The sequence below is a fragment of the [Bacillus] enclensis genome, from assembly GCF_001456935.1.
GTDB lineage: Bacteria > Bacillota > Bacilli > Bacillales > Bacillaceae_B > Rossellomorea > Rossellomorea enclensis.
On sequence record NZ_KQ758482.1, the window covers coordinates 1 to 56,840 of the forward strand.

Consider the following 56,840-nt stretch of genomic DNA (forward strand, 5'->3'; position numbering starts at 1 on the left):
CGGTAAATCTAGAATTAACGTTGACGTATTGTCTTGTTTTGTTCAGTTTTCAAGGTTCAATTTGTTGAGCACTTCGTTTGAAGCGACTTTTTAATCTTATCAAGTTATCAACCTGATGTCAACAACTTTTTTAATTTTTCATGTCGCCACTGACCGTACTCGTTTGTCGTTCAGCAGCGACATTTACTAATATACCAAGGTTCTTTATTGGAGTCAATAAGAAAATGATATTTCGCTATAATTTTTTTGGAGCCCGGTAATAACGGTGGTAAACACCTTTTCCCTTTGTTTCTACATCTACTATTTCAACGAATCCTTTATCCGTTAAATATTCGATCAGCATGCCAAGGTCAACTGAATAATGTCCCGCTTCTTCATGATTAAGCAATTCCTGAAAGCTCCATTGTTCTTTCTGTTCAAGGATATTAATCAAGTGCTCAGCTGCCACCTTCGTTCTTGAGTGGATCAGAAATTCACTGGCCAGGAACAGCAGCTCAAGCCTCTTATCGATTTCTTCCTCGCTGGTGACAAGTTCTTCGTAAAGCTTATATATTTCCGGTTCGATCTGCTTCACCTGATTCCAAACCGTGACTTCCGGGTGAAAACCATTTTCGATTACGGCAAGCCGGGCGAGATGGTGGAGGGAATGGACAATATGATTGTAGGCGTCAAGATAGTGCTTGGATTCAAAGAACACTTTGCCATCCATATATCGGCGGATCAATTTGGCGAATTCCATTCCCATTTTTATTTTTCTTCCGTAAAAGGGGAAGTCCCTCAGCTCGGTTTTGAGGTTTTGTACATATTCATTCCGGTCGAAAAGAATCTTTCCATTGAACAGCCAATCGATTACCTTCCGGTTGGACCCCAGAAGGATCCATTCTTTTAGCTTTTCCTCCGTAACGGTATGTAAGGCAGCCTTATGCTCCTTGTATGTGTAATGTTTAACGAATACAGGCTCTTCAGCTTCTTTTACAATAAGAAATAACACGATATCGAATGTATCGGTTACAGGACTGGATTTCTTGCTTTGTTCTATTAATAAGACACCTAATGTGTTTGGGTGACTGGTACGTTCCTGATAAATCGGTCGTAAAATGTCTTCCATTAAAAACTCCTCCACATCAATCATTGGTTGGTAACTATTTCGACATTGAAACAGGATTTCCTTCTCTTATTATAGTCATTTTTCGACAAATGGTTTTCCTGTCCACTAAAGTCCTTCAATTATGGTATAGTATTTTTCTAGGAGGGACAATCATGGCAAAGAATTATTCCAGTAAGATCAATAAAATCCGTACGTTTGCATTGAGCTTGATTTTCATCGGTTTCATTATTATGTATGTAGGTATATATTTCAAACAGCACCCTTGGGTCATGACCATTTTCATGCTGCTCGGTTTTCTTGCCATCATAGGCAGTACAGTGGTTTACTTCTGGATCGGGATGTTATCTACAAAGGCCGTCCAGGTCAAATGTCCGAATTGCGGCAAGGTCACAAAGGTCCTCGGCCGGGTGGACATGTGTATGTATTGTAATGAACCGCTCACTCTCGACCCTGACTTAGAGGGCGAAGAATTTAACGAAGATTATAATAAAAAGAAATGACACATCAAAAACAAGGACCTGCCGAATGGAGGTCTTTTTGTTTTACAAAGGCTCTTTTCGCATACTTTTTTGCTATACAGACAAGAAAATACCGGAACTTGGGTATTTTCGGGTTGTCCGTCCGTCTCTAGTTTAAACTTGAGTTCGAAAAGAGCACGTCTACAAGCTGCATTCAGGTTACAAGTCTATTTACGGAAAGCAACAATCTTTTAGAAAACAGCCTTACAAAAGAAAAAATGGCTCCCGGGCAGGGAACCATTTCTTTAGTGAGTTTCTTTTGTAGAGCATTCCGTACAGGTACCGTAGATTTCCATACGGTGATTGTTGACTTTAAAACCCGTCACATGAGAAGCGAGCTGCTCTACTTCATCCAATCCCGGATAGTGGAAGTCTACGATCTTACCGCATCCATCACAGATGACATGATAGTGATCTGTCGTGACAAAGTCGAAGCGGCTTGAAGCATCTCCGTATGTCAGTTCTTTCACCAGACCCACTTCCCTGAAGACCCGCAGGTTGTTATATACAGTGGCCACACTCATATTAGGGAATTTCCCTTCGAGTGCCTTATATATGTCATCAGCTGTAGGATGAGCCATTGAATCGATTAGAAACTCTAAAATCGCATGACGTTGAGGCGTGATACGGACTCCGGTTTCTTTCAATGTTGCAATTGCTTCTTTCAATTGTCCTTCTTCTAACATCGCCATGCACCTCTTTTCATAAGAATTATTATTTTATAATCTTTATAAATAGTGTACTAATCAGGACAACCTTTTGTCAATCTTTCACCTCAGCGCATACTTAAAAATAACGTTTATTTTTTAAACACTGCTATTGATTTCCGTGCATGACCTCGCTTTCGGAGGGCGGTTGGGGAGCCTCCTCTCCTTATTCAAGGATAGGAACTGTCCAGCTTCAGGGCTTAGGAGGCACATGTCATAAGCCAAACCGCCCAAGAAGGCAAAGTGCGCCTTCCAGGCCGATTCGTCTTATGCCACACGCCTCTGAGCAAAGCCCTTCCGCATTTCAGTTAGGAGTCTTCGTCTTGCACTCCAATCAACCGCTGAAGTGGCTTTGTATAACCGTATATGAAGTCCTTAAAATCATTTACTGATGCAGATTCTTTTCCTCTTCCCCCAGCTGTTGATTGATGTATCTGGCTGCCACAAATAAGAAATCGGAAAGCCTGTTGAGGTATGACAATACTAACGGATTGACATCTTCCCCTATTCCGACGGCTTCGCGCTCTGCTCTTCTTACAATAGTGCGTGCGGTGTGCAGTGCCGCTCCTGCGGGATGGCCGCCGGGCAGTATGAAGTTTTTCAACGGCGTAAGTGTTCCATCAAGAAAATCGATTTGTTCTTCAAGCTCCTTTATATCTGAATCTTCAAGCTTCCACTTCACTTCTTTCCCGGATGGTGTCGCAAGTTCTGCCCCCACATGAAAGAGGGCTGTCTGAATTTTGTGGAAGAACCCTTCAAACTTTTCTTTTCCATCGAAATACTCTGCTTTTAAATAGCTTAACCCGAGTCCGATCATTGAATTCGCTTCGTCACAAGTTCCGTAGGCCTCAACACGCTGGTCTTTTTTTGATACACGTGAACCGTATACCAGTGAAGTTGTCCCCTTATCGCCCGATTTCGTATATATTTTCATCTTAGTAACCCCTCTCTGTATCGATCACATTCATCATTTCTTCACTTCTATTATTACTATATGCTTTTAAATTCTTTTTAAAAATTTCAAGTGCTCTGGGCATATACATCTTTGTGATGCTGGAAAGATGCGGTGTCACCGAAATGCCTTCTTCCTTCCAGAATGGGTGATCTGAAGGCAGCGGCTCCCGCTCGAATACATCAAGGAAGATATGGCCGATCTTCTTTGTTTTCACCGCTTCCAGCAGCACGGATTCTTCAACCAGGTCACCCCTGCCGATATTGATGAACACCGCTGTATCCTTCATTTTATCAAAATGCTCCGTTTTGAGGATGTACTTTGTATCGTCTGTGCTCGGCAGTACTGCTACAAGATAGTCTGCGTGCGGAAGATATTCTTTATAAGTACTGAGTGTAAACATCTGATCAAAGTGTTCCACCATTTTACCGGTTGAATTCAACCCGGCTGTCTTCATGTTGAAGGCTTTTGCCAGCCTGGCAATTTCACTTCCGATGGCGCCTGCCCCTAAAACAAGCAGAGAGGCACCATTCAGTTCAGATGTTGGAAGCCGTCTGCTCCATACTCCCTCTTCCTCTTGCTTTAGTACGGACCCCAGCTGTTTGGCATGCTGAAGCATCAATCCTAATGTGAATTCAGCCATCGGCACCTTATGTATACCCCTTGCGTTTGTGACCAGGATGTCTTTTTTCCTGATTGCTTCAAACGGCATTTTCTCCAGCCCCGCAGAAGTAACCATGATCCACTTCAGGCTTCTTGCACGTTCAATATGCCGGTCAGTCAAATCCTCACCCATCGTGACGATGATTTCTGCGTCAGGTAATGCTTCTTCAGCATCGCTGATCTTTTTAAAAAAAGAAAATTCAGCACCAGGAAAGTGATTCCTCAAATCGTTTACGAATTCTTCCTTAGGCTGAAACGTAAATATCACTTTCATCCTTTTCCCTCCCATACCTATTGAAGATAGTTTATCATAATTCCGAATCTTCTATAAAAAAAAGAGGACCGATCTTGATCGGTCCTTACACGGATGAGACTGACTTATTTGAGGAGGTTGCCCTAATCTTACTATATGTCCCTTTCATTCAAGTGAATGGACAAAAGCCTCATCCTTTATAAAATAGGCTTAAAAATAGGCTTATGAGAGATTTTCTTCTATATATTTCAGCGCTTCCTCGACATGCCCCTTCACCCTGACTTTTCTCCATTCTTTTGCCATATTTCCTTCTTTATCGATAATGAAAGTGGAACGCTCGATCCCCATATATTCCTTACCGAAGTTTTTCTTCAGCTTCCAGACGCCGTATTCTTCAGCAACTTTATGATCTTCATCCACCAGTAATAAAAATGGCAGACCATGTTTCTCCACGAACTTTTCATGCTTCTCAACCGGGTCCGGGCTAACGCCTAGGATCACCGCATCAAGTTTATCAAAATTTTCATGCTGATCCCTGAAGTCACAAGCCTCCGTGGTGCACCCAGGCGTCATGTCTTTCGGGTAGAAATAAAGCACTACATTTTTGCCCCTGTAATCAGAGAGTTTCACTTTTTTACCATTACTGGCCATCAATTCAAACTCAGGTGCTTTCTGTCCTGTTTCAACCTTCATTTCCTGATCCCTCCATTTTTCATGATTCTAACGTTAGCGTACCCAATGGGAGGGAAAAACTCAAATCATAAGGAATCACTTTTCATAATTCATAAATGATTTCACAACGAAAGCAGCCGGAATCGTAAATCCGAGCCATGATTCAATTAGCGCGATACCCCTGCCTATGCCGACAGGGGTCACATCCCCGTAGCCGACTGAAAATAAGGTAATCCCGCTGAAGTACATCGTTGTAAAGAAGTGATCAAAAAAGTCCCCGGTAACAGGCCGTCCATTTTCCACCAGGATTTGCACCCCTTCAAGCTGCAGCAGGGTAAACAGGAGTCCAAATCCGAGCATAATGGTCACATAGCACATGCCCAGAAAGAAAAAATGATGAAAGGATACATAGTGGACCTTCCACCTGGAAGGATAGAATAACGCTCTTAAACTCATGATCATACAGATCAGAATCATGAAAGCCATCAAATAGATCATCAAGATTCCCACTTTCAAAGCTTGTCTCTGTATATGTACGCTTTTGACATTGATTTCATTCCGAAGTCCAGATCTAATTTGCTAAAAAGCTCGCGCCCATACTACAATAGAAAAGGTAAGTTGACAGGAATAATCCAGGAGGTAATCCAATGAATTTTACTCAATCAGAATCATTACATAAAGAAGCTCTGGAACATATCGTGGGAGGGGTGAACAGCCCATCCCGCTCTTATAAGGCAGTGGGCGGAGGCTCCCCTGTTGCGATGGAAAGAGGAAAAGGTGCTTATTTCTGGGACGTGGACGGAAATAAATACATCGATTATCTGGCAGCATACGGCCCCATCATCACCGGGCATGCACACCCTCATATAACAGAAGCAATCAAGACAGCTGCTGAAAACGGGGTGCTCTACGGGACGCCTACCCGCCACGAAGTGAAGTTTGCGAAGATGATCAAAGAAGCGATGCCTTATATGGATAAAGTGCGTTTCGTCAACTCAGGTACTGAAGCCGTGATGACGACCATCCGTGTGGCCCGCGCGTATACAGGAAAAGATAAAATAATCAAATTTGCCGGCTGCTATCACGGTCATTCCGACCTGGTGCTTGTTGCAGCGGGTTCAGGCCCTTCAACGCTTGGAACACCAGATTCTGCGGGGGTGCCTAAGAGCATCGCACAGGAAGTCATTACGGTCCCTTTCAATGATATCGAGCCGTTCAGGGAAGCCATGGAAAAATGGGGAGATCAAATAGCAGGGGTACTGGTTGAGCCGATCGTAGGGAATTTCGGCATTGTCGAGCCGAAAGAAGGATTCCTCGAGCAGGTCAATGAGATCGCCCACGCCGCCGGCAGTCTCGTCATTTATGATGAAGTCATCACTGCTTTCCGCTTTATGTACGGCGGTGCCCAGGATATGCTTAAGGTACAGCCGGATCTCACGGCGCTTGGAAAAATCATCGGGGGAGGCCTGCCGATCGGTGCTTACGGCGGCAAGCTTGAAATCATGGAACAGGTTGCACCGCTCGGGCCTGCATACCAGGCTGGTACGATGGCAGGAAATCCTGCTTCCATCCTATCAGGGATCGCCTGCCTTGAGGTTCTTAAACAAGATGGCGTTTACGAGAAGCTCGATGCACTTGGTGCGAAGCTTGAAGAAGGAATACTGGCCGCAGCCGAAAAACATAATACACCGATTTCAGTCAACCGCCTGAAGGGTGCACTCACTCTCTATTTCACAAAAGAAAAAGTCGAAAACTACGAGCAGGCCGAAGCCACAGACGGAGAAATGTTCGCCAAATTCTTCAAGCTTATGCTGAACCAGGGCATCAACCTCGCCCCATCCAAATACGAAGCATGGTTTCTCACAACAGAGCACACCGAACAAGACATCAAAAAAACACTGGAAGCAGTAGACAAAGCATTTGCCCAGCTGTAATATACTATTTTCAATTTCCCCCCGCTTCAAATATGAAGCGGGGATTTTCTGTTTAATAATGGAGGTTTATTTAAAATACTAATTATGTGCCTTTTAGTAATGTGAATGGATACTAGCGAATTTGACTCCTGCGGGTGATCGAGGAAGGGATAAGAGATGTCCAGCTCCGGGGGCTAGGGGCTCGAGGTCATAAGTCAAACAAACCAAGCGCCTTTCCGGCTTGTTTGCCTTATGCTTGTCGCCTCTGAAAGAGCCGCCTTTGCTTTTCTGACACACAGACGGGACTTTGAGGAGGTTCAGCTTCGTTTTAGCACTTCAATTCGGAATTTTTTTGGATAATCTTTCAATTTTGGCCGGGAATCTTTCGAAAACTCGACTTATTCTTTCGTTTTCGGGCCGAAATCTTCGAAATCCGACCATTAATCTTCGAATTTTGAAAATAATTCCGCCACTTACCAAAAACATCCAAAACCATAGCGAACAATACCTCTACTTCCAACCCTGCGAAAAGCGAAGTCTCCCACCGAAATTAAATGCGGCATTTTCAAATGGAATATTCCTAATATCATGTAAACCCTGCCATTCCCAATAAACTAATCCCCCGTTTAACCCCTGTCGAATAAGGTAATAAAATTGTATAAAACTATTTTCATTTGCCTATTGCTATTGCTTGAAAATGCCTGTATAGTACAGTATTGTTTATCAAAAGTCACTCAAGAAAGGACCTGTTTGCATGAAACTTGGTGCCCGCATCCTTAAAACGGGAATCGCGATCGTCATTGCATTGCTTGTTTCACAGATGTTAGGCATTCCATCTCCAGTATTCGCAGGGATTGCAGCGATATTTGCTGTTCAGCCGACCATTTACCGCTCTTATTTAACTATTATCGAACAAATCCAGGCAAACCTGATTGGAGCCGGAACGGCCGTCATATTCGTTCTTTTATTCGGAAGCAATCCGCTTGTAGTCGGATTCGCTGCCATTGTAGCCATTGCCATCATACTTAAACTTAAATTGGAAAAAACGATCGGCCTGGCATTGGTGACGTTGATTGCCATCATGGAAGTCACCGATCAGGCATTCATCCAGTTTGCACTTATACGTTTTTCAACGATCATGATCGGGGTTTTCTCCTCGTTCCTTGTGAACCTGGTGTTCATCCCGCCTAAATACGAAACCAAGCTGTATCATAGAATTGCAGACTCAAGTGAAGAGATTTTAAAATGGATCAGATTGAGCATGAGGCATGCGACTGAATTCCACTTGCTGAAAAAAGACCTTGAACGGATGAAAGAAAAATTGATCAAGGTCGACCAGCTTTATCTTCTTTATAAGGAAGAAAGGGATTATTTCAAGAAGAACACGATCTCCAAAAGCCGTAAGCTCGTCATTTACAGGCAGATGATATCGACGGCCAACAGAAGCTTCGATATCCTGAAGAGGATAAACCGCTATGAAAATGAAATCCTGCAATTGCCCGATGAACTTAAGAACAGCATTAAAGGACAGCTCGACTGCCTCCTGACTTATCATGAACAGCTGCTGCTGAAATTCATCGGCAAGATGCATCCCCATACAGATTCTGAAGCCTATCAGGATGTATGCCTGCACCGAAAAGAGCTGCTGAAAAGGATGCTGACTGAAATCCAGAACAACAGCGAAAATGAAAATGTCCAGAACTTCCATATGCTTCATATCTTCTCGGCCATTTTTCTTTATGATGAGCATCTTGAGCACCTCGAAAAGCTGATCACAAGCTTTCAGTCTTACCATACAGAAGAAAACGAAGTGGAAATCCGTGAAGAAGAAGAATAAAAAAGATCGTCCATCCCCACAGGGAGCGGACGATCTTTTTTATTAGTTCTTCATCTTCGGATCGAGTGCGTCACGCAGCCCGTCTCCCATCAGGTTGAACCCGAGAACCGTCAGCATGATGGCCAGACCCGGGAAGATCATGGTCCACGGAGCCTGGAGCATGAACATCCGGGCATCAGCAAGCATTTTGCCCCATTCCGGAGTCGGTGCCTGCGCACCGAGACCAAGGAAGCCAAGAGCGGCAGCTTCAATGATGGCGGTGGCGATCGCCAGTGTCCCCTGGACGATGATCGGAGCCATACTGTTAGGAAGCACATGGCTGAAAAGGATACGGCTGTCCTTCATACCAATCGCTTTTGCAGCCATGACGTATTCTTCCTGTTTAACACTCAGCACCCTCGAACGGATCAAACGTCCAAAGTTCGGGATATTGATGATCGCGATGGCGATAAGTGCATTTCGAAGAGAAGGTCCAAGAGCTGCTACTACTGCGATTGCAAGCAGGATACTCGGAAAGGCAAGCATGATATCGAAAAACCGGGAAATGATTGTATCCACCCATCTTCCGTAATATCCAGCCACGATCCCAAGCAGACTTCCAACTACCGCGGACCCGATAACCGCGAAGAAACCGACCGTTAATGAAATTCTCGCCCCATGGATGATTCTCGACAGGATATCACGTCCAAAGTCATCCGTTCCCAGCCAGTTCTCTGAAGAAGGGGCTTGCAGCCTTTTGGATAAATCCTGGTCATTGATTCCCTCTGGGGCAATGGCAGGAGCTGCGATGGCGAGTATGACGAAAAACAGGACGATACAAAACCCTGCCAGGGCAATCTTATTTTTCACAAAGCTCTTCCATGCTTCTTTCCAGGGAGACACCGTTTCTTCCTGGAGAGAAGGGTTCATCTCTTTTTGCGGTTCTGCTATTTCTGACATGAGAGTTCACCTCTTTCTTCTGTCGATGTTAGTTGTATTTAATACGCGGATCTACGGCCGCATACAGTAAATCTACGATTAGGTTGATTGTTACGAAGATGGTGGCGACGACGAGAATGCCGGATTGAATCACAGGATAATCTCGGTATCCGATGGCTTCATAAATATAGCGTCCGATGCCCGGCCATCCGAATATGGTCTCAGTCAGTATGGCACCGCCCAGGAGAAGCCCCATCTGGAGTCCAATGACAGTCAAAACCGGAATGATTGCATTCTTCAGGGAGTGCTTGTACACAACCCAGAACATTTTCAATCCTTTTGCACGTGCGGTACGGATATAATCGGAACGCATGACTTCAAGCATGCTTGAACGTGTCATCCGGGCAATGATTGCCATTGGAATGGTGGCTAACGCAACTCCCGGAAGGATGAGATGCTTGATTACTTCTCCCATCTGCTTGAAATCACCCTGGATGAGTGTGTCTATCAAATACAGGTTCGTAATCGAATCAATCGGGTTCCGTATGTTTTCCCTTCCGGTTGTAGGAAGCCAGTCCAGCTGAATTCCGAATATCCACTGCTCCATCAAACCAAGCCAGAAAATAGGCAGGGATACACCTATCAAGGCCAAGATCATAGCGGTATAGTCAAACCATGAATTCTGGAACCACGCACTGATGATCCCTGCATTCACCCCGATTACCACTGCAATGATGATCGCCACAAGGGCAAGTTCGAAAGTCGCAGCCAGATACGGCCAGATCTCCGATGACACTTCCACCTTGGTCCGCAGTGATTCTCCCAGGTCGCCTGTCAGCAGTCCCCCAAGGTAGTTGAAATACTGTACATACCATGGGTTATCGAGTCCAAGCTGCATCCTTAGCGCTTCTACCGCTTCCTTTGTGGCCTGCTGCCCGAGGATGACCTGTGCTGGATCCCCAGGTATCGCACGTATAATGAAAAATACAATCAGGGTCATCCCGAGTAAGACGGGAATCAATTGAAGCAGTCTTCGTATGGTGTATTGAAACATCTTGTTCACCTCTCTGAATGGAGATTCTATAATACTGTGAAGTTCGTTCATTTAATCTTGCCGGGCTCTGCCCCACTATGTATAAACGGGGGAGATGATATCTCCCCCGTCCTCCGCTACTGATTATTGTTCGATATCAACTGCGCCTAACCAGTCGGAACCAGTTGGATGCGGCTTGAAGTTTTTGATTGCTGCACTTCCTGCAAGTAATGGCGTAGAGTGAGCAAGAGGTACCCATGGAGCATCTTCGTGAATGATTTCCTGGGCCTTTTTGTAAAGCTCTTCACGTTTTGCCTGGTCGACTTCTGTCTGCGCATCGATCAGGATTTTGTGAAGTTCATCATTACTGTAGTAAGAGTAGTTGTTGCTTCCGATATTGTCTTTATCAAGTAACACATAAAGGAAGTTATCAGCATCACCATTATCGCCAGTCCAGCCAAGCAAGAATGCATCAGCTTCCCCTTTACTTGCTTTATCAAGGTAAGTTGCCCACTCATAAGAAACGATGTTGGCTTTGATTCCTACTTCAGCGAGATCAGCCTGAATGGCTTCTGCCACTTTTTGACCATCCGGCATGTAAGGACGCGGAACAGGCATTGCCCACAGTTCCATTTCGAATCCTTTTTCGTGACCTGCTTCTGCAAGAAGTTCTTTTGCTTTTTCAGGGTTGTACTCATAGCCTTCGATATCATCGTTGTAGCCAGCGATTACTGGAGGCATAGGGTTTTTCGCAACATCCGCTTTACCTTCGAAGAAGGCATCTACGATCTCTTGCTTGTTGATCGCGTAGTTGATTGCCTGACGTACTTTAGGATCGTCAAACGGCTTGCGGGTAGATGTGAGACCTAAGTATCCAACGTTCATTGACGGACGTTCGAATAACTGTAATTGATCATTGCCTTCAACCTGAGAGGCATCACTTGGATTCACACCATCTGCAAGATCGATCTCACCTGAAATCAATGCATTCAGACGAGCAGAGTTTTCAGGGATTGATTTGAATACCACTTGATCAAGTTTAGGAAGATCTTTGTTCCAGTAGTCTTCATTCTTTTCAAGGACGATCTTGTCATTACGTTTCCACTCAACAAACTTGAATGGGCCTGTACCTGCATCTGTCGGTGCTTCGCCAAGTTTGTCACCCAATTCGTCAATTGCTTTAGGGCTGACGATAGCGAAAGGACTCATCGCGATATTTTTTAAGAATGGAGCTTGAGGACGCTTCAGAACGAATTCAACCGTCTTATCGTCTACAGCCTTCACTTCTTTGATTACGTGACCTTCATCACCTTTGAAGCCTCCGAACATTGAGCTGTAATATGGGAATGTATCAGCGTTCCCGTTCATCCAGCGCTCAAAGTTCTTCACTACTGCATCTGCATTGAAGTCGGTACCGTCCTGGAACTTGACCCCTTCACGAAGTGTGAATGTATAAGTCAGTCCATCGTCAGATACCTTCCATTCCTCTGCAAGTCCAGGATTTGGTTCAGTATCCTGCTCACCGAATTTCACTAACGTTTCAAAAATATTCTTCGTTACCTTGAATGATTCACCGTCTGTTACAGTACCCGGGTCAAGAGCTACTGAGTCTCCCCCGCGTCCGAAGATCAATACTTTCGGATCTCCGCTATCTTTACTGTCGCTGCCTTCTCCTGAAGAACCTTCAGAACCTCCGCATCCGTAAAGTACGGATGACAGGACCAAGATGAGCAGCAATAAAACTGACCAGCCTTTCTTCCTCAATGAAATCCCCTCCTGAATAATGTTTATATATTATGAGGCTTGCCGCCTAATAAAGATGGCAAGCTACATAATGCCCTGGTTGGTGTTCCTTAAATTCCGGCACCTTCTCTTTACATACATCCGTTGCGAAAGGGCAGCGGGTATGGAAGGTGCATCCGCTCGGCGGATTGGAAGGACTCGGGATATCCCCCTGCAGAAGCTGTGTTTCCCTCTTGAAGTCCGGATCTGGTATCGGGACCGCTGAGAGAAGAGCCTGGGTGTAAGGATGCAGAGGCTCCTCGTATAAGTTCTCACTATCGCTGAGCTCTACCATTTTCCCTAAATACATGACTCCCACTCTATCGCTTATATGCCGGACCACACCCAGATCATGCGCAATGAAAATATAGGTGAGTTCGAACTCTTTTTGCAAATCCTGCATCAGATTTAAAACCTGGGACTGGATTGATACGTCTAATGCAGAGACAGGTTCATCCGCAATGATCAGCTTGGGCTTCGTCATGAGCGCACGGGCAATCCCGATCCGCTGCCTCTGCCCGCCGCTGAATTGATGCGGATAGCGTTTTGCGTGATAACTGCTCAGACCGACAATATTCAAGAGTTCATGCACTCTTTCTCTTCTTTCCTTGGCAGATCCCATCCCGTGTACTTTAAGGGGCTCTTCCAAAATCTTTTCAACCGTATGTCTCGGGTTCAAGGAAGCATACGGATCCTGAAAGACCATTTGGATTTCCCTTCTGATCTTTCTCATCTCCGAGTTTGATAGACTCGTAAGCTCCCTGTCTTCGAAAGTGACCTTCCCCTCGGAAGGGTCGATCAGTCTCATCAGCATCCTGCCGGTGGTGGATTTACCACATCCGCTTTCACCGACGATCCCGAGCGTCTCCCCTTTGTTCACGGTAAAAGAGACGCCGTCTACTGCCTTGACGGAGCTGACAGGCCGTCCAAGAATTCCGCCTGTTATCGGGAAATGTTTTTTAAGATTCTCAACTTTCAGCAATGGTTCCGTCATAAACTCCCTCCTCTGTTTCATCGAACAGGAAGCACCTTGTGCAATGTCCTGGTGTCGTTTCATATAATTCCGGCGTCTCTACAAGACAGCGGTCGAAAGCATAGTCGCAGCGTGCGGCAAATCGGCATCCACGCTTGATGGATCCGGGCTTTGGAACATTCCCCTGAATCGAATGGAGCCGCTGCTGTTTAACCCGCATATCGGGGACGGACTGGATGAGCCCCTTCGTATAAGGATGCTGTGGGTTTTTAAAGATTTCTTCCACTGTTCCTTCTTCAACCACTTTACCTGAGTACATGACGACGATTCTCTCACACGTCTCTGCAACGACTCCCAGGTCGTGGGTGATCAGAAGCACTGCCGTATTCAATTCCTTGTTCAGCTTTTTCATCAGCTTAAGGATCTGTGCCTGTATGGTCACATCGAGTGCTGTGGTAGGTTCATCTGCGATCAGCACTTTTGGGTCGCATATCATGGCCATGGCGATCATGACCCTTTGCCTCATCCCACCGGATAACTGGTGCGGATATTCCTTGATCAGTTCATCAGCGCGAGGGAGGCCGACCAACTTCATGATTTCGACTGCCTTATCCCTCGCTGCTTTCTTTGTCGCTTTTGTATGTATGCGTATTGCTTCAGTCAATTGATCTCCTATTGTAAATACAGGGTTCAGCGATGTCATTGGTTCCTGGAAGATCATCGCGATGTCATTCCCCCGGATATCCCTCATCCGTTTTTCAGAAGCTTTTGTCAGATCTTCATCCTTGTAAAGAATCTTGCCGCCTGTAATTTTCCCCGGCGGACTGGGCACCAGCCCCATGATTGAAAGGGATGTGACACTTTTACCGCATCCGCTCTCTCCGACCACTCCCAGGATTTCACCTTCATTTACATGAAAACTAACGCCATCGACTGCAGGAACTTCTCCGTCATCGGTAAAAAAGGAGGTCCTTAGATCTTCTACAGTTAGTAAAGGACGTGCTTGACTCATTCAAATCCTCCCCTTGAAACAATTCTCTCTTTTCTCAATTATGGTACTTTTCTAAATTTTTATATGATTCTTATTATACAAGATGTTACAAATGTTGCAATCTATTTTCAGAATTTTCTTCTTTCCCTATTTTTTCGTCTATGTTTCCTAATCCATTTCAATATATGTCCAAAAACCCGATTCATTCCTCCCATAGTTTTTAGCAGAGTAAAGAAGCGTCCGGTCCATTTATAGGAGATGATTGGTATTTTCATAAAAATATTTGTTACTTTTCTCCCAAACACAAAAAAACCGCCCCTCACTGCTCTCTGCAGCGAAGGACGGGCCTTCAATCATTGATCTAATTGTTGAACCTGGAACAGCTTATAATAATGTCCCTGTCTTTCCATCAATTCCTGATGGGAGCCCATCTCGGCAATTTCTCCATATTCCATGTGGATGATCCTGTCGGCATGGGTGATGGTGGATAAACGGTGAGCCACAATGAATGTGGTTCGTTCTTTAGCCAATTCTTCCAATGCTTCCTGAATCAGATGCTCACTCTCAAGATCGAGGGCAGATGTTGCTTCATCAAGGATAAGGATGGGAGGATTTTTCAAGAAGACCCTTGCAATGGCGACTCTCTGTTTCTGGCCGCCGGAAAGCTTCACTCCTCTTTCCCCTACCCGTGTATCATACCCTTGAGGGAGTTTCATGATGAATTCATGGGCATTTGCCGCCTTTGCCGCTTTGATGACATCTTCATCACTTGCTTCCGGGTTCCCAAACTTAATATTCATTTTCACAGATTCACTGAAAAGGATATTATCCTGAAGGACCATTCCGATTTTATCCCGGAGAGACCTGACCTCGAATCTTCTGATATCTGTACCGTCCAGACGGATTTCCCCTTTGGTCACATCGTAGAAGCGCGGGATCAAGCTGACAAGGGAGGATTTCCCCCCTCCGCTCATCCCGACAAGTGCTACGGTTTCCCCGGAGTGGATATCCAGGTTGAGGTTTCTCAGCACCTCTTCTTCCTGCGGGTCGTATTGGAAAGATACATTCCTGAACTGAATATTCCCTTCGACATTCCGGCACGGAACCGCACCTGGCTCATCGTCAACATCATATTTTTCATCCATGAATTCGAAAACCCTGTCCATGGATGCGATTGATTGTGTAAGGGTCGTCGATGAATTCACCAGCCTTCTCAGCGGATTATATAACCGATCGATGTAGGCAATGAACGCTGCCATTGTCCCTATCGTCAAATCACCTTCGATTACCTGCAGACCAGCGTATCCGATGATGATCAGCGGAGAAATATCCGTAATCGTGTTCACAACCGCGAAAGCTTTTGCATTCCAGCTCGTTTGCTTCAACGCTTTTGAAAGGAAGTTGCTGTTCTGTCCTTCGAATTGCTTTTGTTCGTAATCTTCCACTGCAAAACTCTTGATGACGGACATCCCCTGCACCCGTTCATGTAAATGGCTTTGCACTTCTGCAAGCGCCTGGGAGCGCTCCCTGGTCAGTCCGCGCAGCCTGCCGAAGAAATAACGCACGGAAAATGCGTAGAAAGGAAAGGCAATCAATGAAACCAGGGTCAGCTTCACGTCCATGGTGAACATGATGGCCAGCGCAATAATAATGGTTGCTGCATCCAGCCAAAGATTCATCAATCCCGTGATGACAAAATTCTTTGTCTGCTCGACATCATTAATCACTCTCGAGATCACTTCTCCCGCACGAGTATTGGAGTAATATTTAAAACTCAATTTCTGAATGTGTGAAAACAGCGTATCCCTTAAATCAAAAAGGATTTTATTCCCGGTCCACTGTGCAAAGTATTGTCTGTAATACTCCACTGGCGGCCTAATGATAAGGAACAGGACGAGCATGACGCCCATGACCGTCAATAATGTGTTTGTTTTTTCCTGAGTTGATAAGGTCCCATTGCCCACGATATCATCAATGACATATTTAATGAGAACAGGGATTAGCAAAGGAATAGCAAACTTTATGATGCCTATGATAAGTGTACCTATGATCTGCCAGCGGTAAGGCTTAACAAATTGCAGGTAACGTTTAATACTATCCAAGTCAAAGCTCCTTTCTGGATATATGCCTGTGTTTCGTTCTCTGAAGTAAAACCCAATGAAAAAGGGATGACCCGTAAGGAACATTACTTTCCTTTTCTCCAGTTGCCTGTGCAGGAAGAGAAAAGGAGGCTCCTTGCCGGGTCAGCCCTTCGTAAACTATACTGTTGTTCAGGTTGGTTACCCCCTATGTGTCAAATAGCGTTCATACCAGATGTCGATAAAGTCAGGCGCAAAAGGACCTTTCCTCTGCCGGATCCACCGTACAAGCTTGTCTACATTCCTCTTCAGGATGTGATCGATCACATCCGGGTAACCGTACAATTTTCGATGAGCCTCGTATTCATCCTCATCAAGCAAGGTATACGTCATATCCGGAAACACTTTGATATCCAGATCATAATCAATGTACTTGATTGCTTCATGGTCGTATACGAATGGTGAACTTAAATTACAATAATAATAAATCCCGTCCTCACGGATCATACAAATAATGTTAAACCATAGTTCAGAATGAAAATAACAGATTGCCGGTTCCCGCGTCATCCATGTCCTGCCGTCGGATTCCGTGACGAGTGTCCGGTCGTTTCCACCGATGATGATGTTGTTCGTGCCTTTTAAAACAGTTGTTTCGTTCCATATCCGGTGGATGTTTCCATCGTGCTTATAACTATGTATTTGTACAGATCGCCCTTCAGTGGGAACAGCCATTGTATCCCCTTCTTTCCTAACAAATTCCATGTATATAAGTGTTTATTCTATCATTATAACGTTTCCCTCGTAAATTTAAAACAAAAGGGCTGTCTTTAAGGAAATTCTCCTTTAAAGATGGCCCGTTTCAAGAAACTTGTATCGATTTTGTTTTGGTCAGGACAAGTACAATATTGATTATCCTTCTGTACACCGCATTTGATTGCCGTGCAAGACTTCGCTTTCCGCGGGTGACCGTGAGCCTCCTGGCATTCTCGCAGCAAACCCTGTCCAGTTCCAGGGCTTAGAGGCAGATGTCATAAGCCTCTCTTCAAAGCCCTTCCACTTTTCTGTCAGAAGTCTTCGTCTTGCCACTCCAATCAACTGCTGGAGAGCAGCCGGGCCATTTATCCTCATCCTTAATCCTTTGAAATAAAATTTTTGAAAATGAATTATGTCGTGACTTCTTTGTATTCTTCCTGGTAGGAGCGGATGACGTCATCGGTTTGTTCCTGGAAGATGCGGTGGATTTCTTTGAGTTCTCTTTTCTTTTGAAAGATTTCGGTTTTCAGTGATTGTACCTTTGTGAGTTCCTGCAATTCGATCAGTTCATTTTCAAGTTTCTGGCACCGCTCTATTTCTGCCTGAAGAAACAACAGCTTCTCCATTGTCGCCAACTGTTCGGATACTAATTGATTAAATCTTTGCTGCATCAACCTACCATCCCTTCTAAAACAAGTTCTATCCTAAACATTCTCCTCATGCCCGCCAAACCCTTTGACTACATCTGTCATAATCGCACCTCTTTTGTCGATTGCCTAAAAGCATGGAGGGACGGGCCTTTAGCAGACTAAAGGCCCGTCCCTCCATGCTTTAACGTGAAAAAGCACCCGCTGAGACAGCGGGTGCAGCCTGATCAAAGCCGATTAGCGTTGTTGACCAGAGTTTTGACCTTTTTTAGCTTGAGATTGAGCGTTTTGTTGACGCACCTCTTGAGCGTTTGTTTCAGAAGCGAACTCAGTACCGTATTGTTGCTGAGCAGCTCCAGCTTGAGCGTTTTGTTGTTTCACGTGTTGAACGCTAGTACCAGATTGAGTTTTGTTTGGTTGTTTTGCCATTGTAATCACCTCCACGCTAATTAAGATAACCAGGCGTGAGGGAGACTATCCAAAAAATATGAGGAAAAACATTCCATAAATGGACCTTTAAACAAGCAGTGAACGTCCTCCGTCCACGATGATCGTTTGCCCCCTGATCATCGATGAATCATCTGAAACAAGGAACAGAACGGACTTCACAAGATCCTCGATTTCCACCATTCGTCCAGCAGGTGTATTTTTACGTGCATCCTCAAGAAGTTCTTCACGATTCGGGAAATGTTTGAGTGCATCCGTATCAATCGCTCCTCCGGAAACAGCATTGACGATGATGTTCTTTGGAGCAAGCTCTACAGCCAGGTAACGTGTCAGTGCTTCGACCGCTGCTTTCGAGACACCCACCGTCGTGTAGTTATCAAGGTAACGGATGGAACCCAATGAGCTGATGCTGACGATTCTTCCGCCTTTATCCATCAGTTTCGCTGCTTCCTGGGCACAGAACAATAGAGCTTTGCTATTGATGTTCATCGTCCAGTCCCAATGTGACTCTTCAAGCTCCATTACAGGCCTGAGTACTCCTGAGGCCGCGTTGCTGACCAGGACATCGAGACGCCCGAATTCTTCTTTAATCTGTTCGAACATCGATTTGATTTTATCCACATCCCCGACATTCGCACGGACGACAAACGCTTTCCGTCCCAATTTCTCCACTTCTTCTGCTGTTTCCAGCGCTCCCTTTTTACTGCGTGCATAGTTTACGACGATATCGTATCCCTGCTGTGCCAGTTGAATGGCGATTTCTCTGCCGAGTCCCCTGCTGCTTCCTGTCACCAATGCTACTTTTTCACTCACTATAATCATCCTTTCAATTCATTTTCCATATCAAGCAAATGTTTTTTAAAGCATAATCAGCCGCCACTTATTGAAAACTAAGAGAGTTAACAAAAGAAAGGGAGGTCTGATCGTATGTATGTCGGACGGGATATGACGGAGCTGTCCATGCTCCCTAAAAGTGAATGGAAGAAAAGCGAACTAGCCTACTTCCATCATTCACTACAACAAATAGTACCCTATTTGAACACAGAAGGACAATCCATTCATCGGGAAATCGTTGAAGAGATTGAAAACAGGGGTGGATTGAACCGGGGCGAAGCGGACTATACGCATGGAACAAAAACGATTTACGATTAGAAAGTCCTAAGCCCGTCCCTCGATGCTTTAAAGCGCAGAAGGACGGGCCTTGGGTTTAGTTCTTTATGAGTTTCGTTTCTTTCCATATTTTTTGATGAGAGACCGGGAATGCGTATTTTTCCAGTTCCTGTTCAGTTACGGCTATCAGCTCAGTCTCATTTAGTGCACTGCTTTCCACGCTGCCTGCATATACTTCAATATCCCATATGATATGTGAAAATACATGCTGTATCTTGGTGATGGCGCCAGCTTTCAATGAAGCGTCCACTTTATAATCAGCTTCCAGCCTTTCTTCCAGCTGTTTCCTGCCGCTCCTTGAAGTGCTCACCTCGAAATTCGGGAATTCCCACAGGTTCGCGAGCAGTCCTGTTCCCGGCCGTTTATGGATGACAACCCGGTCATCTTCAGTGAAGATCACTGCGGCGGCCATATTAAGTTTGCGTGCGGCTTTCTTTTTTGATTTAACTGGAAGTTCTTCCTGAACACCCTCATCGAACGCACGGCAATGTTCACGTACTGGACACAACAGGCAAGAAGGTGATGTCGGTGTACATATCAATGCTCCCAGCTCCATCAATGCCTGGTTGAAATAAGAGGGATTTTCTTTTGAAATAAGGGCTCTTACAGCTTCTTCAAAGACTTTTCTAGACGATGGTTTTGCGATATCAAGCCAGATTGAAAGGATTCTCGAAAACACCCGCATGACATTCCCGTCCACTGCAGGCTCCGGCTTGCCATAGGCTATGCTGAGGATGGCTCCTGCCGTATAAGGACCGACTCCTTTCAGTGAAGAGATCTCTTTTGGTGTATCCGGAACGATCCCTCCATATTGTTCATGCACTTCCTTTACGGCTGATTGCAAATTCCTGACCCGGGAATAGTAACCGAGTCCTTCCCACGCCTTCAGTACTTCATCTTCTTCCGCAAGGGCAAGCGCATCCAATGTAGGAAATTTTTCAAGGAATCGGTTAAAATAGGGAATGACAGTATCCACTCTAGTCTGCTGTAGCATGATTTCCGACACCCACACTTTATATGGATCACGATCCTTTCTCCACGGCAGATCGCGCTGTTCTCTTGAAAACCAGGAGATTAAATCTTTCTGAAAATCCTCACGTTCAATGGTCTCTAAGTATTTTAACGGTTGTTCTTTCAATTTGTACCTCCAAAGATGTTAGATGTTGCGGTGAATAGGGAATAAATAATGTATTATGAACTTTTTTTCAGCCCGATGCATTTCATTTCTTTCAACCCGCCGCTGATGCAGTCATCCAGCAACCCAAATAATAAATGACCACGGGATGTACGCAAACGTCTGAGAGCATGAAAATGCGCCTCTGTCGGTACAGTGAATGTCTCAATGTATCGATAAGTGTCCGCATCTGATTTTTCCCAGCGGATATCCATTGCGTCATACTGCGGCAGGGACTTCAGGATGTTTCTCATGATCTGCAGGTATTGTTGATGGAGATTTTGCTTGATTTCATATTCAAGATAAATTTGTAATGATTTTTTCATTTGAAATAAACTCCTTTTAACCATCTCATGAAGGGCAGCGAAAACAAACGAATTCAGTCAAGGGAGGACTTTTTTTGGATACAGGTACTCATATCGTTATGGGATTTGCCCTTGGAGGCTTGGCCACGCTTGATCCGGCAGTTGCCGAAAGCAGCGCCACTTCTGCGAGCGTCCTTATAGCTGCGGTCATTGGTTCTCAGATCCCTGACATCGATACTGTGTTGAAACTGCGGAACAATGCTGTCTACATCCGGCATCACCGTGGGATCACACATAGTATCCCGGCCGTTTTGCTGTGGCCCCTCCTTATCGTCGGATGCATCTACCCTTTTTTTCCTGAAGCAAATCTGCTTCATTTATGGATTTGGACATTTATTGCGGTTTTCCTGCATGTATTTGTCGACATATTCAACGCATACGGCACACAGGCCCTGAGGCCGATATCGTCGAAATGGGTCGCTTTGGGTGTGATCAACACTTTTGACCTGCCAATTTTTATCATCCATGTCTTCGGACTTGGCCTGTGGGGGCTTGGTTTTCCGCCTGGCAGGACTTTCCTTGTGATGTATATTGTCATTTTCGCCTATTATGTCCTCAGGTTTCAGGTACAAAAAGCCGTCAAGAACGCTGTGAAAAGAAGGATACCGGAAGCCGAAAAGATCATCGTTTCCCCGACTCTTCGCTTCTTTCAATGGAGGATGGCGGTGGTGACGAAGGATAAATATTATGTCGCAAGGGCATTCAGGCGTTCGATTACGATTTTTGACGAATTCAATCGGATTCCTGTTCCGGATCTGCCGGTCATCACAGCTGCGAAAAAGGATAAAAACCTTGCAGCGTTCTTATCCTTCTCCCCTGTTTACCGATGGGAAGTGGATGAATACGACGATCATTATGAAGTGCGCTTCATCGATCTCCGTTATCGCAATAACGGGCATTATCCTTTCGTCGCACTTGTACAGCTCGACAAAGACATGAACGTCGTCAGCTCTTATACAGGCTGGGTCTTCAGCGAGGAAAAACTCCGTAAAAAGGTAGACATCGACATTTTGATTGATTAACGAGTCAAAGGACAGTCCTTAATTATTTTAAAGGACTGTCCTTCATTATTTTAATGCGTTAAACCTCCGTCTTTACTTTCATGATCAAGAAGGTGTTTGTATTTCGGATTCCTGGCGGCGAATTCATGGATACGGGCACCATAGTTCGTAATCCATTGGCGCACCACTTTTTCGGTCATTTCTTTTCCTTGATATTCATAGCCTGCTTTTGCATAGGTCGTTTCAAAATCCTCCCATACAAGTTCAACCCAGGTTCTTGCCTTCTCATATGAAAGCTCTTCATTTTTTTCGAGTAACAATTCAGTGAGTTCGTGGAATGTCGACTCCATTTCATCTCCTCCTTTTCCATTTGTTTTTATGATAAAGTACAGCGTTCAAACCATACTATTAGTACGTGGCCAAGCTTAGTGGAAGCCTTTGCTTTTTCACGGTGTGAAAGTATAAAACCTTTTAGGAGGCAGATTATGCGTAATAAAACAACAGGATTCCCGAACATGAACAATAATAAGTTCGAAGGGGAGCCGAGAGCGAAAGCTGAATATGCATCCAAAAGGGCCAATGGCACCATCAATACCCATCCTCAAGAACGCATGGCGTCTTCAGGAAAAAGAAAGCAAGACTCAATTTAACGAAGTTCACTTTTTTAGGGGGTAGTCACGATGGGAAACATGAAAAATAATTTCAACCGAAATAAGTACAGCAGTCCATTTAACAAGGCATTCTATAATCCGAAGCATGCCCACTCACAGGCAAATGGACAAACCACGCAAACCCAGAATATGATCATTCTGGAAGCTGAAACACGTAAGCGTTCATAACCTGTCAAGACCCGTCACTCATCGCTTCAAGCGGCGGGAGACGGGTCTTGATTTTATTTTTTGTCAGATTTCAACAGGGAAATCGGCAGGGCCTCTTCCTTTCCATCTCCTCCCAAACGGTAACCCCAGGCAAATACTCCGTTCAGATAGTCAATCTTAAAGAAGACACCGGGATCCCCTTCAATCGGGTAAATGCCGCCGGGCTCATAGTCGTCAGGGTTCTTCAGATATGCCTGCGCCATGAGCGCTTTGCGTTCAAGTACTGCGAATTCATTGACGATTCCCAGCTGCTCTGCTTTTCTTGCCTTTTCTTTCAGGTTTGCGATTTCCTGCTGCAATTCATGCTGTGACATTTCGCTGTATCTTCTTTCTTGCTGTTCCATGTTCTCATCACCTCTACTACTGATTAGTATAGATAAAATGATACAATAAGGAAAGTGGATAGGCTGATTTGATTAATCACGCAGTTGATTTCCGTGCAAGTCTTCGCTTTCCGAGGGTGACCCGTGAGCCTCCTTCAGATTCCTGAGGGATCCACTGTCCAGCTGCAGGGCTTAAAGGCACATGTCATAAGCCTCTGACCAAAGCCCTTCGGCTTTTCTGATAGGAGTCTTCGTCTTGCACTCCAATCACCTGCTTGAGCCGGTAAACAGCCATCATAATAACATAAATAAATCAGAATCAGAAAGGACGATCCATCATGAAAAAAGCGATCATCACAGGCGGCGGCACCGGTCTTGGGAAAGAACTGGGAAAGCTGCTTTCAAAGGACTTTCATATCGTTCTGCTTGGACGTACGAAGGAAAAACTTGAAGAAGCTGCAGGGGAAATAAGAAAGGCTGGCGGCGAGGTGTCCTATGCGGTTCTTGATGTACGTTCACCACTTGAAATTGAACAGGTTTGCTCCACAGAACTCCTTCAAGACGACCTTGGACTGTTGATACATAATGCAGGAGTCGGCTATTTTGGTCCATTTTCAAACACTGGTGATGATGAACTGGAGGCCATGTTTGAAACCAATGTACTCGGACCTATCCGTATAACAAAAGCACTTCTGCCGCAATTGGAAGAGGTGGGAACGACTGTTATCAATATCATCTCCACTGCCGGGCTGAGAGGCAAGAAGAATGAATCGCTTTATGTGGCGAGCAAATTCGCACTGAGAGGGTTCGGTGAGAGCCTTCAAAAGGAATATGAAGATTCGAACCTGAGGGTCGTCAATGCCTATATGGGCGGGATGAATACACCTTTCTGGGATGAAAGTGACCATATCAGCGACCGCTCCCGATTGCGCTCTCCGGTAGAAATTGCGGAAATCATCGTGGAAAAATACAAATCGAATGATGAAATCATCATTGAGTCAAAAAAGTGAACGTAAAAAAGTCGAGGGCCCCCTCGACTTTTCTTCCGTTTTCTATTCCTCTTCTTTTAACACTTCAAGGAGACGTTCGATCTTTTCGATCGCGAATCCTTTCCGGTACAAGGTCTGTTTCATTCTTTGTTCATACTCATAGCCCTCATATTTGGATGACAGCCTTCTGTGAGCTTTCTGTCCCTGGTGATAAAGGGCATCCCACTGTTCGTCCGTATCACGATCTGTATCGATTGTCTCCCAAACGATTTTCATCACTGCGCCGGGATAGCCTTTGCGCTGCAGGTTCTGTTCGATTTTCTGTTTGGCGATCATAAATGAATCTTTCATGTACTTCTTCATGAGCTTTTCTGAAATGGCTGCTGCTTTGTCCACCTGCATTTCAAACGTAAAAGCATCGAGTGCCTCTTCAATATATGGATCATCGACACCTTTCCGGTATAATTCCCCTCTTATCCAGCCCGGGCCTTTGTCAGAAGTATTGATCTGGGTCCCTGTGAAAGCCTTCGCGAATTCTAAATCATCAATATACTTCATATCCTTTAGTTTATGGATGACTTCCCCGATAATGGCTCCGTCTAACTCACTGTCCTTCAAATGATCGCGGATTTCTTTTTCTGTCCTCATTCTGTAGGACAAAAAGTGAATCGCCTTGTTCAATGCTTTTTTTACATCATCGTCATATTGCACTTCAGAGATTTCGAGTTCATCCACTTCAAGCCCTTTTCTCAGGCCGAATTTGGCTAGCACCACTTCATCAACGCTGAACGCATACTTGCCGTCTATAAATAAGTTATATCTTTCATCATTTTTCACTTGCTTCGTAATTTTCGTAATGACACCCATATTTTCCACCTCCTTCTTAATGTAACACATCCGAGTATGTTTTTAATTCTGCAAATAGGTAAAATAATAACTATAACTGGAGGGATAATCATGAAAATTGCCATTACCGGAGGAACGGGGTTTGTCGGGCAGGCAGTGACCCGTGAGCTGCTGGACCACGATCATGAAGTTGTCATATTGACAAGGAGCCCTGAAAAATATGAAAAAAGACGGGGAGTCACTTATGTGAAATGGCTGACAGACGACTCTCATCCACAGGATGGACTTGAAGGTACAGAAGTTTTCATCAATCTTGCGGGTGAATCGATCAACAGCGGCAGATGGACCGATGAACGGAAGAAGCGGATCATAAACAGCCGTATTACATCGACGCAGGAAGTCATCAGTATCATGAAGAATCTGACGCATCCGCCTTCCTGTCTGATCAACGCAAGCGCAATCGGATTCTATCCTTCTTCTACAGAAAACACGTACACGGAAGCGTCTGCTGAGAAAGCAGATGATTTTCTCGGGGAAACGGTTCAAATATGGGAAAATGAAGCTTCGAAAGCTGAAAAAGCAGGTTTCAGGGTCGTCTATACCCGATTTGGCATCATTCTCGGCGAAGAAGATGGCGCCCTTCCCCGCATGGCCCTTCCCTATAAATTATTTGCAGGAGGCACGGTTTTACCCGGGGACCAGTGGATGTCCTGGGTTCATATTGATGATGTTGCAAAGGCAATACGCTTTTCTGCAGAACATGGGGAGATCTCAGGCCCTGTAAATGTTACAGCCCCCACACCGCTCAGAATGAAAGAATTCGGGATCACTCTTGGAAGTGTATTAGGCAGACCCCATTGGATACCGGTCCCTCCATTTGCACTGAAAATTGCAATGGGTGAAATGAGTCAGCTTGTACTGGAAGGTCAGAAAGTACTGCCAAGCGTCCTTTCGGAGAACGGCTTTCAATTCGAATATCCTGAACTTGAAAGCGCACTCGTGAATATTTATCATTCGAAATAGGTATGTCCCCTTCTAATCAAGGTAAAAATAAATACTAAATCTTGAAAGAAGGGAAGTACATAGAATGGATAATAAACGTAAGAAAGACAAAGACAGATCAAAACTGTCAAGTATGCAGGAAGTCACTTATTCGAAGGAATTCAAAAGAGCTGACCGCGCAGCGGGATTCAGCCCCAAACGTCATACGTAAGCAAATATTACCTAACTAAAAGTCCCTCTTTTGCTAAACAATAAAGGTACAAGTTCACTTCAAAGTGATGCTTGTACCTTTGTTTTTAACCTGACAAAAAGGGGATGTTTGTATTGGGCAGATCTCGAGGACATAAAAAACACGATAAAAACCAAAACAGCCTTCCACAGACGCCGGCTGCGTTAAAGTCAGACGGTGTGGACGAAGAGTTCTCAAGGGAGCTTGCCGATCAGGCTGATATGGAAGCACAGGCCCGCGCTAACGCTGCGAACCAGCGTGCACGTGTAAAGAAAAACCAATAGCAGCCCCTCACGGTTAAAATCAGTGGCGTGAGGAATTCAAAAGAAGCCGCCCGGAATCAAATCCGGGTGGCTTTTTCCGTTTTATTTAAACGACGATTGCTTTTTTAGGATGGCCGCCTTTTTTATGGAAGAGGTTCTGTTTCAAATAAGGCATCACCCAATGATCTGCGCCCCAGTAATATGCTCCTTTTCCGGTAAAGAGAAGGATTACTGCAACAGTCAGTAGAATCGGATTCGTGCTCACTGTGCCAGCCATAAGGAAGTTCAGATTCATGAATGCCGCTGCGACCAATGCAGGAATTGTCATCAGTCCGGTAATCAAACCTAAACCTGCAAGGCCTTCTCCCCAAGGGATAAGAATATTGAATAATTCAACATTCGGTACAGCAAATTCTTTTAGAAACTCTGCATACCAGCCCTGCACCGCCGGATTTTCTCCTGCAGCCTTGGCAATCGCCCCCTGCAGGAAGCCGCTTGCGTCAAATCCATCCTGTATCTTATGCCACCCTGCTTCAAGCCATTTAATACCAAGCCAAATCCTGAACACTGTCCATACAACACTAACTTTTTCATTATGCCACCATTTCATGATGGTTCATCTCCTTGTGTTTTATTGTGAAATATTTCACAAATACAAGTAAAAAATAATTCATTCAATCAGCTGATATTGCGGTTTGTTTGTGAAATGATTCACATTTACTTTACACTTATAATATACTCCTTCCACCTCCTGCTTGCAATAGACATTGGCACAGTTCATAAAGCTGTCAAAATTCTCACCTAAAGGTGGTGGGACTTTTCAAAATTTGAACATCATGCTTTTGAAAAGTCCTTCTTCTATAGTAAAATTGATCCTGAATTCAAGTTAAGCTTACACTACCATATTCACAATCTCTTCCACCCACTCTGCCTGCTCATCTAATCCAAGCAATGCAGAGAGGCGGCTATGTACATCCTTGAATTCCATCGCGATATTCTTCATCACTTCAAGAATTCCTTCTGGATCCCTTCCGGTGCTCCAGCCTGCCAGAAGTTCCTGCTCCCTCTGATCAAAGGGAGACCTTTCCCCTTCATACTTAGACCAATCCCCCGGGGCATTCGGCTGTCTGCCGCTTGTCATATCCCATCCGGCGGCCACCGACCACCTCATCATATCCAATGAGTGCAAGGCATAATAAAGTTCTCCCCTCATCACCCTCCTGTAGACTTCATGCATATGGGCAAAGAATTTACTTCTCCACACCTCGAATTCTATCAGCGAAGGTTCATAATAAAGGTCTCTTGATTGTTCACTGACTGCAGTGACGATTCCATTCGGATCATATTCTATCTGTGTTTCTTCTTTTAGATAGAGGGAAGGCCTCAAATCTTCTTGCTTATAGTAAAAAGCATCCACCTTCACAAAGTTTTTATAGTGTGCTACCGTGTGCATCGCCCATGGAAAATCCTCGTAAAATAAGACATCTCCCCATCGCTCTGCCCTTCCCTTTTTGTTCTTTCTGTATTCTTCATACATTTCATCGTTAACTACAATCCGTAAATCAAGATCGGAATAACGATCGTGATTGCCTCTTGCCATTGATCCGCCGTAGAAAAAGGCGAGTATATGTTTATCATTTTCCAGGTCTTTTTTTATATATTCCTTGATTTTGTCCCGTTCGCTGATTAATTTGGCATCTCTTTGTTCTTGATTTCTTTCTACACTCACTTCCTCGCCCCTCTCTTTCACTAGATGGAAGTTCTCCTCCCTGATCTCATTTATTTCAGAAACGAGGAGAGCCTGAAATTGCTTAAATAAATCTTGGATTTCTTCTTCTTGATTGATGAACTGGATGCTTCTTTCATACTCTTCTTCGTTTCTATAGCGGGTAATTTCCATCCATTTTGAAGGGTCATCCCTGCTTTTAAGATGAAGTGAATGGGAGTCTATATGGCGGCTGTAGATTTCCCCTGCCTTTTCCTGAATTTCCAAGTACTCTGTTTCTTTATCCGGCTGGATATGATATTCATAGACTTTAATAAACATCTGTTTAACTCCATCCTCTCCCTGCCAACTAACGTAAATAGATAGTAGTACTTGAATTTTACCACATATTACCTTCCTCTTTCTTTTCATTTCAGTTATTGTAAGAGTAAATAGAATAGACTTGGATATTGAATGATAACGGAAGATTTCGTATGGAGGATGGGACATGAAATCACATAATAAGCTTTGGAGAATGTGGAAAATCATTTCGCTTGCTGTTTCGATTGTCTTCAGGACGTATTGGTATGAGCTGAGGGGAAAATCGGAAGCAGAGAAAGACCGATTGTGGGAAAGGATCGGGCATGAGTTCAAATCAACGTTGTTTGAACTGAACGGGGTGCTGATCAAAGTAGGTCAGCTGATGAGTATACGAGAAGACTTGCTGCCAAAAAGCTTTGTTGATCAGATTAAAGATCTGGTGGACCATGTCCCGCCTTCTCCATGGGAAGAAATAGAAAAGGTTCTGGAAAAGGAGTGGAAGTCTCCTGTCAAGACGAAACTGGAAACGATCGATAAGAGCGCAGTAGCTTCAGCTTCAATAGGGGAAGTGTATAAAGCGTGCCTTACAGATGGGACACCGGTGGCAGTTAAAGTTCAGCGTCCTGAAATTCCTGCACTGGTCAAGACCGACTTCAGGTCGCTTTCCATCATTCTGTGGTTTGTAAGACATTTTGCACCGATCCCAAAAGGATTTATCAATTTTAAGATGCTTTATAAAGAACTGAAACAGGTTATCGAACAAGAGCTTGATTTCTATAAAGAAATGAACACGGCTATTAACTTCAGAAAAAGATTCAGTGAACATCCGGGTGTTAAAATCCCGAATGTCTATCCAGAACTGTGTACAGATAAAGTACTGGTCATGGAATGGGTGGAGGGTGTGCGTCTTAACGACACTGTCCGGATTTCAGGCTTCGGTCTGGAAGGCGAAAAACTAGGTCAGCGTTTATTTCAACTCTTCCTTCCACAATGGCTGGAGGCCGGTACATTCCATGCAGACCCTCATGCAGGGAACATATTGATTCAGCCTGATGGGACCTTTGTTTTATTGGACTTCGGAATGGTCGGTGAAATCACGAAACGCGACTCTGTTCATTTTCAACAACTGCTCGAAGGAATCTTGTTGAAAGACTACCATAAAGCAGCAGAAGCCCTTTCGCAATTAGGGTTCTTATTACCGGAAGCAGACCTTAAGAGCATTGAAAGAATGCTGGAGGAATTTGTATCGATCGACATGGAACAATTCAAACAGATGGATCTGATTTCTGTAAAAAAAGAGATGAACGATATGATGAAGACCCTGCCCATACAGGTCCCGACCCGCTTCATTTTCCTTGGCCGCTCGTTTGCCACGGTGGAAGGGCTTGTTTATACCCTCTGCCCTGAAAAAGAAACACTCGATATCATGAAGCCCGCTTTTCTTAAATGGGTGAAATCCACTGATCGCAGTAAATGGGACCTGCTCCTTAAATGGATAGGATCCCAACCTCTATTCCAGGGAATCCATAAAGTCCGTCAACTGATTGAAATTCCCGATCGATTGATTATACAAAAGGATGATCAGCAGATAAAGAATTTCCGATTTACACTTTACGAAAATCAAAAGAAGCATGCTTTTATCCTCTTTGTCACAGGAATGATCTTTTTCAGCTATGGCTTTCAGGCAGATACAGAAATCCTTTGGCAAGGGGGCACAGCAGTTTCAGCAATTGGGCTGGCAGGTTATCTCATTACTGGTATGAAACAGAAAAAGTGGTTGAAAAAAATTAAAAATCGCAGTTGAATTGTAAATTCTCATGTCTAAAGACAACCATTTTAGATTGGACTTTATACAACGCTAATGATTTCCGTGCAAGACTTCGCTTTCCGCGGGTAGCCCGTGAGCCTCCTCGGCAAGCCTGCGGGAAGAAAAGCGAAGGGGCTTTGCTAAGAGGCGGTTGGAATAAGGCGAAGCGACCAAGAAGTTGCTCTTTGCCTTCTTGGTCGGTTTGACTTATGACATTTGCCTCTTAGTCCTGGAGCTGGACAAGTCTCACATAAGCTACTTTTCCCGCAGGAGTCTACGTCTTGCACTCCAATCAACCGCTGAATGAGCTTAACCCTAATTGTACAAAGAACAAATTAAAAACCCGAACTAATTTGCCTCACCTTATGCAAATTAGTTCGGGTTTTACTTAGACTAAACAACTTTTGTCCCAGCCTCTTTCATTATCTGTATGAGCATTCCCAGCTCGTACATACGATATTTCTGCCATTTTGTTTGGCTTTGTAGAGGGCTTCATCAGCATCTTGAAAAAGGGACTCTTCTTTCTCTTCCACAGGATTGAACGCTGAAACCCCTATGGAGACAGACAATTGGAGTTTCGCCTGATCCGGCAGAAGAAACCCTTGTTTAAATACCGCTTCCCTTACCCTGCCGGCAATTTCTTTTGCATCTTCAACCGTACATTTAGGAAGGAGAAGCGAAAATTCCTCTCCCCCATTCCGGGATAAAATGTCACCCGATCTTGTCAATCTGCTCAATAATTCCGCAAGTTGTTTTAATACTTCGTCACCCGCCTGATGACCATAAGTATCATTGATCTGCTTGAAATGATCAACATCAATCAGGCATATTGCGCATGTTTCATTTTCCTCGATCGCTTCTTTGACAATACGGTTATAATGGGTGTCAAACGAACGGACATTATAGAGGCCAGTAAGCGCATCCCGCTGGGCATTTTCTTTATATTGATAATAGCGTTCGCTCGTTTTTCTAATATAATCAACGAAATACAGTGTCAGATACCCCCCGATGAGTGTACTGACAATGTGAAACAAGGCATAATCAAGCACGGTGCTGTAATCTTCAACGACGATATAAAGCGCAGCAGAGAAAATCAATTGACTGTACAGGAGCAGAGCGGTCCACCTTTTCCAGGGCCCTCCTTTCATATACCTCACGATCAAGCCTGCTCCACCTGCAATGGTAAGCATCATATAGAGCGCAACATAAGACGAGAAGTTGACGTCGATCAGAAAACGGCCCGTTATGATGACAACAGCTGAAATGATCGTCGGCAGGAATCCTCCATAAAACGCTACCAGGATGACCGGGATGTGCCTGAGATCAAGGATCGTGATATTATTGACACCGATGCTGTAGTGCATAAGGATGACACCAAGTAAACCCGCCAGTATACCATCGACTATTTTTATGTAGAATGGTGAACTCATGGTCAGCCTGTTTTTCCTGAACAGCTGATGCCACACAAACGTGAACGACATTAGGAGCGAAATATTTATTACTAGATCACTAATCATATCTGGATCTTTCCTCACATTTTTTGTATAGGTAAATTATACCGTATTACCGTATGAGTTTTCACGTTTTATTTAAATTTTACTCTAATCCCGCTTTTGGTTTCCGTGCAAGACTATGCTATCAGGGGGTGACCCGTGAGCCTTCTGATATGAACGAGACCACCAAAAAATTGACCCACACAGATTTTGGTTATGTTTTTAGGCAATCTTAAATAGACAAGCTCTTTTTGACTTCTCTACTTATTTGGTTCCATACATTGCCGCTATTTATTTCCGTGCAAAACTTCGCTTTCCGCGGGCGGTGGGACTTCGCTCAGAGGCGGGTGGCATAAGAAGAATTGGCCACTTCTCCCGAAGGAGTCTTCGTCTTGCACTCCATTCAAAAGCTGAATTTGACTTATATATTCTTATCTCACTAAACTCACTTAATGACCTCTTACTATTCATCCGGCATCATAACAGGTGATGTCGATATCGTCCCAAATCTACTTTACCTTTATCATTTAAAAGTACACCTTCTGATTGAAGGAGGTGTTGTTGGTAATTGTATTGTCCTTCTTCTTTGAAACCGATTTCCCCTTTGCTGTTTATGACCCGGTGCCAGGGGAGATCATGTTTGCTGCTCATTGAATGGAGGATTCTTACCACTTGCCTGGCTCCTCTTGGACTTCCGGCGTATGCGGCTATCTGCCCGTAGGTCATGACTTTCCCGGAAGGAATGGATTTTATGATGGCTATGGCTTTTTCTGTGAAACGTTCCAAATGATTTTTACTCCTTCACAATTGATATGTTTAGTCTTCCTGATTATATGCAATAGTAATAGAGGATGAAAGAAAGATGCAGATAAAGTCTCTTTCCTACACTAATCTATACTTTTATATTAAACTAAACAGTAGCAAATTTGAGAGGACGTGAAAGTAATGACAATTAAATTGATTGCGCTTGATATGGACGGGACTCTTGTGAATCATGAGGGCGAGGTTTCCCCGGAAAATGAAAAAGCCATCCAGAGGGCAAAAGAAAAGGGAATCCATGTGGTATTGAGTACAGGGCGTTCTCTTCGTAACTGCAGGGATATTTCCGACCAGCTTGGCCGTTCTTCTTATTTAATAACGGTGAATGGCGGCGAAATTTACGATCATGAATATAATCTGGTGGACAGTACCCATCTGGATACCAAACTTGTAAAAGCACTGTGGGCATTAAAGGAAAAACATGATGTATACTTCTGGTCATCGACCACACAGGGCATATTCAATACCCAAAACCCTTTCGATCAGGAAATAGATGCTTATAATTGGTTGAAGTTCGGCTTCGATATCCAGGACGATGAAGTGCGTAAAGTGGTGATGGACGAATTGTTGAAAAATGAAGCACTCGAAATTACCAATTCCAGTCCGACGAATATTGAAATCAATCCAGCTGGCGTGAACAAAGCGGCTGCACTTGTAAAGGTATGTGAACGGCTGGACTTGTCCATGGAAGAAGTCATGGCGGTTGGTGACAGTATGAATGATATAGCCATGATCCGGGAATCAGGTTTTGGAGTGGCAATGGGAAATGCACAGGAAGCAGTGAAGGAAGCTGCCGACTGGGTCACAGGCATCAATACAGATCACGGAGTAGCACAGGCGATCGACAAGGTGCTTGCTGCTGTCGAATCTAAATAACAAGCACTTTTCTGCAAGCTGATAATAAAAAGCGTGATCCCTTTGAAAAGGGATCACGCTTTTTTAATAGTAGAATTACTTAACAGTGATTTCATCATTTTCAAGAGTCACTGTCACTTGTTTCACTTCTTCTTCCTCCAGAAGCAGATCGGCGATTTTGTCCTCTACCCTTTCCTGGATTACCCGGCGCAACGGACGGGCACCGAATTCAGGGTGATAGCCAAGTTCAACAAGCTTATCTTTTGCCTCTTTTTCAAAGCTGACCGTAATGTTTTGATCATTCAATTCTTGTTGAAGATCTTCAAGCATCAAATCAAGTATTTGAAGAAGCTCTTCTTTATGAAGTGACTGGAATTCAATGATACTATCAAAACGATTCAAGAATTCCGGCTTGAAGTAAGAACCAAGTGATTGAAGGATGTTCGTTTCCTTCACGGCATCCGTGCCCCCGGTGGCAAACCCTACGACTGCTTCCTTGACATTCGTCACACCTGCATTACTTGTCATGATGATGACTGTATCTTTGAAGCTTACGGTTCTTCCCTGGCTGTCTGTCAAACGGCCGTCTTCAAGTATTTGCAGGAACATATGCTGAACATCGGGATGAGCCTTCTCGATTTCGTCCAGCAGAATGATTGAGTAAGGGTTCCTTCTTACTTTTTCAGTCAATTGCCCGGATTCTTCATGACCTACATAGCCCGGAGGTGAACCGATCAGTTTGGATACGGAATGTTTCTCCATATATTCACTCATGTCCAGGCGGAGCATGCTGTCTTTGGAACCGAATAGTTCCTCAGCCAGCGTCTTCGTCAATTCGGTCTTACCGACGCCAGTCGGTCCCACAAATAAGAATGTACCGATTGGGCGGTGTTTCGCCTTCAAGCCTGCCCGGCTGCGTCGGATCGCTTTCGCCACCTTTTTCACCGCCTCTGCCTGCCCAATCACTTTATTTGAAAGGTTCATTTCAAGCTCTTTCATTCGTTTCTTGTCATCACTTTGAAGTTTGCCGACCGGAATGCCCGTCTTCGCTTCAATGATTGACTGGATCAGCTCAGGTCCTACTTCCGTTCTTCCCTTGACACCGCCGTTCTCAAGCTGCTTTTCAATTTCTTTTTCCTGGTCACGCAGTTTTGCTGCTTCTTCGTAACGCTCTTCTTTGGTAGCCTGCTCTTTCATTGCATGGATTTCTTTCAATTTCTGATGAAGTGCAGATGTATCTTTCCCTTCTGACTGAAGGTTCATTTTCGCACCCGCTTCGTCCATCAAGTCGATCGCTTTATCCGGAAGGAAACGATCCTGGATATAACGGTGAGACAATTTCACGCATGCCTCGATGGTTTCATCTGTAAAAGTGACACCATGATACTCCTCATACTTACTGCGCAGCCCCTTTAAGATGTCAATGGACTGCTCGGGAGTCGGTTCATTCACCATTACCGGCTGGAAACGGCGTTCAAGAGCCGCGTCCTTTTCGATTTGGCGATATTCCTTAAGTGTGGTCGCCCCGATCACCTGCAGTTCACCACGTGCAAGTGCAGGTTTTAAAATATTGCCTGCATCCATGGAACCTTCGGCAGATCCTGCTCCGACCAGCTGATGAATTTCGTCGATGAATAACATGACATTCTTGCGGTTTTGAAGCTCGCTGATGATGGCTTTCAATCGTTCTTCAAACGACCCGCGGACACCGGTACCGGCGGTCAATGAAGCTACGTCCATCACATACACTTCTTTGTTCAACAGCTTGGACGGTACCTCCCCATCAACGATCTTCAGTGCCAGTCCTTCCGCGATTGCTGTTTTACCGACACCCGGTTCACCGATGAGTACAGGGTTGTTCTTATTACGTCTGTTCAGGATTTCAATGACTCGCTCGACCTCTTTATCCCTTCCGATAACAGGATCGATCAGACCAGCCCTGGCAGCATGGGTTACGTTGCGGCCAAATTGATCAAGAATACCGCCGCCATTTCCCCCAGTTTCCGTTTTAAGCTCCTGGTGATTTGATCCGGATGCGTGCGGCTGGGCTCCACCCATACTCATGCCTTTGAACAATTCATCAAACGGGAAACCGCCATTTAATCCTGATGGCATTTTAGATTGTTGTTGTTGGAAGCATTCCGTACACATCTGCATTCTTGTCTTATGGTTGTTGACTCTTTTGTACACTTCCACTGTTGCCTGGTTCTGATGACATACCTGACATTTCATACAGTATTACCTCCTATTGAATTCGTTTTTATATAGTAACCATTTGTTTAAATAATTTATTGAAGGTCAAGAGATCATTGTTTGACTTTGACTTTCTTTGACCTTATGACTACATTATAATTTGACCTTTTTTGACTTTCAAGGTTTTTGCTTATGGAAATTTTTAGCCTAAACTCTAACCCCTTATATGTAAAAATATAAAAGCTGGCTAGAAATTCGCCAGCTTCCCCCCTGTTAATACCACAAATCACATTCGTCATATTCGTAGTCAACTTTGTACGAGTTATTTTTGGATTTGTTGTTTTCATTTTTACTATCTTCTTTACTGTCATTGCTTTGAACCTGATTATTTTTTGATTTATTTTTACGTCGTGATGCTGCTCCATCAATCAGTTTCATAAGATCCATGCCCTGGACAAGGTTCAATAGGTTCATCGGGATGATATTCCCTGCTCCCCCATTCCCCTGAAGCATAGAACTGAAGCCATTCATCAGCGACTTCGCGTCAAGTTCTTTACCAGTCGTCAATTGGCTGAGCTGCTGCTTAAAAACATCATTGTTTAGAATCCCATTCATCAGTTGCTGAAGGGTATCTGTGTTGAGTGCATCCGCCTTCAAGAATGCTGCCGCTTTATCTTTCAGTGGCTCCATTCCCTTAAGGTTTTCCGGGATGATGGATTCAAGGTGAGTTTTTAGAGAATCGGAATGACCCTTTATCTCTTTATTCAGTTCATTCTCTTTAATCGAAGAAGTCATCATTTCAAGAACCGACTCGATAGGTAATTGCCCGTCTTCTTTCTTGACTTGTTCCTGAAAAAGTTTGTAGAGCTCTTCTATCATATTTTTGTTATCCATGTATATGGTCCTCCTTTCTATTCATGTGAAAAGTTTATAGAAAGCGGTTGTGATAACCGCTTTCCATCGTCTTTCATCTGTTCTTAAAATAATGCGCTGATAACTAAAATAATCAGTAAAGCAATCCCGATAATTAGTGCAGCGATCGGAGCCACACCTAATGTGATCAAGAACGCCACTACTAACAAGACTAGAAGAAGCTTAAAGTAATCAAATTCTTCTGCAGCAGCATGGTGAGCTGGACCTTTTGGCATGAATATCCACCTCCTTGTTCATTTCTTTAATATACTATGGTTGTCCATATGGAAGTGTTTGTTATAGATAACTAGTATCTAGCAAAATGGGTGAATGGATTGATAGGGTGGCATTGAAATAAATTCAACGGGGAATTAAGAGGCTAGTGGTAGTTTAGGTTCTAAACCCGCTTTTGATTTCCGTGCAAGACTTCGCTTTCCGCGGGTAGGCCGTGAGCCTCCTCGTCACTTCTTTCCTGCGGGTGGGAGAAGCGGAGGGGCTTTGCTCAGAGGCGGGTGGCATAAGGCGAATCGGCCATGAAGGCGTTTTTTGCCTTCTTGGACGAGTTGACTTATGAGATGTGCCTCTAAGCCCCGCAGCTAGACAAATAGAAAAGCGGAGGCGGCTTGACCAGAGGCGACAAGCATAAGGTGAGCAAGCCGGAAAGGCGTACTTTGCCTTTTTGGCTTGCTCACCTTATGACCTCGAGCCTCTAGCCGCTGGAGCTAGACACGTCTCTCATCAGCTACTCTTCTCCCAGGAGTCTACGTCTTGCACTCCAATCAACCGCTGGAAACAGCAAAACAAATTGTTATGAAACAAATAAAAACCCGGGCTGCTTTGCTAACTAAAATGCAAAGCAGTCCGGGTTTCACTTATACAAAACACTTTTGTCTCAGCCTTTATTTCAGATTCCTCTTATTCAGACGATTTCTCGATTCCAGTGACGATGGGCTGCAATCGCTTCAATGAAATCGGATGTAAATGTGTCTATTTTCTCAGCTGTCACAACACCTGCACATTGTCCGATGCCGATGTCTTTCAATAAGGAGACCCCTTCATGGGTTGCACCAATAGGTTTGAAGTGTACAAAGGCTTCTTTTACAAAATAAGAAGTATCCTGTTTGAACTTCTTATCAAGCTCTTTTCCGCCGACAACATAGATACTGTCAAACAGAACGGAATCACATGTCAAGAACGTATGATCCACTTCCAGCTCTTCCCCTTCACCGCTTTTCAGCATACCCAGTTTGCTGCTGATGATTTCCGGCTGAAGGCCTTCTTCTTTCAATTCTTTAAGCACGCTTTTGACTTCCCTGCCGCTGAAGCCGCTCTTGACAATGACTCCAACTTTTCGTGTATGAGGTCTCTTGACCGTATTCTCCTGACTTAAAGCAGGAGAAGATTTTGTCACTGTGGAGCCCGGACCCTCTGGAACCTTGGCCCCGATTGCTTCCGCAAATCCTTTTGCCATCTCAAGACTCACATTTGCGAACATATCGACTACCTGCTGCTGGACGGATTTGCTCATGACTTTACCGAGTTCAAAGCTGAAGGCGTCTATGATGTGTTCTTTCTCGGCTTCACTCATGCTGTTCCAGAACATGGCGGCCTGGGAGAAATGATCTTTGAAGCTTTCACTTCTTGTACGGACTTTGCGGCCTTCCACCTTTTCCTGGTAATGGGTATAGCCGCCTTCCTCTTCACTTGCTGGTGCCGGGGTGTTTTGAGCAAGGGAATTCTTATGGTAGCTCACCTGGCCTTTATTGATTGTATGGCGGGAATACCCGTCACGCTGATTATTATGGAACGGACAGACAGGACGGTTGATCGGCAGCTCATGGAAGTTCGGTCCGCCAAGACGGATAAGCTGTGTATCTGTATAAGAGAACAGGCGGCCCTGGAGTAAAGGATCATTTGAAAAATCAATGCCAGGCACGACTGATCCAGGGTGGAAAGCTGCCTGTTCCGTCTCTGCGAATACATTATCCACATTTCTGTTCAACGTCATCTTCCCAATGATTTTAACCGGTACTTCTTCTTCCGGCCAAAGCTTTGTCGGATCCAGTACATCGAAGTCGAAATTGAATTCGTCTTCCTCCTTGATCAGCTGCACGCCGAGCTCATATTCCGGGTAGTCTCCATTCTCGATCGACTCATGCAGGTCGCGGCGGTGGAAATCCGGATCCTTACCGTTGATTTTTTGCGCTTCGTCCCAGACAAGGGAGTGAGTCCCAAGGACCGGTTTCCAATGGAATTTAACGAAGTGGGCTTTGCCTTCTTCATTCACAAACCGGAAAGTGTGAACCCCGAATCCTTCCATCATGCGGAAGCTTCGCGGTATCGCACGGTCGGACATGGCCCACATGACCATATGGGCTGATTCCTGGTTATTGGCGATGAAGTCCCAGAATGTATCATGTGCTGTTGCTGCCTGGGGCATCTCATTGTGTGGTTCCGGCTTGATCGCATGTACCAGATCCGGGAACTTGATCGCATCCTGGATGAAGAAAACGGGAATATTATTCCCCACCAAATCATAGTTCCCTTCTTCCGTATAGAATTTGGTCGCGAATCCGCGGGCATCCCTGACCGTCTCGGCGGACCCCCTGTTTCCTGCCACCGTTGAAAACCGGACGAATACAGGGGTTTTCTTGGAAGGATCCTGTAAAAATCCAGCTTTCGTATATTCTTTCATAGATTCATAGACTTCGAATTCACCGTGGGCTGCGAATCCCCTTGCATGGACGATCCGCTCGGGGATACGCTCATGGTCGAAATGTGTCATCTTCTCACGGAAATGGAAATCTTCCATCAATGTGGGACCGCGCTCGCCCGCTTTTAGCGAAAACTCGTCCTCTGATACCTTCAACCCTTGATTGGTCGTCAGATGTTTCCCGCTGTCATCTACACGATACTCTTCAAGCTGTTCATTTTTGCTGTTGCCGTTCACTTTGCTTTTTTTCTCGTTACTCATTCCCTCATTCCTCTCTTTTACTATGTAAAATACTATGGTGATTCTATACCCGCAGTCTGTCGGTCTAAACATTTCTTGGAATGAATGGTATGTTAAGGTTTCTGTCATCTCTCATGAAGTAATGTCCGCTTAGGTACCTGCTCCTGTATGAAATCATGGTATACTTCAAATGGAACAAATATTCAAACAATTAGGAGTGACATTCATGAAAGAAGATACCAAATGCCCCTTCTGCCACCCGCATGAAGATTCCGATCAAAACATCATATTTGAAAATGCCACATGCTACTTCCTTCAGCACAATCAGCAGCAGGATGTCCTTGAAGGATGCGGCGTGATTGTCCCAAAGAAACACCAGCAGGATGCGTTCGCCCTTACGAAAGAGGAGTGGAATGATACATATGAACTTCTGCAAAAAGCTAAAACGTATCTTGATGAGAGATTTGGAGCAGACGGGTACACCCTCGGATGGAATGCAGGAAAAGTCTCAAATCAGTTCATTTTCCACAGCCATTTTCACATCATTCCCCGTTATAATGATGAGCCCCTTGCCGGTAAAGGGCTCCGATACTGGCTTAAACAGCCTGAAAACAAACGCCCAAATAGATAAAACGAAGGCTCGTCCCCCTGCATTATGCAGGACAGGACGGGCTTTATCTTTTTACCAGAAAACAAAAACTGGAAAAAACATCTTTACAACCGTAACATTGTTCTGCTATAGTTCATATAAAGTAACGTAACAATGTTTTGTTACAAAAGGCATTGAGGTGATTATTCCTTGGATGACAATTTGATTTCGAAAAAAGAAGTGTTGGAACTGACAGGGATTTCTTATGGTCAGCTTTACCGCTGGAAACGAAAACACGTCATTCCCGAAGAATGGTTTATTAAAAAATCCAGTTTCACAGGTCAGGAAACTTACTTTCCAAGAGAAAAAATGCTGGCACGGATAAAAAAGGTGAAGGAATTGAAAGATACCCACTCCCTGGATGAACTCTCAGATTTCTTTTCACCAAATCCAGCGAAGATTGAATTATCACTGGATGCATTGAAGCTGCAAAAGATTCTTCGAACAGAAACGATTTCATTCTGCACCCCCTTTTTAAAAAACGGTAATGCATTAGAGTTCCCCGAAATTTTGAATATGTTCATATTTGAAAAAGTGCAGAGCCGCTTGGACCAAGACGACTTAAAGACCCTCTTTCTTTTTTTGCAGAAAGATTTCGATGCATTTAACAGTCCTTCATTTGAACTCAGGGGACTTAAGAAACAGAAAAACGTCATTTGGCTGTTAGTTCCGCTGCAGACCGGCATTTTGACAGACCAGTCAGCTGAGACGATTGTGAAGCTTGATTTACTCCAGATGGTTGAAGAATTAAAAATCATTTTAACGAATGAAATAAATGGATAAACAGGAGGAATTCAGTATGAGCACAGTTGAGAAAAAGGAATTGCATGATTTAAAAATCAGCGGATCGGGTACGTCGGGCGGCGGTAAGTTCAACTCAGTAAGAATCAGCGGCAGCGGAACGATTCAAGGCGATATCGAATGCAGAGACCTTAAAATATCCGGTTCCGGAAAAATAAACGGGGACATCACCTCTGAAGAATTTAAGTGCAGCGGATCTTCGAAGGTCGAAGGAAATATCCAGGCCAAGGAAATCACAGTCAGCGGAAGTACAAAAATCGAAGGATCCGTCACGGCTGCGGAAATGTCTGTTAGCGGATCAAGCAGGATATCTGAGAATTTGACCTGCAAGGAATTCAGTTCAAGCGGTTCTACCAAAATAGAGGGGAAGGTTCACGGAGGAGAACTCCGGTCCCACGGCGCACTGAAAGTAGAGAAAGAATGTGAGGTTGAAACGTTCATATCGAGAGGCGGAGTGACAATCAACGGTTTGCTCAGTGCAGATAAGGTTAATATTAAACTAAGCCATGAATCGTTCATCAAGGAAATCGGCGGCGAAATCATTGAGGTGAAAAACGAGCACTCCTCCACTCTGATCAAACAGGTAGTGAATTTTTTCATGCAGCGTGACGACTACCTCCGATCGGATTTAATCGAAGGAGACGAAATCTACCTTGAACACACCAGGGCAAAGCTGGTAAGAGGAAAAAACATAGTCATCGGGGAAAACTGCGAAATCGACACAGTCGAATACTCAGGCACCATTGACATAAAAGACGGCAGCAAAGTAGGAAACACAATCAAATACTAATTAAATGTAGAAAGCAAATGCCCGTCCCTCATTGTCAGAGACGGGCATTTATTAATTTAATATGGTTTTCGTAACGCCTGTCTTATTAAGAGAAGGCTTCACCAACGAGTCTTCCTGATTCACCTTCAGCAGCGTATTCAAGCTTTCATCCACACAAGTGGAAATCGAAGACAGATACTGCTGCAGCCGAACAAGATAATCATTCATTTCCCGTTTATCCTTAAGGACATTCGTGATGATTTCCAGCGGATCCTCACTATTCAATAAGTAGACGAGTTTCTTTTCCTTTAGGAATTCCAAATTGACCTCTTCCTGTCCCGGCAAATAATCATGTATAAAGATCGGTATCCTTTTATTTAATACTTCCGTAATCGTTACTCCGCCAGGCTTTGTAATGATGGCATCAACTGAATCATAAATGGCATTCAGCTCTTCACGATCATCGATATACATTAATGGGGTGATATTAGGTAAACCCGATAATTTATCGAATAATTCCTTGTTATGCCCGCAAAGGACAGTATAAGTAAAATGTTCTGCCCCGGAAGGATTCATCATAAATTCGTTCAAGACACATAAGCCATTATTCCCGCCTGCAACCAGGAGATGTTTTCTTCCTAAGGATGTGTTTTTTGATTTCCCGGTCTTGTCTTTATAGATATTGGAAACCGGCACCCCTGTGTTAAAGATTCGATCTGACGGTATTGAATACTGCCGGATTAATTCGTCCTTTGCTTCACTGCTTGGCACCATATGAAAATCTATATTCTCTTTATCCCACACTCCATTGATGAAGAAATCAGTATATACATTTATTGTTTTCGTTGAAAAGGACGGGGATTTTTTCTTCAGTTTCCCAAGAATCCTGGATGGAAATGAATGAGTGCAGATGATATGGGACGGCTGCTCTTCCTCAACCAATCTTTTCAGCTTCATTTCGAAATAGATGGAGAATACGGAAAAGCTCTTTAACATACCCGTATATTCTTCGCTCATCATCAACTGCGCATAAAACCTTTTATAACTCTCCGGGAAAGCCTTGATCCACTTCAAATAGAATCCTGAGACTGCATTTTCGAGCCATTGATTTGAGAAAGACAGGAAATCAACGATCTTCACTTCTGCATCCGGATGTTTGTCTTTAATCTTCTGCTGCATGACTTCTGCTACTTTGACATGTCCAGTAGGTACGCTGAACATGGATAATAGGATGATTTTCATATCTTTCCCCTCTCTTTCCTTTTCTTCCTTACATACTGGATCAACGTCGTCAAAATAAAAATGACAAGAAGTCCCACCCCTAAATAAGGGACGTAATTGGGATTGATAGGGAACGTGCTGCCGAGCCCCCATCCCAGAAGGATGTATGAAATGCTCCATAGAAGCGATCCCGCTCCTGTAATCAACATATATCTCAGTATGTTCAGTGAAAATATCCCGGACAGATAAGGAGCGACCTGGCGCAGTCCAGGCATAAAAAAACCGATGATCAGGGTCTTCGGTGAATTCTTAGTGAACTGCGCCTCAAATTTGACTGCCTTCTCTTCTGTCAGTCCAACCCATTTCCCATACTTTATGATGATTGGATAACCGACATATTTACCTGCATAGTATCCTGCCAGCATTCCGGCAAACGTTCCCAGGAATGCGAACAGGATGCCCCATGACATGGACAATTGACCATGTGCCGCTAAGACCCCGATCAAAAACAGCAGCGATTCTTCCGGAGAAGGTATTCCTACAATGCCAAAGAATAAAAATATAAAAATGATGAAATAACTGTATTCCTGAATATATTGAATGATTTGTTCACTGCCCATGCCAATATCCCTTCTACTGGAATGCTTCGTCAAGAGAAATGAACCGGATGTCCCTCTCCAGTGCATCTTTTATGAATGCATCCACGCATTCTACCATATATTTCGGCGCATCCTCATCGGCACCCAGCGTCGCTCCATTGTCATGAAGCACAAACACTGCCCCTTCAGAATCCGAATGGTTCAAACGGCGGCTCAGATGTTCCTTGCATTCCTTCACTTTCCAATCCTTGAAAATATGTGACCATATGATGATCCGGTATCGGTTGGCGAACATCAATGAGGAAAAATTGAGATGTCCCCAAGGCGGACGGTATAAATATGTCCCTTCGCCGGTAATCCTTTTTAATACTTCATTTGTCCTCTCCAATTGCTTCTTTAACCCCCATGGAGTCAGGAACCAGCTGGAAATATGCCTGTAATGGTGAAGGCCAAGAGAATGTCCCTCATCCACCATCCTTTTGATCAGTCCGGGGTTCTGCTCTGCATTCTCCCCTACAACAAAGAACGTTGCTTTGACCCCGTGTCTTTTGAGGATCTCCAACAGTGCACTTGTATGCAAGGGGTGAGGCCCGTCATCAAATGTCAGCGCAATCGTCCTCTCTTGGGGGACCCTTCTGATGATCTTAATATCCATTTTCCTTATGACAATCGTACTTATAATGGAATAGATAAAAAAAGTGACTATGATAAAAATCAAAATGAATAAACCGCTCAATGTGCAGTTACACTCCCAGTGTTGAATTTATGACCAGGACGGGTATCCATCATCCGCCCTTTGTCATCATATATTGCTTTTATGAGATTATCAATGTTCCTTACCCTTTTTGCTCAGGAGCCAACCCTGTATTCTATACGAAAGTTTTGCCAGCCCCAGCGTATTTATCCACCATCTGTCCAAGTTGGAAAAACCACTTCCCTATTCTGAATCTTCTGTTATATTAATAGGTATATAGTACAAACTTATCTACCATGATGGAGGACTTTATGACTCGTCTTACCGATCACTTGATCGTCATCTCATTTGACTGTTTATCGGCCCTGGATTATTCCAAGCTTAAGGAACTCCCTCACTTCAAAGAGCTGCTTTCCACAGGCTCACTGTGTAAAAATGTTGAATCGATTTATCCGACCGTGACCTATCCGTGTCATGCTACGATTGTTACCGGCAATTTTCCGAACCGGCACGGTATCATCAATAACACCTTCATCCAGCCGGGCAGAGTCTCTCCCGACTGGTACTGGCACCGCCGTCATGTAAAGGGAACAACCCTTTATGATGAAGCAAAGAAAGCGGGCATGAAGACTGCTGCCCTTTTGTGGCCAGTCACTGCAAAAGCGGATATCGATTATAATATGCCGGAGATTTTCGCCAACCGGCCCTGGCATAATCAAATCCTGGTTTCCTTATTCAACGGCACCCCTCTTTATCAGCTGGAGATGAACCGCCGTTTTGGTCACATCAGAAAAGGGCTCAATCAGCCTGAACTTGATGATTTTGTCCTCGAATCGACTGTTGCGACCATCAAAGACAAGAAGCCGGAACTGCTTCTTGTCCATTTTACAGACCTTGATACACAGAGGCATTACCATGGATTTTCATCTCAGGAAGCAAATGCCGCCATCCGCCGCCATGACGACCGTCTCGGGAGAATAATCTCTGCCCTAAAAGAATCGGGAATCTATCATAATTCTACAGTCATTGCGCTTGGTGATCACAGCGCACTTGATGAAACAAAGGCCATTCAACTTAACAGTTTGTTTAATAAAAAAGGATTCATCTCCCTGGACCCCAAAGGAAGGATAATCGACTGGAAAGCTTATTGTAAAGGCTGCGACGGTTCTGCCTATGTCTATATAAGAGACCCATCCATTAACGATGAGGTGAAACATCTCCTATATGAACTGCATCGGTCCCGTTCGAATGGAATTCAACAAATTTACACAGGTGAAGAAGCCGGGGCAATGGGCGCAGATCCGTCGTGTGCGTTCATGCTGGAAGCCGAGCTCGGCTACTACTTCAAAGATGTTCTGGAAGGAGATTTAATCCATACTATTACGCCTGAAGATGTAAAAGAAAAACGGTACACATGGGGCTCGCACGGCTACTCTCCAAAAAAAGAAAACTATCATACGATTTTTATGGCATGGGGAAAAGGGATTGTTCCTCATAAAGAACTGCCCGGTATGCACCTTGTTGACGAAGGCCCCACATTTGCAAGGCTTTTGGGCCTCGACCTTGGAAGTACGGACGGGAAAGTACTTCAAGAACTTATAGATGAATAAAGATTAATAAAACGAATATGTTCCCGGGGAGGAATAGTTTATGAAGCGATTTTCCAAGGAAGAAAACAGCTGGATTTTTTATGACTGGGCCAATTCCGCTTATTCAATCATTATTTCAACGGCGGTTTTCCCATTATTTTATAAGGCCGCTGCAAAAAATGCCGGCGTGAGCCCTTCTGATTCGACTGCCTATCTGGGTTATACCGTTGCCATCGCCACATTCATTCTCGCCATGCTGAGTCCGATCCTCGGGACGATTGCCGATTACCAGGGGTATAAAAAGAAGTTCTTTACGTTCTTTTTTGCCCTCGGGATCATCTTCACGGCGTCACTTGCCTTTATACCCAGCGACAATTGGCTTCTGCTTCTCATCTTCTACACCGTTGCAGCGATAGGGTCGGCAGGATCAAACGTCTTCTACGACGCTTTCCTGACAGATGTAACGACTGAAGAGCGAATGAACAAAGTCTCCTCCCGTGGATTCGGTTTCGGTTATATCGGGAGTACCATTCCGTTCATCATCAGCATTGCAATCATTGTGCTTTCACAAAATGGCCTCATTCCGCTTTCAACCACCTTTGCCAGTAAAATCGCATTCATGATTACCGCTGTCTGGTGGGGGCTGTTTTCAATCCCCCTTATAAAAAATGTCCATCAGCGCTATTTCATCGAGCGTGAACAAAAGCCTGTCGCGAACAGTTTCAGGCGTTTGGGAAAAACATTGAGAGAAATCAGTCAGTACCGCGCCCTGTTCCTGTTTCTTCTTGCCTACTTCTTCTATATCGATGGAGTCGGAACAATCATTACAATGTCGACCGCTTATGGGACCGACCTTGGCATTACGGCGACAAATCTTCTGATTATCCTGTTTGTGACACAGGTGGTTGCAGGTCCATTCGCCATCTTATATGGACGCCTTGCGGAGCGTTTTACAGGTAAAAAGATGCTTTACGTCGGGATCTGTGTTTATATCATTGTATGTATTTATGCATATTTCCTTGAGACAACCCTGGATTTCTGGATTCTCGCGATGCTTGTCGCTTCTTCACAGGGCGGGATCCAGGCGCTCAGCCGCGCATACTTTGCCAAATTGATTCCAAAGAAAAACTCCAATGAGTTTTTTGGATTCTATAATATTTTCGGAAAGTTTGCATCCATCCTCGGCCCCCTGCTTGTCGGTGTGACCGCACAGGTGACAGGTGATTCAAGCAGCGGGGTATTCAGCCTTGTCATTCTATTCATCATCGGTTTGACCATCCTTGCTTTTGTACCGGAACCGAAGGCCGGAGAGCTTGACAAAAAAGCGATTATATAAGAAAAAGCACCTTCAGCCTTTTCATTATAAGGCGAGGGTGCTTTTCTTTTGTCAGAAACTATGTGCCAGATCTTTTGCGCGCGCAATGCCGTCTGCTTTGATTTCATCTGCTTTGTCAGGCATGGCTGCATGGCCTTCAATGAATAATCCCTGGAACGACGGTACCCCGAAGAATTGCATGATGATATCGAGGTAGCGGTGACCCATTTCCATTGAGGCAGCGGGACCTTCTGAATAGATACCTCCGCGCGCTTGGATGTGAAGGGCTTTTTTATCGGTCAACAGCCCGACCGGCCCTTCGGCAGTATATTTAAAGCTTTTACCTGCAACCGCCACCGAATCGATGTATGCCTTCATGAGAGGCGGGAAGGAGAAATTCCATAGAGGAGTGACAAACACATATTTATCAGCTTTTACAAATTGATCGGAAAGTTCGTTCAAACGCTGTACTTTCTGTTTTTCATCCGGGGACAATTCTTCAAACCCTTTTCCAGACTGCAATTTCCCCCAGCCGCTGAAAACATCGGCATCGATATGGGGGATATGCTCCTTGTATAGGTCGATATGTACAACCTCGTGTTCCGGGTTCACTTCTTTATAGGTGTCGATGAAAGCTTTTGCCGCCGCCATGCTGTAGGACATGGTATCATCATGCGGATGTGCGGTGATATATAATACTTTTGTCATATTAACCCTTCCTCATCATCAATTTTTTCGTCTTATTCATTTTGTGGAAAAATTGATTTTCTATTCTCAATAAGAGGCTGTTTTCTAAAAGATTAATGCTTTTCGTAATGCCTAGGAGCCTGAATGCTTCTTGTGGACGTGCTCTTTTCGAATTCAAGTTTAAACCACAGGTAGAAGTAAATCAGAAAATACCCAAGTTCCGGTATTTTCTTGTGTGTGTTAAGCAACAAAGTATACGAAAAGAGCTTAATAAAAAAAGATGCTGCCACTTAAGACAGCATCTTTTCTTACTCTTCTTCAGCAGCCGCCCCAAACGGGTTGGCTCCGAGATTTTTTCTCATTTCTTCAGTCAATTTGAATGGTTCGTTTTCTGTTGGTGCGCCGCTGGCCGTGTGGCTGCTTCCATCGTAGTGATATGGTTTGTTTTCCATCACTCAACACCTCCGTAAAAGTATGTATAGTGTGTCCCTGTCGATTGATTTTATCCTCCCGTGACATAAGTACCGTAAAGTCCGGGAACGTTCAAAGGGTAAGTGACTTTATCACTATACTATGGATATAGTTATAATTCATTACTCCTAAAGAAAAACCCTTTATTTTTCTTGGAATATACATAAATATCGTAAAGATCGGGTGGAACTGACCCATTAATAAATTCACAGACAGCAAAAAAGCCGAACACTCATTTGAATTCTTCTTTAAAAGAGTTCGAAATGATTGTCCGGCTTCTCCCAACTGAATTGCTCAGCCCCCTGCTGCAGGAGCTGCTTTACGTTGACCAAGCTCTTGATCCAAGACAAGAATGGCAGCCGGATTATCGCCTGCCAGAGTCAACCGGTCAACGATTGTTTTGGCCTGGGCCTCTTCATCTATCTGCTCCCTTAAGAAATCTTGGATGATCAAGGCTGTCTGCGGATCGTTTTGTAGGGCATAATTGTATGCCTGTCTGTATGAATTTGTAACGAATTGTTCATGGCTTAACACCTTCTTGAATGTATCAAGGGGCGTACCAAACTCTTTTGGCTGCGCTGGCAGTTCCTGTATTTCCACAATGCCGTCTTTATCCGTCAGATAATCGATCAACGTGAGCATATGAGTGCGTTCTTCTTCCGATTGCAGCCTAAGCCAGCTTGCCATCCCGGTATAATTCTGATTGGCCATATAAGCGGACATAGCTAAGTATAAGGTAGTGGAAACATGCTCAATTTGAATCAAGTTATTGATTAACTTTTGAAGCTGTTCATTCATCCTGGTTATCCCTCCTGCTCCATACTCCCCTCTATACTATTGAACAGGACGGGATAATATGCCTTTAAGTGGCATGTCTTGGTTAAAAATGATGCTTATGTTGTTTTTTAGCATAGAACCTTTGCCGTTTACGTTTAATGATGAGTTCTTCCAGCGTTCCCGCCCCGCAGATGACACCGAGGATAATGAACACCAGGCCAAGTAAATGGTAGGAAGTGATTTTTTCTCCTAAAAACAGGGCCGCCCCCACCAATGAGAAAAAGGTGTTGAGATTAAGGAAGATCGACGTCTCGGCCGCACCGAGCTTTCCGATTGAATGATTGTAGAGCATGTGCCCGACGGCCGTTGCGAGCATGGCGGAAGCGAGGAAAAGCACCCATATCCCAATGGAGGCTTTATCCAGTTGAGAAATTTCCCCTGGCTCTGTTATCAGCCCAATGATAAATAAAATCATCGACCCGAACACAAGCATATACCCAGTCAAAAGCCGTGGATCCAATGTCTTGGCAGCACGGCTGATGATGATGAAGCTGAGTGCCTGTGAAAAAATCGAAATGAATACCATGGCATCCCCGTTGTTCAGATTGCCGAGCCCTTCTCCCCCCGACAGGACAATGATCGATACGCCGATTCCGCCCAGGACGAAGCCAATCACTTTTATGACGGTCGGCCGGTTCCTTAGAATAATGGAAGCCAGGAGTGCCGTCAGCAGCGGCCCCGTTCCGAGTATCAGTCCCCCATTGGTGGAAGTCGTATGTGTAAGACCAACTGAAAGAAAATAATGGTGGCTTACGACATTCAGCAGCCCTCCACTGATGATAAAGACGCTCTCCCGCCTGGTCGGTTTCCGTATTTTTTTCATGATTCCCAAAATGATAAATACAGTGATTCCTGCAGTGAAAATCCTAAGGGATGTAATGGTCACTGGAGAGAATTCCGTCACCAGGGTTTTCAATGCCGGGACATTGAATCCCCAAATCATCATAATGAACACCAACACTAAGTAAGTCTGCCACTTTTTCACTCTACTCAAGACCTTTTCAAAAAAAATTTGCAGTTTCTGTCTTCGCTGCATTTCATTCCATCATATCACCCCTTATTCTTCTTTACTACGGTGAATCGCGAAATTCTTTGAAGATAATTACAAATAGATCTTATACTGTCCTTCCTTATTACAGACAAGAGAAAATCCAAGTGCTGCTAATATCTCTGATAATTATGTGCTATAGTTAAGAGCGAAAGGAGCGATTACGATGAATAAACAAGAATTACCGCCTAAGACATGCAGCATCGAGCGTCTCGTTACGAAAGAGGAAGATGTGGAATTGGTGCTTCAGGGTAAAAAAACAGCTACGCGCCGTAATGGCCGTTATGCCGATGAAGGCGAAATCATGGAGCTTAAAGGGGAAAAATACATAGTGGATAAAGTTTATTCCCAGGCACTTGGTGAATTGACAGACGAACATGCCAAGCAGGAAGGCTTTCAAACCGTAGAAGAATATAAAGAAACCATCCTCTCTTACCATCCCGGTATGCCGTGGCATCCCAAAATGCGTGTATGGGTGCATGAATTCAGTCCTGTGAACAAATAGGCCGGCGAAGATGGATTTAGTGTATCGTTTTATCATCTATCTTCACGTTCTGAGCGTGGTGGCGTCCATCGGGCCATTTTTTATTTTGCTCCCGATGATCAAGAAGCTTAAGGCCGCTTCAGGAGAAGAATTGAATCCATATCTGGACACCTTCCGTTTCACAGTGCGGCTGTCAAAACATGCCGGTCATGTGCTCGTCGGTTCGGGCGTCTTATTGGTCTTGATGGGGCCATGGACATGGGGCACCCCGTGGATCTTGATGACCCTCTTCATCATGTTTTGCTCGCTGTTCTTCCTAGCCAGGGCTTTTTCCCCTACGCTCAAAAGATTTAATGACCCCGGCGAGGAGCGCGAACCATTGACCGCAAAGTTGAAGCGGACCATTTGGACCTACCTCATCCTCCTTCTTGCCATGCTGTGGTTCATGGTCGTTAAGCCGTCATTGTGGTAAATGGCCTCTTGAACAGTTAAAAAAGGCTGGGACAAGTAATATAGTCCATGTAAAAAACCCGAACTAATTTGCATGAGGTTAGGCAAATTAGCTCGGGTTTTAAATTGTTCATTTTACATTTAGGGTTTAACTCATTCAGCGGTTGATTGGAGTGCAAGACGTAGACTCCTGCGGGAAGAGTAGCTTATAAGAAAAGCGGAAGGGCTTTGCTCAGAGGCGTGTGGCATAAGGCGAATCGACCACGAAGGCGTTCTTTGCCTTCTTGGTCGGTTTGACTTATGACATGTGCCTCTAAGCCCTGCAGCTAGACAGGTGAGACCTGTCCAGCTCCGGCGGCTAGAGGCTCGAGGTCATAAGTCAAGCAAGCCAAAAAGGCAAAAAGCGCCTTTCCGGCTTGCTCGCCTTATGCTGGTCGCCTCTGGGCGAGCCGCCTCCGCTTTTCTTCCCGCAGGCTTGCCGAGGAGGCTCACGGGCTACCCGCGGAAAGCGAAGACTTGCACGGAAATCATTAGCGTTGTCTAGAGTCCACACTATAATGTTCGCCCTTTAGACCTTTACTTCAAGGTTTTGCCCCAACCTTTTTAAAATTTCTCTACTTTTTTTAATAACTCCGCACTTTAACCGTCTTTATCTTAAAGATAAAATAATAATATTTATACACTATGATCAAGCTCAGGATGACCTTGACGATTAATTTATCCGTCATGAAAAACGGCAGCAAAATCATCACATCGGAAAACACCATGAGAATGGCCTTTTGACGGAATGTCATCGAACGATTCTGTACAAATCCTTCTAAATGCTTTTTATACACAGCCGTCCCCTTGAACCAGACTTCAAAACGCTTCGACCCTTTCACAAAAAAATAAGAAGCCAGTAATAAAAACGGTGTGGTGGGGATGAGCGGGAGCACGATTCCAATGATGCCAAGTCCCATGAAAATAAATCCGAATGCGATGAAAATGACTTTCTGAATGCTCCGCATCCCGTCCTCTCCCCTTTCCGAACAACTTTCTCCTTTTATTGTATGTATCTCAATGCCCTATCACAAGTGACAATTATTCAACATATTAAAAGGCCCGTCCCCTCTGCGGAAGAGCAGTGGCGGACGGACCAGGATTATCCTCCGTTTTTGGAATTCAGCATTTTCATAAAATAGGCGGATGGCAGCAGAAGCCCGATCGCTGCCTCGATTAGGGCGAAGAATCGCAGATGCCCAACCGGCAGATAGTCACCATACCCCACTGATAGAATCGTTACCCCGCTGAAGTATAAATAGTTGGTGAAGCGATGCGGAACGGCCTGTCCATCCGGCAGACTGTACTTTAATACGGTACCGTTTGCCCCCAGTCCATAATATAGCACCGCAAAGGCAACCGTGATTCCGGCGAGCACAAAAAATAATTTATAGAACATTTTCTTGCTGAAGTAACTATATTGGAATTCTTTGTTTTTGAAAAAATAGATTAAGTTGAAAAATATAAACAGGATGGCTCCCAATACAAGTATATTAGCCAAAGTGAAACGTCCTCCTTGATTAAATAGTACTAATTGTTTAACCACTTCCCTGCTTATTAAAACACCCGATTTCCTCCCGGATAAAACGGCTGTACCTTCTATCATTCTACTTTTATGTTAAAATGAATAAGTTGCGTTTTATTGATAGATTTCAACTTAAGAGGAGGAACCATGATGGATTTTCTATTTCCACTGGGACTTGTCATATCTTCAGGTGCCATCATTGCGCTGTTAAAAATCATAGCCATTGATATCATACTATCGGGGGATAATGCTGTCGTTATCGCAATGGCGACGAGAAGCCTGCCCAAGGAACTTCAGAATAAAGCTATTTTCTGGGGCACTGCAGGTGCGGTCATACTGCGGATCCTGTTCGCTGCGATTATTGTATACTTATTAAAAATTCCATATGTCCATTTAATCGGGGGCATTTTGCTTCTATGGATTGCTTATAAGGTATTGGTAGAAGAAGAAGGGGACGCCGATATCAAGGCGCATACAGGACTCGGACAAGCAATCGGGACCATCATCCTGGCTGATGCCGTCATGAGTCTTGATAATGTGGTGGCCGTTGCAGGTGCTGCCCATGGTCATATCGGCATGATCGCCCTCGGGGTGTTCATTTCGATCCCGATCATGATCTTCGGTTCCAAATTGATTGTAAAAGTCCTTGAGAAGTACCGCTGGATCGCCTATATCGGATCAGGGATCCTCGCGTATACTGCCGGAGAGATGATTGTAAGGGACCATCAATTCATGGACCTTTTGAATATCCATGAAGGTCCTTTCACCTACCTCATTACCATCGGACTCACTGCTGCAGTCCTGTTGATCGGTTTCCTCGTGAACAAGAGAGGATCAGAAGATAAACAGGAACACAGAGTGCATCAAGTTAATTAAAGGATATAAAAAAGATGCCGTCGATTCAGGGACGGCATCTTTTCTTTTGTTTTCCGATCCTGCTATTCGGTTATTTCACCATCTGCCGGACCAGCTCTCTATTCCTCTGTTTGAATACATCATTGTGAGAAGAAACCATCGCCCTTTCTTCCGCTTCCGGCTGAATGAATGTCTTCGCCTTATTGACTGCATTAGCTGCATCCTGGAAAGCACCCGCTATCAAATTGACTTTCCCTTCATGCATCAGGATATCCCCGGCTGCATATAAGCCGTCTACCGAAGACTCGCTGACAGAGTTTCCTTCGACATAGAAATCATTCGCCATCTTGATGTCAAGGCTGCTGTTCTTCAACAGCGACGAATCAATTTCATATCCATGATTGATGATCACTTCGTCGATTTCAAGATACGAAACCTCGCCTGTCCGGTGATTTGTAAGCTGAACCTTTTCTATGCGTTCATGATCATCCCCGGCCATCAGCTTAGTGATGGAAGTGTGAAAGATACAGGTTGCAGAGCTGTTCATCAGTTGAGCACACTGAGCTTCATGACCGTTCAGTGCTTCTTTGCGATAGGTGACATACACTTTTTTCGCAATCGGCTCCAATTCATTTGCCCAATCGACTGCAGAGTTGCCCCCGCCGGATATGACCACTGTCTTGTCTTTGAAGCTCATCAGCGATTTCACCGTATAATGGAGGTTGGAAATCTCGAATCGTTCCGCTCCCTCAATATCAAGCTTTTGAGGGTTGATGATGCCGCTTCCCACTGCGACAATCACAGTCCTGGAGTAATGTTTCCGGCCCGATGCCCCCTCCAGAATGAACAGTCCATCCACGTTACGTGTGATGCTCTCAACTTTCTCATTCAGGACGACTTCGGGATCGAAAGTCAATCCCTGCTGCACGAGCCGCTTGATCAATTCAGCTCCAGGTGTGGGCGTCAGTCCCCCTACATCCCAAATCATTTTCTCAGGATATACATGCACCTTTCCGCCCAGCATCGGCTGATACTCGATGATTTTCGTCTTCATTTCCCTTAGCCCGCTGTAAAAAGCAGAGTAAAGCCCCGCCGGACCTCCTCCAATAATCGTCACATCATAAATATCCTGCTCTTTCATTTCCGTCCACTCCCCGTAATCAATCACTATTGATTATCATTCTCAATTACATACTACATCTTTTTCTTCCAAGATACAACAATCATTCTATTGACATAAGGAAAAAAGAATTATAGTATGGATATTGTTCGAGAATGAGAATCGTTATCATTCAATCCACTATAAACGGAGGGCTCAACATGGTTCGCCTATATACAAATGAAATCAACATTGGCTATGGTGACCAACTGATTGTCAAGGATCTCAGCGTTGAAATCCCTGATAAGAAAATCACTACGATCATCGGATCAAACGGCTGTGGAAAATCGACTTTATTGAAAGCGATTACCCGCATCATCTCTCATCAGTCCGGCAATGTCCTGTTGGACGGCGAAGATATTTCAAAAGGTAATACGAAGGAACTGGCCAAAAAAATGGCGATCCTTCCCCAGACTCCCGAAAGCGCCAGCGGATTGACGGTCGGAGAATTGGTTTCCTATGGACGCTTCCCGCATCAAAAAGGAATGGGCCGCTTGTCCAAGAAAGACTACGAGGTCATCAATTGGGCGCTTGAGGTGACGGGTATCACTGATTTTAAATACAGACAAGTCGACGCTCTATCCGGCGGCCAGCGGCAGCGGGTTTGGATTGCGATGGCCCTGGCCCAGGAAACGGACATCATCTTCCTTGACGAACCGACTACATACTTGGACATGGCCCACCAGCTCGAAGTACTGGAGCTGCTGCAGAAATTAAATGCCGAACAGGAGCGTACCATCGTCATGGTGCTTCATGATCTGAATCAGGCTGCACGCTTTGCCGATTATATCGTCGCACTGAAAGAAGGAGAAATCGTGAAAGCCGGTAATTGTGAAGAAGTCATCACCCATGAAGTGTTAAAAAAAGTGTTCAATATTGACGCTGCAATCGGCAGAGACCCTCGAACAAATAAGCCAATGTGTATCACATACAATTTACTCAAAGGAGAAGATCAACATGAAAAAATGGATGCTTCCGCTTACGCTGCTGTTGGTGCTATTGGTTAGTGCCTGCGGCAATGGCTCATCATCGGAAAAAGAAGATGATAAAGAGAAAAAAGACAATAAAACCGAAACAATCACATACGAATCAGAAAACGGACCGGTTGAAGTTCCTGCAGATCCACAGCGTGTCGTTGTCCTTTCCTCTTTTGCAGGAAATGTAATGGCTCTTGATGTGAACCTTGTCGGTGTCGACTCCTGGTCGAAAATGAACCCGCGCTGGGAAGATGATTTAAAGGGCGTTGAAGAAGTCACGGATGAAAGTCTCGAGAAAATCATTGAGCTTAATCCAGATCTTATCATCGGCCTGTCCAATATCAAAAATGTTGATAAACTAAACGAAATCGCCCCTACCGTCACATTTACATATGGAAAAGCAGACTATCTCACACAGCATATCGAAATTGGTAAACTATTAAACAAAGAAAAAGAAGCCCAGGCCTGGGTGGATGACTTCAAGAAGCGTGCCCAAACAGCAGGAGATGACATCAAAGCGAAAATCGGTGAAGATGCGACTGTTTCAGTCATTGAAAGCTTCAACAAGCAGCTTTACGTTTACGGAAACAACTGGGGACGCGGCACTGAGATCCTGTATCAGGAAATGGATCTGAAGATGCCTGAAAAAGTAAAAGAAGAAGCGTTGAAACCTGGATACTTCGCCCTTTCAACAGAAGTACTTCCTGAATTTGCTGGAGATTATATCATTCTTAGTAAAGACCCGAAAGCGGATAATTCCTTCATGGACACAGAGACATATAAAAACATCCCTGCCGTAAAGAATAACCAGGTATTTGAAGTGAATATGATGGAATTCTATTTCAACGATCCACTTACCCTTGATTATCAGCTTGACTTCTTCAAGGAAAAATTCTTAAGCAATTAATCTTTTCAAAGAGGAATTCTTATCACAAGGATTCCTCTTCCTTTATACTCCAAAAAGAAATGATGATGAATAATGACCACTTCTAATCAGCGATATATTCCATTTATCACAAAATTAATAGTTTCATTGGTGATTTTTTCCGCCTGCTTTCTCATTTCGGTGGTTTTCGGTGCAGCAGATACAACGATAAAAGATGTGTGGTCCGCCCTCTTTTCTATGGA

The 56,840-nt window shown here is 44.4% G+C and carries 63 protein-coding genes (1 of these 63 running past the window's edge); 24 read left to right on the top strand and 39 right to left on the bottom strand.

All coding sequences use genetic code 11. From position 1 onward, the window contains the following. Positions 1-235: 235 nt before the first annotated feature. Positions 236-1,108, bottom strand: coding sequence for a nucleotidyltransferase-like protein (locus AS034_RS00005; protein WP_058296978.1), 873 nt, complete (start codon positions 1,106-1,108; stop codon positions 236-238). A gap of 152 nt (positions 1,109-1,260) precedes the next feature. Here AS034_RS00005 and AS034_RS00010 point away from each other — a divergent pair, with 152 nt between their 5' ends. Beyond that, entirely contained in the window at positions 1,261-1,608 is a 348-nt protein-coding gene (locus AS034_RS00010; RefSeq protein WP_032086322.1) for a YgzB family protein, read from the top strand. Between the two features lie 263 nt (positions 1,609-1,871). On the opposite strand, the gene perR is transcribed toward AS034_RS00010, so the two are convergent. The 5 genes from perR to AS034_RS00035 all read right to left on the bottom strand — a co-directional run bounded on the left by perR (position 1,872) and on the right by AS034_RS00035 (position 5,371). Continuing rightward, the gene (gene perR, locus AS034_RS00015) at positions 1,872-2,312 is read right to left on the bottom strand and encodes a peroxide-responsive transcriptional repressor PerR (RefSeq protein ID WP_098151171.1); all 441 of its coding nucleotides are present in this window, start codon (positions 2,310-2,312) and stop codon (positions 1,872-1,874) included. 406 nt (positions 2,313-2,718) lie between these two features. Then, positions 2,719-3,267, bottom strand: a complete 549-nt coding sequence (locus tag AS034_RS00020; protein ID WP_058296979.1) for a cob(I)yrinic acid a,c-diamide adenosyltransferase — start codon at positions 3,265-3,267, stop codon at positions 2,719-2,721. Position 3,268: 1 nt separating this feature from the next. Then, a complete protein-coding gene (locus tag AS034_RS00025; protein WP_058296980.1) occupies positions 3,269-4,222 on the bottom strand; it encodes a D-2-hydroxyacid dehydrogenase in 954 nt (317 codons plus the stop codon). A gap of 201 nt (positions 4,223-4,423) precedes the next feature. After that, complete coding sequence (gene bcp, locus AS034_RS00030; RefSeq protein ID WP_058296981.1) at positions 4,424-4,894, bottom strand: thioredoxin-dependent thiol peroxidase; 471 nt, start codon at positions 4,892-4,894, stop codon at positions 4,424-4,426. 75 nt (positions 4,895-4,969) lie between these two features. Then, a complete protein-coding gene (locus AS034_RS00035; protein ID WP_032086317.1) occupies positions 4,970-5,371 on the bottom strand; it encodes an ion channel in 402 nt (133 codons plus the stop codon). A 149-nt stretch (positions 5,372-5,520) separates the two neighbouring features. Here AS034_RS00035 and AS034_RS00040 point away from each other — a divergent pair, with 149 nt between their 5' ends. Further along, the gene (locus AS034_RS00040) at positions 5,521-6,807 is read left to right on the top strand and encodes a glutamate-1-semialdehyde 2,1-aminomutase (RefSeq protein WP_032086316.1); all 1,287 of its coding nucleotides are present in this window, start codon (positions 5,521-5,523) and stop codon (positions 6,805-6,807) included. A gap of 733 nt (positions 6,808-7,540) precedes the next feature. Beyond that, positions 7,541-8,623 carry an FUSC family protein gene (locus tag AS034_RS00045; protein WP_058296982.1) on the top strand — a complete coding sequence of 361 codons (1,083 nt, stop codon included), beginning with the start codon at positions 7,541-7,543 and terminating at the stop codon, positions 8,621-8,623. Positions 8,624-8,665: 42 nt separating this feature from the next. Here AS034_RS00045 and AS034_RS00050 read toward each other — a convergent pair whose 3' ends face one another. From AS034_RS00050 to fabL, 10 genes are all read right to left on the bottom strand, one after another. After that, positions 8,666-9,562 (bottom strand): ABC transporter permease, encoded by an 897-nt coding sequence (locus tag AS034_RS00050; RefSeq protein WP_032086314.1) that lies wholly within the window; start codon positions 9,560-9,562, stop codon positions 8,666-8,668. 28 nt (positions 9,563-9,590) lie between these two features. Beyond that, on the bottom strand, positions 9,591-10,595 hold the full coding sequence (locus tag AS034_RS00055; RefSeq protein WP_032086313.1) for an ABC transporter permease: 1,005 nt from the start codon (positions 10,593-10,595) through the stop codon (positions 9,591-9,593). Between the two features lie 123 nt (positions 10,596-10,718). Next, positions 10,719-12,338: an ABC transporter substrate-binding protein gene (locus tag AS034_RS00060; RefSeq protein WP_032086312.1), complete on the bottom strand. Its 1,620-nt coding sequence runs from the start codon at positions 12,336-12,338 to the stop codon at positions 10,719-10,721. 46 nt (positions 12,339-12,384) lie between these two features. Further along, on the bottom strand, positions 12,385-13,350 hold the full coding sequence (locus AS034_RS00065) for an ABC transporter ATP-binding protein (protein ID WP_058296983.1): 966 nt from the start codon (positions 13,348-13,350) through the stop codon (positions 12,385-12,387). Next, positions 13,325-14,341 carry an ABC transporter ATP-binding protein gene (locus AS034_RS00070; RefSeq protein WP_032086310.1) on the bottom strand — a complete coding sequence of 339 codons (1,017 nt, stop codon included), beginning with the start codon at positions 14,339-14,341 and terminating at the stop codon, positions 13,325-13,327. The genes AS034_RS00065 and AS034_RS00070 overlap by 26 nt, the downstream gene beginning before the upstream one ends. A gap of 332 nt (positions 14,342-14,673) precedes the next feature. Further along, positions 14,674-16,422: an ABC transporter ATP-binding protein gene (locus AS034_RS00075; protein WP_058298038.1), complete on the bottom strand. Its 1,749-nt coding sequence runs from the start codon at positions 16,420-16,422 to the stop codon at positions 14,674-14,676. 177 nt (positions 16,423-16,599) lie between these two features. Next, the gene (gene ntdP, locus AS034_RS00080) at positions 16,600-17,130 is read right to left on the bottom strand and encodes a nucleoside tri-diphosphate phosphatase (RefSeq protein ID WP_032086309.1); all 531 of its coding nucleotides are present in this window, start codon (positions 17,128-17,130) and stop codon (positions 16,600-16,602) included. A 431-nt stretch (positions 17,131-17,561) separates the two neighbouring features. Then, complete coding sequence (locus AS034_RS00090; RefSeq protein ID WP_058298039.1) at positions 17,562-17,822, bottom strand: YgaB family protein; 261 nt, start codon at positions 17,820-17,822, stop codon at positions 17,562-17,564. Positions 17,823-18,035: 213 nt separating this feature from the next. Then, positions 18,036-18,227, bottom strand: coding sequence for a gamma-type small acid-soluble spore protein (locus tag AS034_RS00095; RefSeq protein ID WP_032086307.1), 192 nt, complete (start codon positions 18,225-18,227; stop codon positions 18,036-18,038). An 87-nt stretch (positions 18,228-18,314) separates the two neighbouring features. Further along, positions 18,315-19,058: an enoyl-[acyl-carrier-protein] reductase FabL gene (gene fabL / locus AS034_RS00100; protein WP_058296985.1), complete on the bottom strand. Its 744-nt coding sequence runs from the start codon at positions 19,056-19,058 to the stop codon at positions 18,315-18,317. Positions 19,059-19,172: 114 nt separating this feature from the next. On the opposite strand from fabL, the gene AS034_RS00105 reads away from it, so the two are divergent. Continuing rightward, entirely contained in the window at positions 19,173-19,397 is a 225-nt protein-coding gene (locus tag AS034_RS00105; protein WP_032086305.1) for a hypothetical protein, read from the top strand. A 55-nt stretch (positions 19,398-19,452) separates the two neighbouring features. Here AS034_RS00105 and mutY read toward each other — a convergent pair whose 3' ends face one another. Then, positions 19,453-20,553: an A/G-specific adenine glycosylase gene (mutY, locus tag AS034_RS00110; protein ID WP_058296986.1), complete on the bottom strand. Its 1,101-nt coding sequence runs from the start codon at positions 20,551-20,553 to the stop codon at positions 19,453-19,455. 53 nt (positions 20,554-20,606) lie between these two features. Further along, a complete protein-coding gene (locus AS034_RS00115) occupies positions 20,607-20,915 on the bottom strand; it encodes a hypothetical protein (protein WP_032086304.1) in 309 nt (102 codons plus the stop codon). A gap of 74 nt (positions 20,916-20,989) precedes the next feature. Between AS034_RS00115 and AS034_RS00120 the strand changes: the two genes are divergently transcribed. After that, positions 20,990-21,976: a metal-dependent hydrolase gene (locus AS034_RS00120; RefSeq protein WP_058296987.1), complete on the top strand. Its 987-nt coding sequence runs from the start codon at positions 20,990-20,992 to the stop codon at positions 21,974-21,976. A gap of 50 nt (positions 21,977-22,026) precedes the next feature. Here AS034_RS00120 and AS034_RS00125 read toward each other — a convergent pair whose 3' ends face one another. Beyond that, the gene (locus tag AS034_RS00125) at positions 22,027-22,305 is read right to left on the bottom strand and encodes a YfhJ family protein (RefSeq protein ID WP_032086302.1); all 279 of its coding nucleotides are present in this window, start codon (positions 22,303-22,305) and stop codon (positions 22,027-22,029) included. 135 nt (positions 22,306-22,440) lie between these two features. Here AS034_RS00125 and AS034_RS00130 point away from each other — a divergent pair, with 135 nt between their 5' ends. Both AS034_RS00130 and AS034_RS22150 read left to right on the top strand, forming a co-directional pair. After that, on the top strand, positions 22,441-22,605 hold the full coding sequence (locus AS034_RS00130) for a small, acid-soluble spore protein K (protein ID WP_032086301.1): 165 nt from the start codon (positions 22,441-22,443) through the stop codon (positions 22,603-22,605). A gap of 30 nt (positions 22,606-22,635) precedes the next feature. Next, positions 22,636-22,794 carry a YpzG family protein gene (locus AS034_RS22150; RefSeq protein ID WP_071620246.1) on the top strand — a complete coding sequence of 53 codons (159 nt, stop codon included), beginning with the start codon at positions 22,636-22,638 and terminating at the stop codon, positions 22,792-22,794. A gap of 53 nt (positions 22,795-22,847) precedes the next feature. Here the strand turns inward: AS034_RS22150 and AS034_RS00135 are convergent, their stop codons facing one another. Next, positions 22,848-23,177 (bottom strand): YfhH family protein, encoded by a 330-nt coding sequence (locus AS034_RS00135; RefSeq protein ID WP_058296988.1) that lies wholly within the window; start codon positions 23,175-23,177, stop codon positions 22,848-22,850. A gap of 317 nt (positions 23,178-23,494) precedes the next feature. On the opposite strand from AS034_RS00135, the gene AS034_RS00140 reads away from it, so the two are divergent. After that, the gene (locus AS034_RS00140; protein WP_058296989.1) at positions 23,495-24,166 is read left to right on the top strand and encodes an SDR family NAD(P)-dependent oxidoreductase; all 672 of its coding nucleotides are present in this window, start codon (positions 23,495-23,497) and stop codon (positions 24,164-24,166) included. A 42-nt stretch (positions 24,167-24,208) separates the two neighbouring features. Here AS034_RS00140 and recX read toward each other — a convergent pair whose 3' ends face one another. Beyond that, positions 24,209-25,012 carry a recombination regulator RecX gene (recX, locus tag AS034_RS00145; protein ID WP_058296990.1) on the bottom strand — a complete coding sequence of 268 codons (804 nt, stop codon included), beginning with the start codon at positions 25,010-25,012 and terminating at the stop codon, positions 24,209-24,211. Positions 25,013-25,102: 90 nt separating this feature from the next. On the opposite strand from recX, the gene AS034_RS00150 reads away from it, so the two are divergent. The 3 genes from AS034_RS00150 (at position 25,103) to AS034_RS00155 (ending at position 26,506) form a co-directional block, all read left to right on the top strand. Beyond that, positions 25,103-26,014, top strand: coding sequence for a TIGR01777 family oxidoreductase (locus tag AS034_RS00150; protein WP_058296991.1), 912 nt, complete (start codon positions 25,103-25,105; stop codon positions 26,012-26,014). Between the two features lie 64 nt (positions 26,015-26,078). Then, positions 26,079-26,204 carry a YfhE family protein gene (locus AS034_RS22155; RefSeq protein ID WP_074439932.1) on the top strand — a complete coding sequence of 42 codons (126 nt, stop codon included), beginning with the start codon at positions 26,079-26,081 and terminating at the stop codon, positions 26,202-26,204. A 113-nt stretch (positions 26,205-26,317) separates the two neighbouring features. Continuing rightward, on the top strand, positions 26,318-26,506 hold the full coding sequence (locus AS034_RS00155; RefSeq protein ID WP_032086296.1) for a YfhD family protein: 189 nt from the start codon (positions 26,318-26,320) through the stop codon (positions 26,504-26,506). 85 nt (positions 26,507-26,591) lie between these two features. On the opposite strand, the gene AS034_RS00160 is transcribed toward AS034_RS00155, so the two are convergent. Both AS034_RS00160 and AS034_RS00165 read right to left on the bottom strand, forming a co-directional pair. After that, positions 26,592-27,095, bottom strand: coding sequence for a DoxX family protein (locus AS034_RS00160; RefSeq protein ID WP_058296992.1), 504 nt, complete (start codon positions 27,093-27,095; stop codon positions 26,592-26,594). 282 nt (positions 27,096-27,377) lie between these two features. Further along, positions 27,378-28,532: a nucleotidyltransferase domain-containing protein gene (locus AS034_RS00165; RefSeq protein ID WP_244888112.1), complete on the bottom strand. Its 1,155-nt coding sequence runs from the start codon at positions 28,530-28,532 to the stop codon at positions 27,378-27,380. 166 nt (positions 28,533-28,698) lie between these two features. Between AS034_RS00165 and AS034_RS00170 the strand changes: the two genes are divergently transcribed. Next, complete coding sequence (locus tag AS034_RS00170; RefSeq protein ID WP_058296993.1) at positions 28,699-30,315, top strand: ABC1 kinase family protein; 1,617 nt, start codon at positions 28,699-28,701, stop codon at positions 30,313-30,315. A gap of 425 nt (positions 30,316-30,740) precedes the next feature. On the opposite strand, the gene AS034_RS00175 is transcribed toward AS034_RS00170, so the two are convergent. Both AS034_RS00175 and AS034_RS00180 read right to left on the bottom strand, forming a co-directional pair. Then, entirely contained in the window at positions 30,741-31,835 is a 1,095-nt protein-coding gene (locus AS034_RS00175; RefSeq protein ID WP_032086293.1) for a diguanylate cyclase, read from the bottom strand. A 453-nt stretch (positions 31,836-32,288) separates the two neighbouring features. Further along, positions 32,289-32,537: an MGMT family protein gene (locus AS034_RS00180; protein WP_058298041.1), complete on the bottom strand. Its 249-nt coding sequence runs from the start codon at positions 32,535-32,537 to the stop codon at positions 32,289-32,291. A 219-nt stretch (positions 32,538-32,756) separates the two neighbouring features. Between AS034_RS00180 and AS034_RS00185 the strand changes: the two genes are divergently transcribed. Beyond that, complete coding sequence (locus AS034_RS00185) at positions 32,757-33,506, top strand: Cof-type HAD-IIB family hydrolase (protein ID WP_058296994.1); 750 nt, start codon at positions 32,757-32,759, stop codon at positions 33,504-33,506. A 75-nt stretch (positions 33,507-33,581) separates the two neighbouring features. Here AS034_RS00185 and AS034_RS00190 read toward each other — a convergent pair whose 3' ends face one another. From AS034_RS00190 to AS034_RS00200, 4 genes are all read right to left on the bottom strand, one after another. After that, a complete protein-coding gene (locus AS034_RS00190) occupies positions 33,582-35,717 on the bottom strand; it encodes an ATP-dependent Clp protease ATP-binding subunit (RefSeq protein WP_058296995.1) in 2,136 nt (711 codons plus the stop codon). Positions 35,718-35,951: 234 nt separating this feature from the next. Beyond that, positions 35,952-36,572, bottom strand: a complete 621-nt coding sequence (locus AS034_RS00195) for a hypothetical protein (RefSeq protein WP_058296996.1) — start codon at positions 36,570-36,572, stop codon at positions 35,952-35,954. Between the two features lie 83 nt (positions 36,573-36,655). Beyond that, positions 36,656-36,826 (bottom strand): hypothetical protein, encoded by a 171-nt coding sequence (locus tag AS034_RS22590; protein WP_156416127.1) that lies wholly within the window; start codon positions 36,824-36,826, stop codon positions 36,656-36,658. Between the two features lie 683 nt (positions 36,827-37,509). Continuing rightward, positions 37,510-39,564, bottom strand: a complete 2,055-nt coding sequence (locus tag AS034_RS00200) for a catalase (RefSeq protein ID WP_058296997.1) — start codon at positions 39,562-39,564, stop codon at positions 37,510-37,512. Between the two features lie 205 nt (positions 39,565-39,769). Between AS034_RS00200 and AS034_RS00205 the strand changes: the two genes are divergently transcribed. The 3 genes from AS034_RS00205 (at position 39,770) to AS034_RS00215 (ending at position 41,783) form a co-directional block, all read left to right on the top strand. Next, positions 39,770-40,174 carry an HIT family protein gene (locus AS034_RS00205; RefSeq protein ID WP_058296998.1) on the top strand — a complete coding sequence of 135 codons (405 nt, stop codon included), beginning with the start codon at positions 39,770-39,772 and terminating at the stop codon, positions 40,172-40,174. Between the two features lie 168 nt (positions 40,175-40,342). Further along, positions 40,343-40,975: a DUF4004 family protein gene (locus AS034_RS00210; RefSeq protein ID WP_058296999.1), complete on the top strand. Its 633-nt coding sequence runs from the start codon at positions 40,343-40,345 to the stop codon at positions 40,973-40,975. Between the two features lie 16 nt (positions 40,976-40,991). Beyond that, the gene (locus AS034_RS00215; protein WP_058297000.1) at positions 40,992-41,783 is read left to right on the top strand and encodes a polymer-forming cytoskeletal protein; all 792 of its coding nucleotides are present in this window, start codon (positions 40,992-40,994) and stop codon (positions 41,781-41,783) included. Between the two features lie 51 nt (positions 41,784-41,834). Here AS034_RS00215 and AS034_RS00220 read toward each other — a convergent pair whose 3' ends face one another. Genes AS034_RS00220 through AS034_RS00230 form a run of 3 tightly spaced genes read right to left on the bottom strand, consistent with a single transcriptional unit; the run spans position 41,835 to position 44,300 of the window. Beyond that, on the bottom strand, positions 41,835-43,004 hold the full coding sequence (locus AS034_RS00220) for an MGDG synthase family glycosyltransferase (protein ID WP_058297001.1): 1,170 nt from the start codon (positions 43,002-43,004) through the stop codon (positions 41,835-41,837). Beyond that, a complete protein-coding gene (locus tag AS034_RS00225; protein WP_058297002.1) occupies positions 43,001-43,603 on the bottom strand; it encodes a DedA family protein in 603 nt (200 codons plus the stop codon). The genes AS034_RS00220 and AS034_RS00225 overlap by 4 nt, the downstream gene beginning before the upstream one ends. A gap of 13 nt (positions 43,604-43,616) precedes the next feature. Beyond that, entirely contained in the window at positions 43,617-44,300 is a 684-nt protein-coding gene (locus AS034_RS00230) for a polysaccharide deacetylase family protein (RefSeq protein WP_141687639.1), read from the bottom strand. Positions 44,301-44,587: 287 nt separating this feature from the next. Between AS034_RS00230 and AS034_RS00235 the strand changes: the two genes are divergently transcribed. Then, positions 44,588-45,886, top strand: coding sequence for an alkaline phosphatase family protein (locus tag AS034_RS00235; protein WP_058297004.1), 1,299 nt, complete (start codon positions 44,588-44,590; stop codon positions 45,884-45,886). 40 nt (positions 45,887-45,926) lie between these two features. Continuing rightward, a complete protein-coding gene (locus AS034_RS00240; RefSeq protein ID WP_058297005.1) occupies positions 45,927-47,201 on the top strand; it encodes an MFS transporter in 1,275 nt (424 codons plus the stop codon). A 51-nt stretch (positions 47,202-47,252) separates the two neighbouring features. Here AS034_RS00240 and AS034_RS00245 read toward each other — a convergent pair whose 3' ends face one another. From AS034_RS00245 to AS034_RS00255, 4 genes are all read right to left on the bottom strand, one after another. Continuing rightward, the gene (locus AS034_RS00245; RefSeq protein WP_058297006.1) at positions 47,253-47,888 is read right to left on the bottom strand and encodes an FMN-dependent NADH-azoreductase; all 636 of its coding nucleotides are present in this window, start codon (positions 47,886-47,888) and stop codon (positions 47,253-47,255) included. Between the two features lie 287 nt (positions 47,889-48,175). Continuing rightward, positions 48,176-48,319: a hypothetical protein gene (locus AS034_RS22900; RefSeq protein WP_169792797.1), complete on the bottom strand. Its 144-nt coding sequence runs from the start codon at positions 48,317-48,319 to the stop codon at positions 48,176-48,178. Positions 48,320-48,632: 313 nt separating this feature from the next. Beyond that, positions 48,633-49,136, bottom strand: a complete 504-nt coding sequence (locus AS034_RS00250; protein WP_058297007.1) for a ferritin — start codon at positions 49,134-49,136, stop codon at positions 48,633-48,635. A gap of 82 nt (positions 49,137-49,218) precedes the next feature. Then, on the bottom strand, positions 49,219-50,211 hold the full coding sequence (locus AS034_RS00255) for a DMT family transporter (protein WP_082641586.1): 993 nt from the start codon (positions 50,209-50,211) through the stop codon (positions 49,219-49,221). A 178-nt stretch (positions 50,212-50,389) separates the two neighbouring features. Between AS034_RS00255 and AS034_RS00260 the strand changes: the two genes are divergently transcribed. Next, the gene (locus tag AS034_RS00260) at positions 50,390-50,728 is read left to right on the top strand and encodes an ASCH domain-containing protein (protein WP_058297008.1); all 339 of its coding nucleotides are present in this window, start codon (positions 50,390-50,392) and stop codon (positions 50,726-50,728) included. A gap of 10 nt (positions 50,729-50,738) precedes the next feature. After that, the gene (locus tag AS034_RS00265; protein ID WP_032086278.1) at positions 50,739-51,179 is read left to right on the top strand and encodes a hypothetical protein; all 441 of its coding nucleotides are present in this window, start codon (positions 50,739-50,741) and stop codon (positions 51,177-51,179) included. Between the two features lie 601 nt (positions 51,180-51,780). Here AS034_RS00265 and AS034_RS00270 read toward each other — a convergent pair. Further along, entirely contained in the window at positions 51,781-52,164 is a 384-nt protein-coding gene (locus AS034_RS00270) for a YbaN family protein (protein ID WP_058297009.1), read from the bottom strand. A gap of 134 nt (positions 52,165-52,298) precedes the next feature. Further along, positions 52,299-52,697, bottom strand: coding sequence for an ion channel (locus AS034_RS00275; protein ID WP_058297010.1), 399 nt, complete (start codon positions 52,695-52,697; stop codon positions 52,299-52,301). Positions 52,698-52,871: 174 nt separating this feature from the next. Between AS034_RS00275 and AS034_RS00280 the strand changes: the two genes are divergently transcribed. Next, positions 52,872-53,597 carry a TerC family protein gene (locus AS034_RS00280; protein WP_058297011.1) on the top strand — a complete coding sequence of 242 codons (726 nt, stop codon included), beginning with the start codon at positions 52,872-52,874 and terminating at the stop codon, positions 53,595-53,597. Positions 53,598-53,667: 70 nt separating this feature from the next. Here the strand turns inward: AS034_RS00280 and AS034_RS00285 are convergent, their stop codons facing one another. Beyond that, on the bottom strand, positions 53,668-54,717 hold the full coding sequence (locus AS034_RS00285; RefSeq protein ID WP_058297012.1) for an NAD(P)/FAD-dependent oxidoreductase: 1,050 nt from the start codon (positions 54,715-54,717) through the stop codon (positions 53,668-53,670). A 179-nt stretch (positions 54,718-54,896) separates the two neighbouring features. Here AS034_RS00285 and AS034_RS00290 point away from each other — a divergent pair, with 179 nt between their 5' ends. The 3 genes from AS034_RS00290 to AS034_RS00300 form a co-directional block, all read left to right on the top strand. Then, positions 54,897-55,742 carry an ABC transporter ATP-binding protein gene (locus AS034_RS00290; RefSeq protein WP_058297013.1) on the top strand — a complete coding sequence of 282 codons (846 nt, stop codon included), beginning with the start codon at positions 54,897-54,899 and terminating at the stop codon, positions 55,740-55,742. After that, positions 55,693-56,619, top strand: a complete 927-nt coding sequence (locus AS034_RS00295) for an iron-hydroxamate ABC transporter substrate-binding protein (RefSeq protein ID WP_058297014.1) — start codon at positions 55,693-55,695, stop codon at positions 56,617-56,619. The genes AS034_RS00290 and AS034_RS00295 overlap by 50 nt, the downstream gene beginning before the upstream one ends. Before the next feature lie 72 nt (positions 56,620-56,691). Next, on the top strand, positions 56,692-56,840 hold the start of the coding sequence (locus AS034_RS00300; protein WP_058297015.1) for a FecCD family ABC transporter permease. It continues 859 nt past the right edge of the window; only the first 149 of its 1,008 coding nucleotides appear in the window; its start codon is at positions 56,692-56,694; the stop codon falls past the right edge of the window.

Bases quoted from the DNA above. Each gene is read 5' to 3' on its own strand.
- AS034_RS00005 (WP_058296978.1), bottom strand. From the start codon at position 1,108: ATGGAAGACATTTTACGACCGATTTATCAGGAACGTACCAGTCACCCA.
- AS034_RS00010 (WP_032086322.1), top strand. From the start codon at position 1,261: ATGGCAAAGAATTATTCCAGTAAGATCAATAAAATCCGTACGTTTGCA.
- perR (WP_098151171.1), bottom strand. From the start codon at position 2,312: ATGTTAGAAGAAGGACAATTGAAAGAAGCAATTGCAACATTGAAAGAA.
- AS034_RS00020 (WP_058296979.1), bottom strand. From the start codon at position 3,267: ATGAAAATATATACGAAATCGGGCGATAAGGGGACAACTTCACTGGTA.
- AS034_RS00025 (WP_058296980.1), bottom strand. From the start codon at position 4,222: ATGAAAGTGATATTTACGTTTCAGCCTAAGGAAGAATTCGTAAACGAT.
- bcp (WP_058296981.1), bottom strand. From the start codon at position 4,894: ATGAAGGTTGAAACAGGACAGAAAGCACCTGAGTTTGAATTGATGGCC.
- AS034_RS00035 (WP_032086317.1), bottom strand. From the start codon at position 5,371: ATGATCTATTTGATGGCTTTCATGATTCTGATCTGTATGATCATGAGT.
- AS034_RS00040 (WP_032086316.1), top strand. From the start codon at position 5,521: ATGAATTTTACTCAATCAGAATCATTACATAAAGAAGCTCTGGAACAT.
- AS034_RS00045 (WP_058296982.1), top strand. From the start codon at position 7,541: ATGAAACTTGGTGCCCGCATCCTTAAAACGGGAATCGCGATCGTCATT.
- AS034_RS00050 (WP_032086314.1), bottom strand. From the start codon at position 9,562: ATGTCAGAAATAGCAGAACCGCAAAAAGAGATGAACCCTTCTCTCCAG.
- AS034_RS00055 (WP_032086313.1), bottom strand. From the start codon at position 10,595: ATGTTTCAATACACCATACGAAGACTGCTTCAATTGATTCCCGTCTTA.
- AS034_RS00065 (WP_058296983.1), bottom strand. From the start codon at position 13,350: ATGACGGAACCATTGCTGAAAGTTGAGAATCTTAAAAAACATTTCCCG.
- AS034_RS00070 (WP_032086310.1), bottom strand. From the start codon at position 14,341: ATGAGTCAAGCACGTCCTTTACTAACTGTAGAAGATCTAAGGACCTCC.
- ntdP (WP_032086309.1), bottom strand. From the start codon at position 17,130: ATGGCTGTTCCCACTGAAGGGCGATCTGTACAAATACATAGTTATAAG.
- AS034_RS00090 (WP_058298039.1), bottom strand. From the start codon at position 17,822: ATGCAGCAAAGATTTAATCAATTAGTATCCGAACAGTTGGCGACAATG.
- AS034_RS00095 (WP_032086307.1), bottom strand. From the start codon at position 18,227: ATGGCAAAACAACCAAACAAAACTCAATCTGGTACTAGCGTTCAACAC.
- AS034_RS00105 (WP_032086305.1), top strand. From the start codon at position 19,173: ATGTATGTCGGACGGGATATGACGGAGCTGTCCATGCTCCCTAAAAGT.
- AS034_RS00115 (WP_032086304.1), bottom strand. From the start codon at position 20,915: ATGAAAAAATCATTACAAATTTATCTTGAATATGAAATCAAGCAAAAT.
- AS034_RS00125 (WP_032086302.1), bottom strand. From the start codon at position 22,305: ATGGAGTCGACATTCCACGAACTCACTGAATTGTTACTCGAAAAAAAT.
- AS034_RS00130 (WP_032086301.1), top strand. From the start codon at position 22,441: ATGCGTAATAAAACAACAGGATTCCCGAACATGAACAATAATAAGTTC.
- AS034_RS22150 (WP_071620246.1), top strand. From the start codon at position 22,636: ATGGGAAACATGAAAAATAATTTCAACCGAAATAAGTACAGCAGTCCA.
- AS034_RS00135 (WP_058296988.1), bottom strand. From the start codon at position 23,177: ATGGAACAGCAAGAAAGAAGATACAGCGAAATGTCACAGCATGAATTG.
- AS034_RS00140 (WP_058296989.1), top strand. From the start codon at position 23,495: ATGAAAAAAGCGATCATCACAGGCGGCGGCACCGGTCTTGGGAAAGAA.
- recX (WP_058296990.1), bottom strand. From the start codon at position 25,012: ATGGGTGTCATTACGAAAATTACGAAGCAAGTGAAAAATGATGAAAGA.
- AS034_RS00150 (WP_058296991.1), top strand. From the start codon at position 25,103: ATGAAAATTGCCATTACCGGAGGAACGGGGTTTGTCGGGCAGGCAGTG.
- AS034_RS22155 (WP_074439932.1), top strand. From the start codon at position 26,079: ATGGATAATAAACGTAAGAAAGACAAAGACAGATCAAAACTGTCAAGT.
- AS034_RS00160 (WP_058296992.1), bottom strand. From the start codon at position 27,095: ATGAAATGGTGGCATAATGAAAAAGTTAGTGTTGTATGGACAGTGTTC.
- AS034_RS00165 (WP_244888112.1), bottom strand. From the start codon at position 28,532: ATGTTTATTAAAGTCTATGAATATCATATCCAGCCGGATAAAGAAACA.
- AS034_RS00170 (WP_058296993.1), top strand. From the start codon at position 28,699: ATGAAATCACATAATAAGCTTTGGAGAATGTGGAAAATCATTTCGCTT.
- AS034_RS00175 (WP_032086293.1), bottom strand. From the start codon at position 31,835: ATGATTAGTGATCTAGTAATAAATATTTCGCTCCTAATGTCGTTCACG.
- AS034_RS00180 (WP_058298041.1), bottom strand. From the start codon at position 32,537: ATGACCTACGGGCAGATAGCCGCATACGCCGGAAGTCCAAGAGGAGCC.
- AS034_RS00185 (WP_058296994.1), top strand. From the start codon at position 32,757: ATGACAATTAAATTGATTGCGCTTGATATGGACGGGACTCTTGTGAAT.
- AS034_RS00190 (WP_058296995.1), bottom strand. From the start codon at position 35,717: ATGAAATGTCAGGTATGTCATCAGAACCAGGCAACAGTGGAAGTGTAC.
- AS034_RS00195 (WP_058296996.1), bottom strand. From the start codon at position 36,572: ATGGATAACAAAAATATGATAGAAGAGCTCTACAAACTTTTTCAGGAA.
- AS034_RS22590 (WP_156416127.1), bottom strand. From the start codon at position 36,826: ATGCCAAAAGGTCCAGCTCACCATGCTGCTGCAGAAGAATTTGATTAC.
- AS034_RS00200 (WP_058296997.1), bottom strand. From the start codon at position 39,564: ATGAGTAACGAGAAAAAAAGCAAAGTGAACGGCAACAGCAAAAATGAA.
- AS034_RS00205 (WP_058296998.1), top strand. From the start codon at position 39,770: ATGAAAGAAGATACCAAATGCCCCTTCTGCCACCCGCATGAAGATTCC.
- AS034_RS00215 (WP_058297000.1), top strand. From the start codon at position 40,992: ATGAGCACAGTTGAGAAAAAGGAATTGCATGATTTAAAAATCAGCGGA.
- AS034_RS00220 (WP_058297001.1), bottom strand. From the start codon at position 43,004: ATGAAAATCATCCTATTATCCATGTTCAGCGTACCTACTGGACATGTC.
- AS034_RS00225 (WP_058297002.1), bottom strand. From the start codon at position 43,603: ATGGGCAGTGAACAAATCATTCAATATATTCAGGAATACAGTTATTTC.
- AS034_RS00235 (WP_058297004.1), top strand. From the start codon at position 44,588: ATGACTCGTCTTACCGATCACTTGATCGTCATCTCATTTGACTGTTTA.
- AS034_RS00240 (WP_058297005.1), top strand. From the start codon at position 45,927: ATGAAGCGATTTTCCAAGGAAGAAAACAGCTGGATTTTTTATGACTGG.
- AS034_RS00245 (WP_058297006.1), bottom strand. From the start codon at position 47,888: ATGACAAAAGTATTATATATCACCGCACATCCGCATGATGATACCATG.
- AS034_RS22900 (WP_169792797.1), bottom strand. From the start codon at position 48,319: ATGGAAAACAAACCATATCACTACGATGGAAGCAGCCACACGGCCAGC.
- AS034_RS00250 (WP_058297007.1), bottom strand. From the start codon at position 49,136: ATGAATGAACAGCTTCAAAAGTTAATCAATAACTTGATTCAAATTGAG.
- AS034_RS00255 (WP_082641586.1), bottom strand. From the start codon at position 50,211: ATGCAGCGAAGACAGAAACTGCAAATTTTTTTTGAAAAGGTCTTGAGT.
- AS034_RS00260 (WP_058297008.1), top strand. From the start codon at position 50,390: ATGAATAAACAAGAATTACCGCCTAAGACATGCAGCATCGAGCGTCTC.
- AS034_RS00265 (WP_032086278.1), top strand. From the start codon at position 50,739: ATGGATTTAGTGTATCGTTTTATCATCTATCTTCACGTTCTGAGCGTG.
- AS034_RS00270 (WP_058297009.1), bottom strand. From the start codon at position 52,164: ATGCGGAGCATTCAGAAAGTCATTTTCATCGCATTCGGATTTATTTTC.
- AS034_RS00280 (WP_058297011.1), top strand. From the start codon at position 52,872: ATGGATTTTCTATTTCCACTGGGACTTGTCATATCTTCAGGTGCCATC.
- AS034_RS00285 (WP_058297012.1), bottom strand. From the start codon at position 54,717: ATGAAAGAGCAGGATATTTATGATGTGACGATTATTGGAGGAGGTCCG.
- AS034_RS00290 (WP_058297013.1), top strand. From the start codon at position 54,897: ATGGTTCGCCTATATACAAATGAAATCAACATTGGCTATGGTGACCAA.
- AS034_RS00295 (WP_058297014.1), top strand. From the start codon at position 55,693: ATGAAAAAATGGATGCTTCCGCTTACGCTGCTGTTGGTGCTATTGGTT.